The 57,671-nt window shown below is 56.0% G+C and carries 37 protein-coding genes, 3 tRNA genes, 2 rRNA genes and 1 riboswitch (1 of these 43 running past the window's edge); of the genes, 29 read left to right on the top strand and 13 right to left on the bottom strand.

Annotated features, from left to right (window positions below; all coding sequences use genetic code 11):
• On the bottom strand, window positions 1-96 hold the start of the coding sequence (locus tag BQ8011_RS00215; protein ID WP_072456488.1) for a PspA/IM30 family protein. Its footprint begins 621 nt before the window's first position; 96 of the gene's 717 nt are visible here — the first part of the coding sequence; its start codon is at window positions 94-96; the stop codon falls past the left edge of the window.
• 51 nt (window positions 97-147) lie between these two features.
• The gene (locus tag BQ8011_RS00210) at window positions 148-2,115 is read right to left on the bottom strand and encodes a TPM domain-containing protein (protein WP_231945318.1); all 1,968 of its coding nucleotides are present in this window, start codon (window positions 2,113-2,115) and stop codon (window positions 148-150) included.
• Window positions 2,116-2,284: 169 nt separating this feature from the next.
• Between BQ8011_RS00210 and BQ8011_RS00205 the strand changes: the two genes are divergently transcribed.
• The 15 genes from BQ8011_RS00205 (at window position 2,285) to BQ8011_RS00130 (ending at window position 21,687) form a co-directional block, all read left to right on the top strand.
• On the top strand, window positions 2,285-2,659 hold the full coding sequence (locus tag BQ8011_RS00205) for a cold-shock protein (RefSeq protein ID WP_034502221.1): 375 nt from the start codon (window positions 2,285-2,287) through the stop codon (window positions 2,657-2,659).
• The gene (locus BQ8011_RS00200; protein ID WP_072456485.1) at window positions 2,652-3,413 is read left to right on the top strand and encodes a DUF3027 domain-containing protein; all 762 of its coding nucleotides are present in this window, start codon (window positions 2,652-2,654) and stop codon (window positions 3,411-3,413) included. The genes BQ8011_RS00205 and BQ8011_RS00200 overlap by 8 nt, the downstream gene beginning before the upstream one ends.
• 117 nt (window positions 3,414-3,530) lie before the next feature.
• Window positions 3,531-4,976, top strand: coding sequence for an NCS2 family permease (locus tag BQ8011_RS00195; protein WP_072456482.1), 1,446 nt, complete (start codon window positions 3,531-3,533; stop codon window positions 4,974-4,976).
• A gap of 124 nt (window positions 4,977-5,100) precedes the next feature.
• Window positions 5,101-6,384: an MFS transporter gene (locus BQ8011_RS00190; RefSeq protein WP_231945317.1), complete on the top strand. Its 1,284-nt coding sequence runs from the start codon at window positions 5,101-5,103 to the stop codon at window positions 6,382-6,384.
• Between the two features lie 135 nt (window positions 6,385-6,519).
• Window positions 6,520-7,209 carry a metal-dependent transcriptional regulator gene (locus BQ8011_RS00185; RefSeq protein ID WP_072457784.1) on the top strand — a complete coding sequence of 230 codons (690 nt, stop codon included), beginning with the start codon at window positions 6,520-6,522 and terminating at the stop codon, window positions 7,207-7,209.
• Window positions 7,210-7,373: 164 nt separating this feature from the next.
• Window positions 7,374-7,510: riboswitch (cyclic di-AMP (ydaO/yuaA leader) on the top strand.
• A complete protein-coding gene (locus BQ8011_RS00180; RefSeq protein WP_072456480.1) occupies window positions 7,511-8,230 on the top strand; it encodes a C40 family peptidase in 720 nt (239 codons plus the stop codon).
• Window positions 8,231-8,360: 130 nt separating this feature from the next.
• Window positions 8,361-9,290 carry a universal stress protein gene (locus tag BQ8011_RS00175; protein WP_072456478.1) on the top strand — a complete coding sequence of 310 codons (930 nt, stop codon included), beginning with the start codon at window positions 8,361-8,363 and terminating at the stop codon, window positions 9,288-9,290.
• A 71-nt stretch (window positions 9,291-9,361) separates the two neighbouring features.
• A tRNA-Arg gene (locus BQ8011_RS00170) sits at window positions 9,362-9,434 on the top strand.
• Window positions 9,435-9,563: 129 nt separating this feature from the next.
• Window positions 9,564-10,829: an MFS transporter gene (locus BQ8011_RS00165; RefSeq protein ID WP_268753774.1), complete on the top strand. Its 1,266-nt coding sequence runs from the start codon at window positions 9,564-9,566 to the stop codon at window positions 10,827-10,829.
• A gap of 236 nt (window positions 10,830-11,065) precedes the next feature.
• Entirely contained in the window at window positions 11,066-12,478 is a 1,413-nt protein-coding gene (locus BQ8011_RS08965; protein WP_072456476.1) for an Ig-like domain-containing protein, read from the top strand.
• A gap of 291 nt (window positions 12,479-12,769) precedes the next feature.
• On the top strand, window positions 12,770-14,080 hold the full coding sequence (locus tag BQ8011_RS00155) for an Ig-like domain-containing protein (protein WP_072456474.1): 1,311 nt from the start codon (window positions 12,770-12,772) through the stop codon (window positions 14,078-14,080).
• Window positions 14,081-14,489: 409 nt separating this feature from the next.
• Entirely contained in the window at window positions 14,490-15,767 is a 1,278-nt protein-coding gene (locus BQ8011_RS00150) for an Ig-like domain-containing protein (protein WP_072457780.1), read from the top strand.
• A 471-nt stretch (window positions 15,768-16,238) separates the two neighbouring features.
• On the top strand, window positions 16,239-17,513 hold the full coding sequence (locus BQ8011_RS00145; RefSeq protein ID WP_072456470.1) for an Ig-like domain-containing protein: 1,275 nt from the start codon (window positions 16,239-16,241) through the stop codon (window positions 17,511-17,513).
• Between the two features lie 471 nt (window positions 17,514-17,984).
• Complete coding sequence (locus BQ8011_RS09085) at window positions 17,985-20,000, top strand: Ig-like domain-containing protein (protein WP_234952135.1); 2,016 nt, start codon at window positions 17,985-17,987, stop codon at window positions 19,998-20,000.
• A gap of 409 nt (window positions 20,001-20,409) precedes the next feature.
• Complete coding sequence (locus BQ8011_RS00130; RefSeq protein WP_072457780.1) at window positions 20,410-21,687, top strand: Ig-like domain-containing protein; 1,278 nt, start codon at window positions 20,410-20,412, stop codon at window positions 21,685-21,687.
• An 852-nt stretch (window positions 21,688-22,539) separates the two neighbouring features.
• Here the strand turns inward: BQ8011_RS00130 and BQ8011_RS00125 are convergent.
• From BQ8011_RS00125 to BQ8011_RS00105, 5 genes are all read right to left on the bottom strand, one after another.
• Window positions 22,540-24,282: a pyruvate dehydrogenase gene (locus BQ8011_RS00125; RefSeq protein ID WP_072456465.1), complete on the bottom strand. Its 1,743-nt coding sequence runs from the start codon at window positions 24,280-24,282 to the stop codon at window positions 22,540-22,542.
• Window positions 24,283-24,483: 201 nt separating this feature from the next.
• Window positions 24,484-27,513, bottom strand: a complete 3,030-nt coding sequence (locus BQ8011_RS00120; protein WP_072456462.1) for a hypothetical protein — start codon at window positions 27,511-27,513, stop codon at window positions 24,484-24,486.
• Between the two features lie 32 nt (window positions 27,514-27,545).
• Complete coding sequence (locus BQ8011_RS00115) at window positions 27,546-29,339, bottom strand: HSP90 family protein (protein WP_072456460.1); 1,794 nt, start codon at window positions 29,337-29,339, stop codon at window positions 27,546-27,548.
• Window positions 29,340-29,351: 12 nt separating this feature from the next.
• Window positions 29,352-30,311, bottom strand: coding sequence for a DMT family transporter (locus tag BQ8011_RS00110; protein WP_072456457.1), 960 nt, complete (start codon window positions 30,309-30,311; stop codon window positions 29,352-29,354).
• A 129-nt stretch (window positions 30,312-30,440) separates the two neighbouring features.
• The gene (locus BQ8011_RS00105) at window positions 30,441-33,473 is read right to left on the bottom strand and encodes an ATP-binding protein (RefSeq protein WP_072456455.1); all 3,033 of its coding nucleotides are present in this window, start codon (window positions 33,471-33,473) and stop codon (window positions 30,441-30,443) included.
• 210 nt (window positions 33,474-33,683) lie between these two features.
• Between BQ8011_RS00105 and BQ8011_RS00100 the strand changes: the two genes are divergently transcribed.
• The 3 genes from BQ8011_RS00100 to BQ8011_RS00090 are packed head-to-tail and all read left to right on the top strand — an operon-like array spanning window position 33,684 to window position 36,180.
• Window positions 33,684-33,908, top strand: a complete 225-nt coding sequence (locus BQ8011_RS00100; protein ID WP_072456451.1) for a FeoA family protein — start codon at window positions 33,684-33,686, stop codon at window positions 33,906-33,908.
• Window positions 33,905-35,935: a ferrous iron transport protein B gene (feoB, locus tag BQ8011_RS00095; protein ID WP_072456449.1), complete on the top strand. Its 2,031-nt coding sequence runs from the start codon at window positions 33,905-33,907 to the stop codon at window positions 35,933-35,935. The genes BQ8011_RS00100 and feoB overlap by 4 nt, the downstream gene beginning before the upstream one ends.
• Complete coding sequence (locus BQ8011_RS00090; protein WP_072456447.1) at window positions 35,932-36,180, top strand: hypothetical protein; 249 nt, start codon at window positions 35,932-35,934, stop codon at window positions 36,178-36,180. Before feoB ends, BQ8011_RS00090 begins: the two co-directional genes overlap by 4 nt.
• Before the next feature lie 91 nt (window positions 36,181-36,271).
• Here the strand turns inward: BQ8011_RS00090 and BQ8011_RS00085 are convergent, their stop codons facing one another.
• A complete protein-coding gene (locus BQ8011_RS00085) occupies window positions 36,272-37,960 on the bottom strand; it encodes a formate--tetrahydrofolate ligase (protein ID WP_072456445.1) in 1,689 nt (562 codons plus the stop codon).
• Window positions 37,961-38,075: 115 nt separating this feature from the next.
• Here BQ8011_RS00085 and BQ8011_RS00080 point away from each other — a divergent pair, with 115 nt between their 5' ends.
• Together BQ8011_RS00080 and BQ8011_RS00075 are read left to right on the top strand one after the other, a co-directional pair.
• Window positions 38,076-42,152, top strand: coding sequence for a prevent-host-death family protein (locus tag BQ8011_RS00080; RefSeq protein WP_072456444.1), 4,077 nt, complete (start codon window positions 38,076-38,078; stop codon window positions 42,150-42,152).
• A gap of 15 nt (window positions 42,153-42,167) precedes the next feature.
• Complete coding sequence (locus tag BQ8011_RS00075) at window positions 42,168-42,404, top strand: hypothetical protein (RefSeq protein ID WP_072456442.1); 237 nt, start codon at window positions 42,168-42,170, stop codon at window positions 42,402-42,404.
• A gap of 74 nt (window positions 42,405-42,478) precedes the next feature.
• On the opposite strand, the gene mscL is transcribed toward BQ8011_RS00075, so the two are convergent.
• Together mscL and BQ8011_RS00065 are read right to left on the bottom strand one after the other, a co-directional pair.
• On the bottom strand, window positions 42,479-42,871 hold the full coding sequence (gene mscL, locus BQ8011_RS00070; protein ID WP_034502170.1) for a large conductance mechanosensitive channel protein MscL: 393 nt from the start codon (window positions 42,869-42,871) through the stop codon (window positions 42,479-42,481).
• Window positions 42,872-43,050: 179 nt separating this feature from the next.
• A complete protein-coding gene (locus BQ8011_RS00065; protein WP_231945315.1) occupies window positions 43,051-43,665 on the bottom strand; it encodes a 5-formyltetrahydrofolate cyclo-ligase in 615 nt (204 codons plus the stop codon).
• A 29-nt stretch (window positions 43,666-43,694) separates the two neighbouring features.
• Between BQ8011_RS00065 and BQ8011_RS00060 the strand changes: the two genes are divergently transcribed.
• The 5 genes from BQ8011_RS00060 to BQ8011_RS00040 all read left to right on the top strand — a co-directional run bounded on the left by BQ8011_RS00060 (window position 43,695) and on the right by BQ8011_RS00040 (window position 47,875).
• Entirely contained in the window at window positions 43,695-44,654 is a 960-nt protein-coding gene (locus BQ8011_RS00060; protein WP_072457777.1) for a UTP--glucose-1-phosphate uridylyltransferase, read from the top strand.
• Window positions 44,654-45,883: a molybdopterin molybdotransferase MoeA gene (locus tag BQ8011_RS00055; RefSeq protein WP_072456432.1), complete on the top strand. Its 1,230-nt coding sequence runs from the start codon at window positions 44,654-44,656 to the stop codon at window positions 45,881-45,883. Before BQ8011_RS00060 ends, BQ8011_RS00055 begins: the two co-directional genes overlap by 1 nt.
• A gap of 12 nt (window positions 45,884-45,895) precedes the next feature.
• On the top strand, window positions 45,896-46,594 hold the full coding sequence (locus tag BQ8011_RS00050; RefSeq protein WP_072456430.1) for a GNAT family N-acetyltransferase: 699 nt from the start codon (window positions 45,896-45,898) through the stop codon (window positions 46,592-46,594).
• A gap of 354 nt (window positions 46,595-46,948) precedes the next feature.
• Complete coding sequence (locus tag BQ8011_RS00045) at window positions 46,949-47,731, top strand: hypothetical protein (protein ID WP_231945314.1); 783 nt, start codon at window positions 46,949-46,951, stop codon at window positions 47,729-47,731.
• Between the two features lie 71 nt (window positions 47,732-47,802).
• A tRNA-Ala gene (locus BQ8011_RS00040) sits at window positions 47,803-47,875 on the top strand.
• A gap of 160 nt (window positions 47,876-48,035) precedes the next feature.
• Here the strand turns inward: BQ8011_RS00040 and BQ8011_RS00035 are convergent.
• The gene (locus BQ8011_RS00035; RefSeq protein ID WP_072456428.1) at window positions 48,036-49,442 is read right to left on the bottom strand and encodes an alanine/glycine:cation symporter family protein; all 1,407 of its coding nucleotides are present in this window, start codon (window positions 49,440-49,442) and stop codon (window positions 48,036-48,038) included.
• A gap of 424 nt (window positions 49,443-49,866) precedes the next feature.
• Between BQ8011_RS00035 and BQ8011_RS00030 the strand changes: the two genes are divergently transcribed.
• From BQ8011_RS00030 to BQ8011_RS00015, 4 genes are all read left to right on the top strand, one after another.
• Window positions 49,867-51,404 (top strand): 16S ribosomal RNA (locus tag BQ8011_RS00030).
• Window positions 51,405-51,760: 356 nt separating this feature from the next.
• Window positions 51,761-54,880, top strand: a 23S ribosomal RNA gene (locus tag BQ8011_RS00025).
• The 16S and 23S rRNA genes sit together here, the layout of an rRNA operon.
• A 171-nt stretch (window positions 54,881-55,051) precedes the next feature.
• Window positions 55,052-55,549 carry a hypothetical protein gene (locus tag BQ8011_RS00020; protein ID WP_077209652.1) on the top strand — a complete coding sequence of 166 codons (498 nt, stop codon included), beginning with the start codon at window positions 55,052-55,054 and terminating at the stop codon, window positions 55,547-55,549.
• Window positions 55,550-55,620: 71 nt separating this feature from the next.
• A tRNA-Ala gene (locus tag BQ8011_RS00015) sits at window positions 55,621-55,693 on the top strand.
• Between the two features lie 160 nt (window positions 55,694-55,853).
• Here BQ8011_RS00015 and BQ8011_RS00010 read toward each other — a convergent pair.
• Window positions 55,854-57,260, bottom strand: a complete 1,407-nt coding sequence (locus tag BQ8011_RS00010; RefSeq protein ID WP_072456428.1) for an alanine/glycine:cation symporter family protein — start codon at window positions 57,258-57,260, stop codon at window positions 55,854-55,856.
• Between the two features lie 152 nt (window positions 57,261-57,412).
• A partial coding sequence (locus BQ8011_RS09080; RefSeq protein WP_234952134.1) for a hypothetical protein occupies window positions 57,413-57,671 on the bottom strand: 259 nt, incomplete at its 5' end.

Here is a 57,671-nt window from a genome sequence, read left to right as displayed (position 1 = left end):
CATCTTCTGCGGGTCTTCAGCGCGGTCGAGGAGCGCGTTGATGTTGGCCTTGGCCAGCTGCGAGATGCGTCCGAGAATGGTCTGCTTTTCCGCCATTGTTTTCTCCTTGGGATGCGGGAAAGGGATGTTGGTTGAACTATACCTTAATTAGAACGAATCGGTGTGACCTGATCCACTGGAGCCGCCAAAGCCTCCTGAGGATCCGCCAAAACCACCGAAACTGCCGCTATTGCTGGAGCCTCCGCCACCCCAACTTGATCCGCCCCAACCGCTATCCCAGGAACGACGGTGTGAGCCGCCCGAGGAAAGGATGCTGTCGAGAACCGACCAGACCAGGGCTCCGGTGAGGCCATCCGCAATACGGCTTCCGGATGACGGCTGGGGAGTAGTGAGCGGGGCTGTCATAGCTGACTGTGCGTAGGAAATTGCAGTGCGTGCTTGGGCGGCAGCGCTCTCGTCGTTGCCCTGGTTGTGGAATGAGTGGGCATTTTGGAGTGCGGAGCGCGCAAAAGAAAGCTGGGAACGTGCATCGAATCCGACCAAGGATCCGTGGCTTGTAATGTGCTGGTTCGCGCGTGCAACCTCTGAATCAGCCTGCGAAAGGAGCGCGTCGATTCCCGATTGAGCACGCTGGGCGCGTTCTTCGGCGCTACGCAGGGGAGCCAAGGCCTCGTCAAGCGCAGCCTCTGCAAGACGCAAGGATTCCAGAGCAGCAAGAGGATCACCCTGGCCGTTTTGGGCAGCGTGGCCGCCGCTAATGGCAGCCTGAGCCGATTCGACCAAGGGCTTGAAGGCGACTGGATCGGCCTTCAAGCGAGTGACATCAGAAATATCGGAAGTGATCGAGCCGATTGCAGCGGTCAGAAGCTCGGACGAACGGGCAAGCTGGTCGGGTGCTTGGGTAATCGATTCAAGCTGGTGGCGAGCAAGAGCCAGAGCGCGGCGTGCAACTTCTAGAGTCTCGTAGGCGTTTTGTCCGGACTGCTGAGCTGCGAGAGCTTCCTTTGCGCTTGTCTCAGCTTGATCAAGGAGCGCGCGGGCTTGGTCAGGGCGACCGATTAAGGAAGCGATGGCCTCGGCAGAATACGCAAGCTTGAGGGTCTGCAGATCCATCTGCGCCTGCGAAATCTGATTGCGTGTCTGCGCAATCGACTCGAGAAGATCACTGACCTGCTGGCCGATATTTGCTTCCTTATTGCGGCGCTCGGTGAAGGTTTGCTTTTCTTGAACGAGCTGGTTCATTGCCGCGTTGAGGCGGTTGATGAAGTCATTCATTTCCTGGGTAGAAACGGGATTCGATCCGTCCTCATTTCCGCGTTGCAGGGCGAATCCACGGCTGACCAGGGCTCGCGCGTTGTCAATTGCACTGGAGAAGGAAGCAACGGCATCGGGGCCGAATTGAGCGCGAGCAAATTCGATCTCATCCTCGGCTGCGCGCACGACATCGTCGGCGTCAAGAAGCATGCGTGCAAGGTCCAGGGTCGACTGGACCCTTTGCTGTTCCTGCGTGCCGACAACGGTCTTTCGTGTCTTGCGCTGCGAACGCGCGATGGCCGTGACGAGGATAATCGGGAGGAGAATCAAGAATAAGAGAAAGAGAAAAATAGAACCCAGCGGGAAGGCCGAACTATCGCTTGTGCTGGTAGACGAACGCGTAGCTGCACTTGTTGCCCTTGTCTTTGTTGTTGTCACTCCGCTGGACTGGGCGGTCTTCAAGCTCGAAGAGTAGGCCTGAATTGCCGAAACGACAGTGTCTGCATCAAGTGGATTTGCTTTCCCAAGTTCCGTCTTCGCGGCAGCGAAGGCGCTGACAACCGCGGAGTCAGCGATACCCTTCTGGTCGGTGTTTCCGCAGGTCGCTGCAACGCGCTGCTCTGTGGCAATCACAAGGACAAGAGAGGCGTTAGACAAACCGGATTTGGTTCCCGCGGCCTCGCACCACTTCACCGGAGCCTGATCAGAAAAGTCTTTAACCAAGACGACGTAGGCGTCCAGGCCACCTGACTTAAGCTTGCTGAGGCTTTGGCTGGCAGACTGTGCCTGAGAATCAGACAGGAAAGAATGCGGGTCTGTGACAGTCGAGGTGATGGTCACGGGGGAATCGGCGTGAGCCATGCCAATTGGCATGCAAACGAACGCAATTGCGGCAAAGAGCGCAATACACCGGGAGCGAAAACCGTGGTAAAACATAGCCACTAGCTTACGACGATGCGGCGGCTGAGTGGAGAGCCATCTATGATGGTGGTTACGTCGTAAACCAAATGACAAAGGAAGGAGTGCGGAAATGCCCACTGGTAAGGTGAAGTTTTTTGATGCCGAGCGCGGTTTTGGTTTCATTACAGGAGAAGACGGTGAACAGGTTTTTCTGCACTCGTCAGCTCTTCCTGAAGGAGTGATTCCTCGTCCCGGTACTCGTGTCGAGTACGGAATCGCTGACGGACGCAAAGGTCCGCAGGCACTATCTGTTCGCGTGATCGCCGCGCCGCACTCTGTTGCGCGTGCACAGCGTCGCAAGCCTGAAGCAATGGTTTCCGTCGTCGAAGACTTGATTAAGCTGCTCGATGCCTCTTCGGAGTCTTTGCGCCGTGGCCACTACCCGGAAAACGCTGCGAAGATCGCGAAGGTCATGCGAGCCGTTGCAGAGGATTTTGATGCCTGAAAAGAACACTTCCGCTCATAACCGCGTGGATGCTCAACTAGCCCAAGCGGTTGATTTCGCGCGCGAAAACGCCCTCGAAATAGCGGGAGAATCTTCACTCGGTGAATATCTATCGTTTGAGATGAACGCAGAACGTCTGGGTACGCACTACTTTGCGTGTACGGACGCGGGTTATGTGGGGTGGCGCTGGTCTGTGACCGTGACGCGAGTTCCTCGTTCACGCAAGATCACCGTTTGCGAAGTCGATCTGGTTCCTGGCGAGGGATCGCTTTTGGCTCCCGAATGGGTTCCCTGGGAGGAACGCCTTCAACCCGGTGACGTGAGTCGCGATGATGTCTTGCCCTATCGTGATGACGATGACCGTTTGGAATCGGGTTTGGAAGACAGTGGTGAGTATCCGGATCTTCCCACCGATCGTGAACTCGGTTTAGGGCGCGTTCGCGTGCTTTCTGCAAAAGGACACGATCAGGCCGCCCAGCGCTGGTACGAATCAGAGCGAGGCCCCAAGCGTGGACGGCGTCCGAAGCAGACCTGCTCGACCTGCGGCTTCTTGATGAAGATGGCCGGCTCGATGCGCCTAGCCTTCGGAGTATGCGCAAATGAATGGGCTCCGGATGATGGCTGCGTCGTCAGTTTGGATCACGCCTGCGGTGCGCACTCGGAAACGGATGTCCCCAATAACGGGACAGATTGGCCGGTTCGGCCCTCTCGTGTGAACGACTTCCTTGTCGAGTCTGAACGCATTGACGCTTAAACAACCTGAACTGGTTCTAAACAAGAACTATAAGCAGGTCAGTGACTCAAATCAAAACTGGTCTCGCCAGGTGAAGAACGCTTCACTTTGAGGGTTTTTTCAGCGAAAATTTGGGGAGTGAGCACACAAGAAAAAGCGCCCACGAGCGCGAAGCCACTAAATTCCCTTGACGCTTTCTTCCACATTTCTGAACGTGGATCCACTGTTGGCCGTGAAATTCGAGGTGGCGTGGTCACCTTCTTTGCAATGGCCTACATCCTTGTTGTTAACCCGTTGATTCTTTCTGCTGCCCTGCCCGAGGGTAGCTCCATCACTGCCCCTGGAATTGCTGCCGGCACCGCTTTGGTTGCCGGCATCATGACTATTCTCATGGGTGTGGTCGCAAACTACCCGCTGGCTCTGGCCGCGGGTATGGGCTTGAATGCCATCGTTGCTTTCACACTTGTTCTGGGAGCAAAACTGACCTTCCAAGAGGCCATGGGCCTGATTTTCTGGGAAGGCATCCTCATTACGGTCTTGGTTCTGACCGGATTCCGCGAGGCCGTTTTCCGCGCGGTTCCCTACCAGCTCAAGACCGCAATCTCCGTTGGTATCGGCCTCTTCGTCTCCCTGGTTGGTCTGATTAACGCGGGTATTATCCGTGCAGGTTCAACCCCGGTTCAGTTGGGCATCAACGGATCTTTGGACGGCTGGCCAACTCTGGTCTTCGTTTTCGGCTTGGTTGTCACCATTATCTTGTATGTCCGCAAGGTAAAGGGTGCAATGCTGATCGGCCTGCTCTCCTCGACCGTCTTGGCCGTCATCTTGCAGGCAATCCTTCACCTGCCTGCTAAGAGTGAAACGACTCCCACCGGCTGGGGACAAACTATTCCCTCCCTGAGTGGTTCGCCCATCTCGATTCCTTCCTTCAACTCCCTGTTCCAGATTGACTTCATCGGAGCTTTCAGCAAGCTCGGCGCCGTCTCGGTGATCCTGCTGATCTTCTCCCTGATGCTCGCGGACTTCTTCGACACCATGGGAACCATGGTCGCCGTGGGTGCTGAAGGCGACCTCTTGGATAATGGCGGAAACCCCCCTCACTCCAGCCGCATCCTCCTCATCGACTCTCTGGCTGCCGCTGCAGGTGGTCTGGGTGGCGTTTCCTCAAACACCTCCTACATCGAATCCACCTCGGGTGTGGGTGAAGGTGCACGTACGGGTTTGGCCTCGGTTGTCACCGGTGTCCTCTTCCTGCTGTCGACCTTCCTGTCGCCCCTCGTTCAGCTGGTTCCGACCGAGGCCGCTTCGACCGCTTTGGTCTTCGTTGGCTTCTTGATGATGGCTCAGGTTCTGGAAGTCGATTGGAAGGATCCGGAGTTCGCAATTCCCGGATTCCTCACCATCGCTTTCATGCCTTTCGCCTACTCGATCTCGGCGGGTATCGGTGTTGGCTTCATTGCCTACACGGTCATCCAGATTGCCGTTGGTAAGGCGCGCAATATTCATCCGCTGATGTGGCTGGCGTCGATTCTCTTCGTCATCTACTTCCTCTTGGGTCCGATCCAAGCGGCCCTGGGAGCCTGATCCTGATCCTTCCTCGCGTGGGGGTGAGATACGAGTGATCGTGTCTTGCCCCCACATGTTTATCCCAGGAGATTCCCCTTGTGGCGTATTCTCAAATGAAGACGAAACGAAAGTAGGGGAGTTCGTGTCAACGACGTTTCAATCCATGCAATACCGAAGCTTTCGGCATTGGTTCATTGCCAATGCCCTTGCGGCTTCGGCTCAGTGGATGCAACGCGTTGCCCAGGACTGGCTGGTTCTCACGGTCCTGACCGATAATTCTTCGTTTCAAGTCGGTATTGTTACGGCCTTACAGTTTCTGCCGCTCTTACTCTTCAGCCCGTACGCGGGCGTTGTCGTTGATCGCGTGGACCGTAAGACAATCATCCAGATCACTCAGTGTTCTTTTGGTGTTTTCGGTCTTTTGCTGGGGGTCATGGTCTTCACGGGGCATGCGAGCTTGTGGCTGGTCTACCTTCTTGCGTTTGGCGGGGGACTTGCGGCGGCTTTCGATTCACCGGCTCGCCAGGCTTTTGTTTCGGAGCTTGTCCCTGCGAGGTCGATCACCAACGCGGTCGCGCTGAACTCTGTTGCCTTTAACTTCGCTCGCCTGATTGGCCCGGCGATCTCGGGTTTGATGATTGATTGGGTTGGCGAGGCCTGGGTCTTTTTCGTGAACACCGGGATCTTCCTTGTTGCGGCGATGTTTACGACCTCGATCCGTCATCGCGATCTGGTTCCGCGTCGGCCGGTTCCTCGCAAGAAAGGGCAGTTGCGTGAGGGTTTGGTCTATCTGCGAGGCCGCCCTGACCTTTTGTTGATCATCCTTGTCGTTGGCGTTGCCTCGGCTTTGACACTCAACCAGCAATTAACGACCGCGGTCATGGCGACAAGCGTGTTCCATAAGGGCGCGGGACAATACGGTATTTTGGGAACGCTGATCGCGGTTGGTTCTTTGTCTGGTGCTCTCTTTGCTGCTAGGCGTAAGCTGCCTCGTTTGCGTTTGGTTATGGGATCGACGATCGCTCTCAGCATTGTCTCAACGATTCTGGCATTTATGCCAACCTACGAAACCTACGCGCTGATGTGTATTCCGAATGGCTTTGCCATGATCACGATGCTGACCGCTGCGAATGCCACAGTGCAGACAACCACTATCGAAGAGATGCGTGGACGTGTCTTGGCCCTCTACGGCATGGTTGTTATGGGGTCGACCCCCATCGGTTCGCCTTTCGTCGGATGGATTGGTGAAGTGATCGATGCTCGTGCTTCGATCTGGGTCGGTTCGGTTGTTACTTTGATTGTTGCTGTTATTGCGACGGCCTGGAGCATGAAGCGGTGGAATGTAAGCGTTCATCTTCACGCCAGTGCGCATCCCATTGAGATCGACAACCCGCATGCTCACCATGGTGAAGGCGAAGGGAATTGATAACACTCGCCTATCCCAATTAGGGGTTTGAGTGGTACCCATGACACCCTTAAACACGCGGTTTTGTGCGCTTGAACACGCGTAGCAGGTAGAAGTATGTACCCTTGGGGGCAGTACCTAGCCATGGAGGAAACCGTGAGCGACCTGATCGATACCACTGAAATGTATCTCAAGACGATCTTCGAGCTCGAAGAAGATGGAGTGACGCCTCTGCGTGCCCGCATTGTTGAGCGATTGGGGCACTCTGGCCCCACGGTCTCGCAGACGGTGGGACGAATGGAGCGCGACGGCCTCGTCCATGTGATGGGGGATCGCAGGCTGGAATTGACAGACTTGGGGCGCGCAAAGGCGGTTGAGGTGGTTCGCAAGCACCGCCTCGCAGAGCGCTTGCTGACCGACGTCATTGGTTTGGACTGGGCGTGCACGCACGAGGAGGCCTGCCGCTGGGAACATGTCATGTCGGACCAGGTTGAAAAGCGCCTCGGCGAAATTCTCAATAACCCGACGACGGATCCCTACGGAAACCCCATTCCTGGTACCGATGCTACGTCTACGGGTATTTCAATGGAGCTCGCACTGCGGATGGGTGGTGCAAATTCTGCGGTCGTTACCCGAATTGGGGAGCCCATTCAAGCAGAGACCGAGCTCTTGGCTGACTTTGCCCGTCTCGGGGTTGTTCCGGGGGCGGAAATTGCCTTTGAAGCGGATGCTCGCCAAGTTCTTCTTGAGGTCACTCGCGCTGCGGATGGGAGTTCGGTAACACAAACCGGTGCGGTTCAGCTTCCGCTCGCACTTTCTCCGCATTTGTTCGTCGATCTGAATTGACCCCTGATCAGCGTTTCTGGAAACTGCCTGTAAAACCTTAAGAAAACCTGTAATATGTTCGTCATCCTTTCGTTACATTCGCGTGACATTTCGAGGATGCTACGCTAGACTGAAACAAGGCGAAAAAGCCGACCGCTCTTCGTTCACCGAGGTTGAACCGCGAAGAGATTGGGAAACTGAGGTTCAACGCGGGGAAACCAATTCCGACCCTTTGGGGTCTTGGGGTGAAGCTTGGGAAACCAAGCCGGGCACTCCCGCCCGAACCCGACAGCTCACCTCGCAGGTCTAAGAGGAGAAAATTGTGACAACAGCAAAGCCTGCCCCGCGGCACCGCAAGGCCCGCCGCCCGATGGCCCCTGTTTTCGACCTGGCTGACACTCTCACGTCGTTCAAGACTCCGCTTCGTGGCACTGCCGTTGCGTCAGCTGCTGGACTTGCACTGACTGCTGTCGTCGGTGGAGCTGCAACTGCAGCCCCTACCGCTCATGAAGCTGCGGTCGATACTTCCACAAACACCGCGACCGTTCTGCCTACGACTGTTTCGGTCCCGGATATCGCCTGGTCTGCTAGTGACGAAGTTTCCGCTTCGGCTGAAGCCCCGGCCGCTGTTGCAACGACGAATGCTGCTTCGCGTGATTACACTCGCGCGGATCTTGGCGCTTCTGCGACTTCGTCTGCTGCAGTGAACCCCTCGGGCTCGGACATCGTCTCGATCGCGATGTCTCTCACTGGCATTCCTTACGTTTACGGTGGCTCAACCCCCGCGGGCTTCGACTGCTCGGGCTTCACCCAGTACGTCTACGCCCGGGCTGGTATCTCCATTCCCCGTACTTCCGGCGCACAGGGTGCAGCAGGCACCTTCGTCTCGGCTTCCGAGGCTCGCCCCGGTGACTTGGTGTGGCACGCCTACGGACACGTGGGCATCTACGCCGGTAACGGAATGGTTATCGAAGCAACGACTCCCGGCTCTGTGACGAAGATCCAGCCGCTGTGGGGCAACTACAGCTTCGTGCGCTACTGAGTTTTCCTGTGTGAGTGAAGGGGTCGCTTCTGCGGCCCCTTCACTATTTCTCTGGGGATATCCTGAACCCCTGACATTTCAGCTTGAAATAGGGCAAAATAGAGGCGACGGCAATCACGAGGAGGTAGTCATGGGGACATCAGAAGTGATTTTGGTCGGAGTCGATGGCTCAAAGGAGAGCTACGCAGCAGTTAAGTGGGCAGCTGAGCGTTCAAAGGTACGTGACTGCCGCCTTCACATCATTTGTACCTACGCGGTCGCGTCCTATGCAGCAGCGACTCTCGATGGCGGGTATGCGGTTCTTGATGATGCGGCTCTTAAGGAAGGCGCATCTCAAATCGTTCAGCAAGGCGTCGATCTTGCGCGTGAAATCGGTGCAACGAACGTGCATGGAGTTGTCGAGGCCGGAGATCCCGCGGGTATCCTCATCGATATGTCCAAGGAAGTCGACCTGATCGTTGTGGGATCGCGCGGCGGGGGAGGTTTCGCGGACCGTCTGCTGGGAACGGTCTCCTCTGCTCTTCCTGCACACGCGAAGTGCCCGGTCGTCATTGTTCCGCGTCATACCTCCGGTAAGGGATTCACCCCGGTTGAGAGAATCGTTGTTGGTTCCGATGGCTCGGAGGGCGCAACCTCTGCTCTGAAGCGGGCAATCGACGAGGCCGAGCTGTGGGATGCTCGCCTGACGGCGGTCGCAGCAGTGCCGATGGCAACGGGGACGGCCATGATGGCGTGGCTTCCCGCAAATATTGACCGCGATGCCATGTTGAAGGACGTCAAGGAAGGCCTTGACGCGGCTGTCGATCAAGCGCTGGACGGACGCTCACGCAAGGTTGCGCGCCATGCGCTTGATGGGTCTCCCTCCTCTTTGCTCATCGAGTTCTCGACCGCGGTTGATCTTGTTGTTGTAGGGACTCGAGGCCGTGGCGGTTTCGCCGGGATTTTGCTGGGATCTACCTCGCAGACGGTGATTGCGCACTCGACCTGCCCAGTTATGGTTGTTCCTTCGAAGCATCACGACGTTCTGCCTGATCCCGCACAAGAGTGGACAAGGCGCTGAACCCTCCCGCTCCTTGGCGTTTCGGTCGCCTCTGAGAAAGAGCTGCGTGAAATGGTAGTCTATGGGGGTGCGCCCTCGTAGCTCAGGGGATAGAGCACCGCTCTCCTAAAGCGGGTGTCGGACGTTCGAATCGTCTCGGGGGCACTGAAGATACAAAAACGGCTTGGTTTTCAAGTCGTTCTTGTATTTTTCTATTCGGAGAGAACTTCCCAGATTTGCGCGGTTGCACCATCGGGGTAGTGAAGAAATAACGCAAAGCAGCATGGGGGAGAAGTGAACAGGGCGATTGGGCGGCTGCTGAGCCATCCTCTCACGCGCAATTCCGCTTTCATGCACCTGTGGGCGGGCCAGACCGCAGCCGAGTTCGGTTTCCAGGTAGCCACTCTTGCAACCTCTGCAATCGCTATCTCTCTATTGCACGCCACGGAGTCTGAAATCGGTGTTCTCACCGGTTTGCAGACACTCGCATTTCTCCTGATCGGCCTCCCCGCGGGTGCGTGGGTTGATCGGTGGCGTAAACGCCGGGTCATGATTGTTTCTGATCTAGCGCGGGTTTTTGCGCTGATTTCGATTCCGATCGCCTATGAGTGGTTTACGCTGACACTCACGCACCTGATGATTGTTGCTGCGCTCTTAGGGCTTGCGACAGTCTTCTTCGATGTTGCCTATCAGTCCTACGTTCCGGCAATCGCATCCACACGGTATATCGCGGCTGCGAATGGGCGGCTCGAGGCCTCGTACCAGGTTGGCGCCGCGGGTGGCCCTGGTTTAGGTGGCTGGCTTTTGGGGGTCTTTGCGCCCCCCTTGGCCTACGTATTTACCGCAGCAACTTACGTGTTTTCGACGGTGGCGATTTGGCGGATTCGAACACCTGAGCCTAAACCCGAGCGCCCTAGTGCTTCGTTGTTTGCGCAAATCCGCGAGGGGTTGAGCTTCGTTCGACACGAGCGTCTGCTTTTTCCCCTGTTCTTGTGTATCTCCTTTGCTGCTTTTACGGGTTCAGGGTTGCGAGTTCTCTTGCCGATTTTGGTGCTTCGAACACTGGGTATGAATGCGACGCAACTAGGGGTACTTCTGAGTGCGGGAGCGATTGGCGGCATTTTTGGCGCGATGACTCGTTCCCTGTGGCTTGGGCGCCTAGGGATCGGGCGTTGCATTGTGATCACTTACGTCGTTGGAGTCTCGATCCTTGTCTTGCAGCCGGTAGCGCTTCACGTGCCCGAGATCGCTGGCTGGGTGATTGCCGGTGCGGGAGTGGTTTACTCGTACTTCATTACCATCTACAACGTGACGCAGATGAGTTTGCGGCAGGAAATCTGTCCCAAGTGGATGCTTGGGCGCATGAATGCGACCTTCCGTTTCGCGGTGTGGGGAGTGATGCCCCTGGGATCGGTCGCTGCTGGTCTTCTTGCGTCTGTTGTGGGTGTCGAAGCTGCAATGTATGTCTTTGTCGCTCTATCGGTTCTGGCTGGGATTGCGATGAGCTTTACTCCCGCCGCTCGCATTCGCGGGGTCAGTGCTGCTGAAGACCTCTCCTGAACCCGTGGGGTTTCGCATAGTGGGATTTTCTTCTAGAGATTTCAAGCTGAATTTTAACTGGAAGTAGTTTTGGGCTGCAGGGTCAAAAACTTGTGAGTAGAACGGAATAAGTTCGGCTATATCGGGGCAATAATGATGTTTCACTCAAGAAAAGCTGGGTTGCGGCTGATTGTTGCAGTGATAGCATTCAGATAACTGTCGCTCAATGACACCTCCTGAAGAAAGCTGTTGCCATCATGGATCTTGACGTTATGAGCGTGAGGACGCGCCGTGTCCCGCTTGCGACTGTAGTTGCCTGCTCGCTTGTGGGGGTAGGTGCGCTGACAGGGATTGCTTCTCTTGCTGCGCCCGCGCAAGCTGCAGAGATCAATGCCATCACGAACGCGACGATTCGAAATAGGTCCACGCCCGCTGGCCCGAACTATGTCTATGACAATTACAATCTGACTTTCGCCTTTGATACGACTGGTAAGACTGTCGCTGAAAATGACACTTTGAGCATTCAGCTGCCCAGTGAGCTTCGCACTCGAGCCGCATCTTTCAATGTGACAGATCGGGACACTGGGGGAGTGGCGCTCACATGTTCGATTCCAGCAGGTGAGGGTCAAGTCTTAAGCTGTGCCTTCACTGACTATGTGACGACGCACGACAATGCCAGGGGTGATATTCACGTTGTGGCAGATATGGTTCGTCAAACGACTACTGATACTTTCAGCTTCACGATTAACCACAGTGTTGAGATTGATGCGACCGTTCCAAACGGAAATATCGTCAAGAATCCGAATGGCTACGCTCCTGAGACCGCGTACAAAAATGGATGGCAATTGCATGAAGGTCACACAGAGCGTTTTACGTGGGAAGTCTCTATTCCTGAGCGTCAGATCCAATCGGACACCATCAGCGTCACTGACACCTTTGATACTGCCCATGGCGGCTACAAACTATTCAATGAGCCCGGAGCAAATGCCTGGCAGCGGACGCGTCTGTATAAGTGGAATTCTCTTGATGACTTTAAAGCTGATCCCGAGCATCAGAACTATGCCGAAAGCATTAAAGTCAATGGCTCGGTTAATGGCGGTACATTCACTCTGACTGAAACTTCTGAAGGATTCGTAGCCTCATTCCCGAACTCAAAGAACGATGCGTACTACCTGCTCAAGTACTACACAGAACTGAATGTTCCCGCTAACGCAACAATCGGAAGTACCTTCAAGAACACTGCAGTCGTGAACGGGCAGGTTACCGAAAAGACGATTGCGATTGAAACAGTTGGGTGGGGAGACGTTGATGGAGAGCTGAAGGCTACGCCAACGCCTACCCCTACTCCGACCCCGACGACGAGTACGCCGGTGCCGACTCCGAGCGTGACCCCCTCTACGCCGGCGCCTTCGCCAAGCACCTCTAGCCCGACCCCCTCGGTGAGGACCTCTACTCCGACACCGTCAGCGACGACTCCGCAAACGAGCTCGCCAACCCCCTCGCCTTCGGCCTCGACCACTATCACTACACCTGTTCCTCGCCTCAGCACTCCGCCTCGTCCGAAGGAAGCGCTTGCGCATACCGGAGTCAACTCTGGGATGGTGCTGGGCAGTGTAGCGTTGCTGCTGGTGTTTGGAATGTCTCTGCGTCAAGGTCGCAGCAGGCTCTAAGTCAAGACGCTTAGTCTGCCCTTGGAGACTCATTTGTGGAGCTGTGTCGCTCTCCTCGATGGGGCTCGAGTTTTACGGTGAACAATTTGCGAAAAGTTAAAACTGGGATTTCCCTATGAGCATTTACACATGAATTGCGTATTGTTCCCGAAAACTCGGCAGAATGCTCGCGTCTTGGCCCTGAATAATTATTGTTTCCGCAATTTAGTCTGGGGTAATGCTGAAGGTCAGCGTGCTAACCTGTTGATATCTGGTCACGTGAGTGACGCTTCTTGAGAAAGATTTAAGTTCATGATTTTCAATGCTTCAGGCGCGCGTTTCCGCCGTGCCTCGATTGCAGGTGCGCTGATCTGCGCACTCTCCGGTGCTGGTGCGATGACGGTGATGACCGCGTCTCCATCTCGCGCGGATCACATGCCCGTCGAGGTCAACCATGTCGTCAAGAACGTCGTAATGAAGAACCGTTCAACTCCGAATGGCCCCAACTATGTGTGGGATAACTTCACGATGGACTTCAGCTTCGATACGACTGGTACGGATGTTTCCGAAACGGATACTGTCACCATCCAGTTGCCCAGCGAGCTGCGCACCCGCGAAGCCTACTTTGATGTCACCGACAAGAACACCGGTGGTGTCGCAATGAAGTGCGTTATCCCGGCCGGCGTCGGCCAGACCCTCCACTGTGCGTTCACTGATTACGCCGATGAGCATGTCAATATGAAGGGCGACATTCACGTCCTCGCCGATATGACTCGCGCGACCACCTCAACGCACTTTGAGTTCACGATTGGCCATGACATCGTCCTGCCTGCGGACATTGAAAACGGCAACGTCATCCCGAACACGAACGGCTACGCTCCCGATACTCCGTGGAAGTTTGGCTGGCAGCTGCACGAGGGACACAAAGAACGTTTCACCTGGGAGGTCTACATCCCGGAACGCAACATTCACTCGGGCACCATTTCAGTGACTGACACCTTCGACACTGCCAATGGCGGTTACAAGCTGTTCAATGACCCCTCAACGGATCCGAATGCCTGGCAGCGAACGCGCTTGCTCAAGTGGAACTCTCTTGATGACTTCAAGGCTGACCCGAGTCACCAGAACTACGTTGAGAGTATTCCCGTTGGCGGAGCGGTCAATGGTGGTACCTTCACCATGACCGAGACTTCGACTGGCTTCGTTGCTTCTTTCCCGAACTCCAACAGCGACGCGTACTACATGATCAAGTACTACACCGTGCTGAATATTCCGGAGAATGCAAAGCCTGGAAACGTCTTCAATAACAAGGCCGACGTCAACGGCATGACTGCTGAGCGCAACATTGCGATTGAAACAGTTGGCTGGGGTGACCTCGAGGCTGATCGTCGTCCCACCCCTCCGACGTCCACAACCTCGACCCCTCCGGCAACCACGGTGACCCCCTCGCCTTCTGAGTCCACTACCGAGGCCACACCCTCCCCGAGTACGTCGACTACGCCTTCGCCGAAGACCTCCCTGGCCCACACCGGTGCTATGACCGTTCCTGCAATTGGACTTGGAGCATTGGGACTGGCACTGGGCGTCGCGCTCATGCGTCGTCGCGAGCAAGCCTCGGCCTAAGGCGAGTAAGCAACTTCGTGTAGAAACGAAACTATGATCATGGGCCCCATCCGAAAGGATGGGGCCCATCGCTTTGCCCCAAATTACCGATGATCAGGGGCTATTTGTCTGAATGTGTGCTGTTGGTCAGTTCAAGCTCCTTGGAAAGCTGAGGGTTCGAGCAGTCTCGCTTCTGTCAAGATGTTAATTTTTTACGCTCTGTCAGAAACTGAGACTTCTTGAAGAATATTCAGGAATGTACCGGGGAGGATTTTCGGTTTGGCTGCAAAGAACGTTGGAATTACGCGGATTTAGGGGGTAAAAAATTGTTGTTTAGGCAATGGAGGCTGAATTGAAGCTGAATGTGGCCGTGTTAGCCTGAGGATGTCGAGTCACGTAAGTGACATCCCTCCAGAAAGACAAGAATGTGATGAATAACGATGCTACGCGTGCACAGATGCTGCGTGCTTCAATCGCTGGCACAATTGCCTGTGCATTTGTGGGAGCGGGAGCTCTCACTGTGTTCTCTCCGACGTTACCCGCTGCTCAGGCAGTAGAGGTTGATGTTGTGACTGGCATGACGATGACGAATAGCTCGCATCCGCATGGGCCAAACTACGTCTGGGATAACTACGTCATGGATTTCTCTTTCGATACAAGCGCTAAGGCTGTGACCGAAGGGGATACGATTACTATTCAGCTGCCTAGTGAACTGCGTACTCGCGCTACCCGCTTTAATGTTGATGATAAGAATGGCGGTGGAACTGCGCTTAATTGTGCAATTCCGGCAGGCGAGGGGCAATCGCTTAGCTGTGTCTTTACCGACTATGCAAAGCGACATGTGAATATGAAGGGCGATATTCATGTTCTTGCGGATATGACTCGCGAATCAGCTTCTGATTCCTTTAGCTTCACAATTAATCACACTGTTACGCTGACGACGACTGTGCCCAATGGCAATATCGTGAGGAATACAACCGGGTATGCACCTGTTGATCCCTACAAGTACGGTTGGCAGCTGCATGATGGCCACAATGATCGTTTTACATGGGAGATTTACCTCCCCGAACGTAATATCACTTCGAATACCATCAACATTACTGATACTTTTGACACCTCCCACGGTGGCTACAAGCTGTTCAATGATCCAGCGCCGAATGCTTGGCAGCAAACACGCTTGTACAAGTGGAATTCATTGGCTGATTTCAAGGCGGATGTGAACCATCAACATCCCGCACAAAGCGTCAAAATTGGCGGTTCTGTCAATGGTGGAACCTTCACCTTGACTGAGACGGCGGATGGCTTTGTTGCTTCTTTCCCGAACTCAAATAGCGATGCCTACTACTTGCTCAAGTACTACACAGAGCTCAAGATTCCTGGTTCTGCAACCGTTGGCACCAGCTTCAAGAACACTGCAGTAGTTAATGGGAAATCAACCGAACGCACTATTGCTATCGAAACTGTTGGATGGGGGGAGCTTGAGGGACAGTTGCGCACAACTCCTCCGACGCCCTCTGTGACGACTCCGCCCACGACTGTGCCTTCTCCTTCTGAGTCAACGACTGTTCCCTCGCCAAGTGTGAGCACGACGGTTCCTCCGAAGAAGAGTCTTGCGCACACTGGTGTGAATGCTGCTCCGGTGATCGGTCTGGGTGCTCTCGGCCTTGCTCTTGGTGTGGCCTTGATGCGTCGACGTCAGCAGGCGTGAGCGTTCTTATTGCTCTGGCCTCGTGCTTCCTGCGCTGACTGAAGCAGTTGAGTTTCCGGGGTATCTGAGCTTCTAAAATAGAGCGAAAACTGTGGCCCCCACCCAAAGGTGGGGGCCACTCAGTACATATTAGTGTTGTTTTTGCAGTTCAGAGCGGGTGTTAGTTGGTGAATATTCCCGTGTGGTCAGTTGGCGTTCCGCGAAAACTGATTAATTTTGCTGTGTGTGGATTCTTGATTTAGGCCAATTTTTTACGTGTAGTCAGAAACTGGGACTTTGCTAAGAAAATTTACACGTAAATTACGTGTTTTAATACAAAGAAATTTGGGTATTTTGTCGAAACCTCGCGGTTTTCTCGTTGGGAATATTCGCATTTTTGCGCAGAAAAGCTGAAATCAGACTGGAAAATAACGTGCTAGCCTCTTGGTGTCACGTCACGGAAGTGACCACCCTCCAGAAAGACGGAATGTCATGAATATCGATGCAACGCGCGAAGGACTGAGTCGTGCTTCGCTCGTTACTGCCCTTACATGTGCACTTGTCGGTGCGGGCGCACTGAGTACTTTTGGACCAGGCGTTCCCACGGCCTCGGCAGTGGAAGTCAACAACGTTGTTACCAGCGTAACTATGACAAATGAATCCAGTCCCAACGGTCCCAATACGATTTGGGATGAGTTTTCAGCGGATCTCACTTTTGATACGACGGGAAAGAATGTCTCTGAAGGCGACACTCTGACAATCCAGCTTCCGCAAGAACTACGTACTCGTAATGCTGATTTCGATGTGATCGATAAGAACGGTGGCGGTGTTGCGTTGAAATGCTCCCTACCGTTCGGTACTGGACAGACCGTAAGCTGTGTCTTCACCAGCTACGTGAATACGCATGTCAACGCTAAGGGCGATATCCACGTGCGAGCCGACATGGCCACAACCACGGCGACAAATCGCTTTAGCTTTACCATCGGCCACTCGGTGACCCTCGAAGCTGAGATCGATCATGGCAACGTGATCTCAAATCAGTACAGCTGGGTTCCTCAGCAGCCATGGAAGTACGGGTGGCAACTTCATGAGGGGCATAACGAACGCTTTACTTGGGAAATCCATATTCCTGCGCAATCGATTCAATCGCCAGTTATCTCCATTACTGATACCTTCGACACCTCCAATGGGGGCTACAAACTTTTCAATGATGGAGTGAAGAACCAGCAGGCACGCCTGCTCAAGTGGAATACGACTGCGGCCTATCGGAACGATCCTTACCACCAGCATCCGAGCGAACTCGTATGGGTTGGCGATTCCATTAACGGTGGTACCTTCACGATGACCGAAACTGCTGATGGTTTTGTTGCTTCTTTCCCGAACTCGAATGACGATGCGATCTACGAGCTCAAGTACTACACCGAACTGAAGACCCCCGAGGGCCTGAAGGTCGGCAACGTTTTCAATAACACCGCAAACGTCAACGGCCAGACCGCGACTAAAACCGTCGCCATCGAAACCGTCGGTTGGGGAAATGTTGAAAGCCAGTTGCGCACGACCCCTCCGACGCCCTCTGTGACGACTCCGCCCACGACTGTGCCTTCTCCTTCTGAGTCAACGACTGTTCCCTCGCCAAGTGTGAGCACGACGGTTCCTCCGAAGAAGAGTCTTGCGCACACTGGTGTGAATGCTGCTCCGGTGATCGGTCTGGGTGCTCTCGGCCTTGCTCTTGGTGTGGCCTTGATGCGTCGACGTCAGCAGGCGTGAGCGTTCTTATTGCTCTGGCCTCGTGCTTCCTGCGCTGACTGAAGCAGTTGAGTTTCCGGGGTATCTGAGCTTCTAAAATAGAGCGAAAACTGTGGCCCCCACCCAAAGGTGGGGGCCACTCAGTACATATTAGTGTTGTTTTTGCAGTTCAGAGCGGGTGTTAGTTGGTGAATATTCCCGTGTGGTCAGTTGGCGTTCCGCGAAAACTGATTAATTTTGCTGTGTGTGGATTCTTGATTTAGGCCAATTTTTTACGTGTAGTCAGAAACTGGGACTTTGCTAAGAAAATTTACACGTAAATTACGTGTTTTAATACAAAGAAATTTGGGTATTTTGTCGAAACCTCGCGGTTTTCTCGTTGGGAATATTCGCATTTTTGCGCAGAAAAGCTGAAATCAGACTGGAAAATAACGTGCTAGCCTCTTGGTGTCACGTCACGGAAGTGACCACCCTCCAGAAAGACGGAATGTCATGAATATCGATGCAACGCGCGAAGGACTGAGTCGTGCTTCGCTCGTTACTGCCCTTACATGTGCACTTGTCGGTGCGGGCGCACTGAGTACTTTTGGACCAGGCGTTCCCACGGCCTCGGCAGTGGAAGTCAACAACGTTGTTACCAGCGTAACTATGACAAATGAATCCAGTCCCAACGGTCCCAATACGATTTGGGATGAGTTTTCAGCGGATCTCACTTTTGATACGACGGGAAAGAATGTCTCTGAAGGCGACACTCTGACAATCCAGCTTCCGCAAGAACTACGTACTCGTAATGCTGATTTCGATGTGATCGATAAGAACGGTGGCGGTGTTGCGTTGAAATGCTCCCTACCGTTCGGTACTGGACAGACCGTAAGCTGTGTCTTCACCAGCTACGTGAATACGCATGTCAACGCTAAGGGCGATATCCACGTGCGAGCCGACATGGCCACAACCACGGCGACAAATCGCTTTAGCTTTACCATCGGCCACTCGGTGACCCTCGAAGCTGAGATCGATCATGGCAACGTGATCTCAAATCAGTACAGCTGGGTTCCTCAGCAGCCATGGAAGTACGGGTGGCAACTTCATGAGGGGCATAACGAACGCTTTACTTGGGAAATCCATATTCCTGCGCAATCGATTCAATCGCCAGTTATCTCCATTACTGATACCTTCGACACCTCCAATGGGGGCTACAAACTTTTCAATGATGGAGTGAAGAACCAGCAGGCACGCCTGCTCAAGTGGAATACGACTGCGGCCTATCGGAACGATCCTTACCACCAGCATCCGAGCGAACTCGTATGGGTTGGCGATTCCATTAACGGTGGTACCTTCACGATGACCGAAACTGCTGATGGTTTTGTTGCTTCTTTCCCGAACTCGAATGACGATGCGATCTACGAGCTCAAGTACTACACCGAACTGAAGACCCCCGAGGGCCTGAAGGTCGGCAACGTTTTCAATAACACCGCAAACGTCAACGGCCAGACCGCGACTAAAACCGTCGCCATCGAAACCGTCGGTTGGGGAAATGTTGAAAGCCAGTTGCGCACGACCNCGGCCGGCGTCGGCCAGACCCTCCACTGTGCGTTCACTGATTACGCCGATGAGCATGTCAATATGAAGGGCGACATTCACGTCCTCGCCGATATGACTCGCGCGACCACCTCAACGCACTTTGAGTTCACGATTGGCCATGACATCGTCCTGCCTGCGGACATTGAAAACGGCAACGTCATCCCGAACACGAACGGCTACGCTCCCGATACTCCGTGGAAGTTTGGCTGGCAGCTGCACGAGGGACACAAAGAACGTTTCACCTGGGAGGTCTACATCCCGGAACGCAACATTCACTCGGGCACCATTTCAGTGACTGACACCTTCGACACTGCCAATGGCGGTTACAAGCTGTTCAATGACCCCTCAACGGATCCGAATGCCTGGCAGCGAACGCGCTTGCTCAAGTGGAACTCTCTTGATGACTTCAAGGCTGACCCGAGTCACCAGAACTACGTTGAGAGTATTCCCGTTGGCGGAGCGGTCAATGGTGGTACCTTCACCATGACCGAGACTTCGACTGGCTTCGTTGCTTCTTTCCCGAACTCCAACAGCGACGCGTACTACATGATCAAGTACTACACCGTGCTGAATATTCCGGAGAATGCAAAGCCTGGAAACGTCTTCAATAACAAGGCCGACGTCAACGGCATGACTGCTGAGCGCAACATTGCGATTGAAACAGTTGGCTGGGGTGACCTCGAGGCTGATCGTCGTCCCACCCCTCCGACGTCCACAACCTCGACCCCTCCGGCAACCACGGTGACCCCCTCGCCTTCTGAGTCCACTACCGAGGCCACACCCTCCCCGAGTACGTCGACTACGCCTTCGCCGAAGACCTCCCTGGCCCACACCGGTGCTATGACCGTTCCTGCAATTGGACTTGGAGCATTGGGACTGGCACTGGGCGTCGCGCTCATGCGTCGTCGCGAGCAAGCCTCGGCCTAAGGCGAGTAAGCAACTTCGTGTAGAAACGAAACTATGATCATGGGCCCCATCCGAAAGGATGGGGCCCATCGCTTTGCCCCAAATTACCGATGATCAGGGGCTATTTGTCTGAATGTGTGCTGTTGGTCAGTTCAAGCTCCTTGGAAAGCTGAGGGTTCGAGCAGTCTCGCTTCTGTCAAGATGTTAATTTTTTACGCTCTGTCAGAAACTGAGACTTCTTGAAGAATATTCAGGAATGTACCGGGGAGGATTTTCGGTTTGGCTGCAAAGAACGTTGGAATTACGCGGATTTAGGGGGTAAAAAATTGTTGTTTAGGCAATGGAGGCTGAATTGAAGCTGAATGTGGCCGTGTTAGCCTGAGGATGTCGAGTCACGTAAGTGACATCCCTCCAGAAAGACAAGAATGTGATGAATAACGATGCTACGCGTGCACAGATGCTGCGTGCTTCAATCGCTGGCACAATTGCCTGTGCATTTGTGGGAGCGGGAGCTCTCACTGTGTTCTCTCCGACGTTACCCGCTGCTCAGGCAGTAGAGGTTGATGTTGTGACTGGCATGACGATGACGAATAGCTCGCATCCGCATGGGCCAAACTACGTCTGGGATAACTACGTCATGGATTTCTCTTTCGATACAAGCGCTAAGGCTGTGACCGAAGGGGATACGATTACTATTCAGCTGCCTAGTGAACTGCGTACTCGCGCTACCCGCTTTAATGTTGATGATAAGAATGGCGGTGGAACTGCGCTTAATTGTGCAATTCCGGCAGGCGAGGGGCAATCGCTTAGCTGTGTCTTTACCGACTATGCAAAGCGACATGTGAATATGAAGGGCGATATTCATGTTCTTGCGGATATGACTCGCGAATCAGCTTCTGATTCCTTTAGCTTCACAATTAATCACACTGTTACGCTGACGACGACTGTGCCCAATGGCAATATCGTGAGGAATACAACCGGGTATGCACCTGTTGATCCCTACAAGTACGGTTGGCAGCTGCATGATGGCCACAATGATCGTTTTACATGGGAGATTTACCTCCCCGAACGTAATATCACTTCGAATACCATCAACATTACTGATACTTTTGACACCTCCCACGGTGGCTACAAGCTGTTCAATGATCCAGCGCCGAATGCTTGGCAGCAAACACGCTTGTACAAGTGGAATTCATTGGCTGATTTCAAGGCGGATGTGAACCATCAACATCCCGCACAAAGCGTCAAAATTGGCGGTTCTGTCAATGGTGGAACCTTCACCTTGACTGAGACGGCGGATGGCTTTGTTGCTTCTTTCCCGAACTCAAATAGCGATGCCTACTACTTGCTCAAGTACTACACAGAGCTCAAGATTCCTGGTTCTGCAACCGTTGGCACCAGCTTCAAGAACACTGCAGTAGTTAATGGGAAATCAACCGAACGCACTATTGCTATCGAAACTGTTGGATGGGGGGAGCTTGAGGGACAGTTGCGCACAACTCCTCCGACGCCCTCTGTGACGACTCCGCCCACGACTGTGCCTTCTCCTTCTGAGTCAACGACTGTTCCCTCGCCAAGTGTGAGCACGACGGTTCCTCCGAAGAAGAGTCTTGCGCACACTGGTGTGAATGCTGCTCCGGTGATCGGTCTGGGTGCTCTCGGCCTTGCTCTTGGTGTGGCCTTGATGCGTCGACGTCAGCAGGCGTGAGCGTTCCGTTTGCCTCGACCTCGAGCTTAGGTTCGAGCGCGTGAGGTAGCAGAGTTTCTGAGGTAACCGAAGCTCCGAGAAAGAGGAATTCTCGAGGAATAGGCTCTCGCGAAATATACAGGTGGGTCCCGTCCATTTGGATGGGACCCACCTGCGTTTGTGTTTGAAGTGCTGCTGGGTTTCTTATCTCGTACCGCGGTCGTTTGCGCTCTTGCCGCTTGCCGATTGCGCGCTCGCCACGTGCCGTTTGTACCTGTCGATCGGGGTTTCTGCCGTGCCCGCTGTGTGCTGCGTTAGCCGTGCCAAGCCCTCACTATTGACACACGAAGTCGCGGAAAAGCGCAGGTTATAGCCTGTGTCATTTGCCGGCTTCGTGTGTTGGGTAGCAGTGGCCTACCCGTTGCCTTGGAGGTAGTGCGGCCTCGCCTTAATTCCTTAGCTCTCCCACACGAAGTCAGGGAATGTCACAGCTTATTTCATATGTCATTTACCGACTTCGTGTGGAGCAGAAGAGCGGATTGGGCGGCTGGCCGCTCAGCGTTTAGGCCTGCTTCGACGCGTTGTTCCCGTCCCTTAGCCTCCACAGGAAGTTTGGGAATGCCACAGCTTATATCGTGTGTCTTTCGCCGACTTCGTGTGTCTTATCGCGGTCGGAGAGTGATTCGCGTGTCGGGGCGTGGGGCTTCGCGTGTCGGGGGCGTGGGGCTTCGCGTGTGGTGGATGAGTGGAACAGTAAAACCGTGACGAGGCCGTGGCGGGGATGCGCGAAGAAGTGCAGGCTACCCGGCCGCGGCCTCGTCAAGGAGAAGAAGCGCTATGAGGGAATGCAGGAAGCGCCCCCTCACCTCATGCTTACAAGCGCGGAATGTTACGCATATTCGACGTTGCCATTGAAACGACCTCGCCAGCGCCGCGGTTCAAGACGATCTTGCTCATCGCTGTCGCGAAACCAATCACCTGGCCCGAACGGATCTCAGGAGGAAGCGAAAGCGCATTCGGATCAGTCATGACTTCAACTAGGGCCGGGCCGTCAAAAGCGAAGGCGTCCTCGAGAGCCGCGCGCAGACGCGTCGGCTCCGTGACGCGCTCGCCGTGGAAGCCGACCGCAGAAGCAACATCAGCGTAGTTGACGTCGTGGACATCGGTGCCGTAATCGGGAAGGCCGTTGACCAGCATCTCCAGCTTGACCATGCCCAACGTCGAGTTATTGAATACGACAACCTTGATGGGCAAATCATGCATGCGCGCGGTGACCAATTCGCCCAAGAGCATTGCGAGGCCACCGTCACCCGAGACCGAAACGACCTGACGATTCGGGTATGCGACCTGGGCGCCAATAGCCATTGGGAGAGCATTCGCCATCGAACCGTGGAGCAAAGAACCAATCAGGCGACGGCTCCCAAGGGGATCGATGTAACGCGCAGTCCACACGTTACACATACCGGTGTCGGCAGTGAAGACTGCATCCTTTGCAGCAACCTCGTTGAGGATGTGTGCCGCATACTCGGGATGGATCGGCTTCATGTGCTCCGCATTGCGCGTGTAGGCGCCGACGGGGGAGTGCATGATCTTCGAGTGCTTCTTCACTTTTGCCTTGAGGAAAGCATCCGAACGATCGCGGTCAAGCAGTGGCAAGAGCGCTGCGATCAGGGGTTTGACGTCACTGTGAATGGGAAGCGAAACATCGGTACGACGGCCCAGCTTTTCGGGGCGGTTCTCAACCTGAACGGTGAACGTATTGGGCAGGAACTGATCGTAGGGGAAGTCGGTACCCAGCATGATCAGAACATCGGCATCGTTCATGCCTTCAGCAGCGGCACCATAACCCAGCAGGCCGGTCATACCGACATCAAAGGGGTTGTTGTACTGGATAAAATCCTTACCGCGCAAAGTATGGCCGATTGGGGCCTTCAAAACATCAGCGAGTTCGATGACCTCATCGTGTGCGCCCTCAACACCGGCACCGGCAAAGATGGCAACCTTCTTTGCACGGTTGAGGACGTCTGCGAGCTGGCGGACATCCTCCTCATTCGGGGTGAGCACGGGACGGCGGGAGGGAACGTACTTTGGTGAAGGCGAGCTTGCCTTGAGATCAGAGACATCGCCAGGAAGACTGATGACCGAGACTCCAGAAAGCTCAACGGCATGGCGGATCGCGGCGTTGACGACGCGGGGTGCCTGCTCGGCGCTGGAAATCAGCTCGTTATAGACCGAGCACTCGTTGAAGAGGCGATCGGGGTGGGTTTCCTGGAAGTACATCTGGCCGATCTGGACGCTGGGAATGTGCGAGGCGATAGCCAAGACAGGTGCGCCCGAGCGTTGGGCGTCATAGAGACCATTAATGAGGTGGAGGTTTCCCGGGCCGCATGAACCTGCGCAGACAGCGAGCTTGCCGGTGAGCTGGGCCTCGGCTGCCGCGGCGAAAGCAGCGGCTTCCTCATGACGGACGTGAACCCAGTCAATCCCGCCCTTTTTGCTGCCGCCAGACTTACGGATTGCATCGACGACGGGGTTGAGTGAGTCGCCAACGATGCCATAGACGCGGTGGACGCCGGCGTCGATGAGTTGGGCAACAAGCTGCTCTGCAACGTTCATAGTCGCTCCTTGGTTAAAGTGTGCACGCCCCGCAAGCTATCAACCATCAAGCGAATACTTACGGTTCGCGCCGAACAAAACCAGTGTAGTGCGACGAAAGTCCTAGTGATTCGTTAGCGTGAGGCAAAGAACGTTTACAGGAGTGAGGCAGAAAACGAAGCTGGGGGTTATCAGCTTTTCCGACTCCTTGAAGTCTTCCCCTTATGCCTCGCCTTGGTCGCTGAGCTGCTTCTCAATATCTCGAGCAAGAGCGCGAAGCTTGCTCCCGCTGGAGTGAGCCTTCTTCGCAGTCTCATTGAGCTCAGTGACCAGGTCACGCAGTGCATCTGTATCACCAAGTTGGGTGTAACAGTCGGCCAATGCAGCAAGTGGGAAGGGGTAGTTCTGGCTATCCTTAATCTCTTTTTGCATCTCGTGGGACTGCCTCAAAATCGGGATGGCGATCTCGGGCTCATTTCGCTTCATGTAGACCCATCCCCGGATGTACTCGATACCCGCCCGAAGGAAAATAAGCTCCTCGGAATCGATGGTTTCGCTATGAGAATCCAGCCATGAAATGCCAGCTTCTGCCGCCAGCAGTGCCTGATCCTTATCGTCATCCGAAGGGCTACCAGAGGGGACAGTCAGGTAGACATTCGCCTGCATGCGACGCAGGGCAATGACGGAAGAATGATCGTTCATACGCTCGGCAACCTTGAGCGCGTTCGTAATAGCCGTCAAGCGAAGCGAACGATCGCCCAGTTCCTCTGCTGCCTTATTCGCAATCTCGCCCGCACGAGACGCAGTGGGGAAGCAACCGCATTCGATCAATCCTGGAATTGCCGCTGTAGCCGTATCAAATGCTTCCTGATCGTTGTCAATGTTCAGGTAATACTCTGCCAGCCCTGTGCGCAACAAGGCGGTCATCGTTTGGCCAAACCAAGATCCCGTGCAGGACAGAATCGCCTGCTCAAGGATTTCGATTGCTTCCTCGCGTCTCCTCACCGCGACAAAAGCATCCGTGATGAACTTGGTTGAGGCCAGTCCAAGAGAACGCAGAGGTGTACGCGAAATGATCTCGTTCATTCGCGTTGCCTGGGAAGCTGCCTCGGCTGATTCACCGGACTTCAGACTTGCGACACAAATGATCAAGCGCGCGATGAAAGCCGTGTAGGGGTCCTGCGTCGTCGAGCGTAGGACTTGGTCAGCTGTCTGGGCTGCGCGTCGAAAATCCTGTGCCTCAAGAGCAAGTTCGGCGCGTTCCAAAAGGATTGTGCGCTTGAACGTTTCTGGCTTGGTACCGCTGCGCACGCAAGCGGGCTTCAGGGATTCGAAGATATCAAGGCTATGCATTGCCTTCTCAATATCGCCACATTCGAGATAGTTTTCGCCGCAGGTCGAGAGGCTATCCTCGATGGTGGACAGATCGAATGCGCTGATCTTTCCGCGGTTGATCGTCGGCACCATTTGGGCAATCTGACTCGTGAAGCGATCAAGGAATTCACGTACGCTTGCGCGGAAATCGGCAGAGACTTCTTCACCTTGCCACGACAAACGACTGAACTCGCAGGAATACTTGAGGAGCTCGAGCTGCGAGCTAAACAATTCCTTGCGGCTCATCATTGTGCCGGCTCGCCCGAAAACCTTTGCAAAGAAACCGGGAATAGCTACCGGGGCATCATCGCTCATCGAGGCGATCACCGGTGCGACTCGCGCATAGATACCTTCGAAAGCGCTGTATTGTTTGCCCAATGTCATGAGCGTCTTTGCGAAGTTAGCAAAGAGCAGAGCCTCTTCAGGATTGCTGGTATCGAAGTCCAGGTCCGCGATGTTTTCGGATGAAGCTAAGGCCCAGTCGGTAAGAACATTGCTTTCAACACTGAAACCAATGACATTGCCAATCGCGATATAGCGATCAAAAGCTTCGCGCATCGAAGTCGGAGGTTTCGGAACGCTGTAATCAACGGCCGGATAGGGGTCCGTCTCATCAATCGTTTCGCTCTTGCCGCGGGAAGAGCGCGAGGGAGGAATCGGGCGGGCCTCTTGTCCTTCAACCGTAGAAATCGGCTCCGGCATACTCTCGCGTTCGCCCACGAGTTCAAAACGCCACTCGCTATTCGCACGCTTTTCGGCCTCGTCGTCAACGGGACCAGCCTCAATAATTTCACGAGTAAGCACAGTGCAGTAGTCATTTCCATTGCGCCTATCGAAGAGTGCGGCAACATCAAGGGCCCACCCGCTCAGTCGATCGGCGACCTCAGACAGAGGCGCATTGGCGTCAAGCCGTGGACCCTCGCACCACTGGGAGTGCCCCGTGCACAGCGCTCCCAAGGGTTCCTCTCCCTTACCGCGCTTAGCGGCCTCGCGCGCTGTCAGTGCAGCGCCTCGAAGATAATCCATGAGCAGCGAGGCGCTCTCCGCCTGAGAAGTCAAAGCGATGCTGTCACGCAAGATATCAAGCGCGCGTTGCCACCTGCCTGAGCGCACAAGAAACTCCATGTGCGTGCCCAGAATATCCATTGCATTAGCAGAGCCACGATGCTGATGGTATGAGCGTACGTGTGCTTCCCAAGCGGTGTCCGGACGACCAGACATCAGGAGGGGAATCATTGCATGAGCGCGAATACTGTAAGGCTGAGCGGCGCACGCCCCCTCCTCGTCGAAGAGAGGCATGGCGGTGGCAACCGCACGCTCCCAGTCCTTGCGGGCCGTGGCCTCGGCAATCTGCTTCTCAGGATCGCAGCCAGCGCAGTCACAGATCTCATCGCGAGGGGTTGCGCGCCACAAGGTCAGCGCCTCCCGGGCCTCATCAAGGTCACCCTTGCGCAGTGCGAGCATGACGCGCACCCCGTGGACGACGTGCATGGAAAAGCCCTGTTCAGAAACAAATTGCGCCAAACCGGTCGTCAGTTCCTCGAGCTGCTCGCGGGAAACAGCGGGGTTGCGTCCTGCTGCGGAGACGGTTCCCTTGTAGAGCCATGCAAGTTCTTCGATCTGATCGGCATCAAAATCTGCCGGATTCTTCTCGAACATGTTCAGGAGGGTTGAAAGAGGGGCCAAAGCCTTCCACTCTTCATTTCCCTGCTGATAGGACATGGTGAGTTCGAGGTAGGCATCGATCTTCAGATCGGTCTCACCTTCGAGGGCGTCTGCCCACATCGCTGCTTGCGCGATCTGCGCGCTTCGAGAGGGAGCCCAGGGGAGCTGCGAAGCGTACTCGAGGAGGTCGCGGACTTCTTGTGCGTTTGGCATGGCTGGAGGGTCCTTTGAAGAGAATGGGTCGATCAGTTGGAGGTGTCGTCGAGTGCGGAATCAAGCAGGGAACCAAGGAGCTGCGCAGCCCACGCGCGTTCCTTGGGTCCCAAAGTTTGGCGTCCCGCCAAGAGGCTCTGGACGTAGAGTCCGCGCAGAACATTCGAGGCCGTCTGCGGGACACTGCTTGCGTGGATCAGTCGCGTGATCAGCGAATTTGAACGGTTCAGTACCAAGCGGGGTGGCTTCGAATTCGCGAAAGGATCGCTGACCCCCATGATCCCCGCCCACATCTTCGAGGCCTGTGCCTGAGAATTGCGCTGGACGTGGCGTCCTGCGAAATCTGGGTCTGGCAGGTAGAGCGCGGGAAGAGTCAGAGGGGTAAAGCGGCGAAGGACAACTTCGCAATCCGAGGGGTCAATCGCCTGGGCGGCAATAAGCATGAGGTCCATGGCCTCGGCTTGCTCGGACAAGGTGCATTCTTCGAAAGCGTCAAGAAGCTCAGAGGGATCGACCAAGCGAATCTTCTGAGCGATCGAAGAATAGCGCGGATCGGTGAGCAGCGCGTTGATGAGTTCTTCGTCGTAGGCGTATCCCGCGTTGACAAGGACCATCGATTGCGATGCTGCGACGTCTGCTAAGGCGCGATACTGGTCGACCGTGCGCGTGTAACGAATCGACTCGTGCGAAGCCAGCAGATCGAGGAGCGGGAATGATCCCACGGTGCTCTCGAGGGGAACGTAGCGCGCGGTGAGGTCAAGCATGTAGGGGTCGCGAACAGCGACCGCGCGCAGTCCCATCGCGTGGATCGAAATAAAGTCATTGAAACGACTGGGGGAGTGCTCCGCCATATCTTCAAGCCACTGACGAATTGACGAACCAATTGCTTGGCGAGTGTTTTCCAAAAGTTCGTCATCGCTGAGCTGTTCGCGCGAAGCGGTCAGGCGCAGGTAGTTCGAATTACCAATAAAGCGAACGAAATACGCCCACTGGGGGACGATCCCTTCGCATGCGCGTGAGACCAACATCCTCTTCGCGTAGACCGTGTGGTGATCGGAAGAAAGTGCGTTGGGACGCTGGGAAACGATCGCGATGCCCTTCACTCCTGCTGCGGGGACATCGATCGGAATGATGTCCATCCCCGCTGAGCCCAAGTGCTCGTCGCACCACTGCTGCTGTGCGGCAGGCTCGAGTTCCCACACGGGCGTTTCATTGCCGTGGAAAGTCGCGGCCGAGTCGGAGCGGACTTCGATGGAAATCGGAAGAAGCGAGGCGAATTCGTCGACGAGCGCGCGGACTGTATCGGGGTCAATCCATGGCTCCCCGGGATGAGCCTCCAAGACAACCTCAGTTCCGGGTTCACCCAAATTATGGGGATCGCCGGGGCCGAGGGGCTGAGTCGTGTAGGTGCCCTCCGTCTTTCCTTGCCAAATGACGGTGGGGGAGTTGGCAGACTTTGCCGAGCGCGAGTAGACGGTGATCGAATCGGAGATCATGAAGCAGGAGAGCATACCGATGCCGAATTGGCCGAGGAAGTCACTGCGTGCCATCCCAAGTTCGTCGCGCTTGGAGGAGGCGCCGATCGTGGAGAGCAAGCCGGCGGCTTCTTCTTCGGTGAGGCCAATTCCGCTGTCGCGGCACTTGAGGGTGCGCCCTTCGATGGTGATAGTGACGCGGCGCGGGCAATCGGGGTCGAGTGCGCTGCGGGCTTCGATGGCGTCGAGGCCGTTTTGGAGAAGTTCGCGGATGTAGACGCGTGGGCCGGAGTACAGATTGCGAGAGAGAAGATCGACCATTCCTCTCAGGTCCACTTGGAAAGTTGACATCCCTGTCCCTTCTTATTGACGACCGGAACGCTGGCGAAGACGCTCGCGCTTGTGGTTACTTGACCTCTTCAAAGATATAAGGTCTTTGAGACTGACAATAATAACGCCCGCAAGGATGAGGGCCATTCCTGAAATGTCGAGCAGCGTGAAGTGCGTGCCGACGAGGAGGAAAGAGAAGAAAGCTGCCGAGATTGGTTGAAGGCAGGAGATCAGGCTTGCACGCACCGGACCGATATCGCCGACTCCTTGCAAGAACAAGCTGAAGGCGAAGGTTGTCCCGATGATGACCAAACCGGCCATGGCAAGGATCGACATGAAGTCCCAGGTGATGGAGTAATTCCATACCCGCACGATGAGCCCCAAGATGATGCCGCCGATGATGAATCCGTAAGCAACGACTAATTCGCTCCCGTAACGGCGAATGAGTTTAACGGGAATGAGGGTGTACAAGGCGAAGCCGATTGCGCTTGCGAGGCCCCAATTCAGGGCTTGGGTTGAAATCACTAAGGAATCGATTTTGCCGTGCGTTGCCAAGATAAACGTTCCGAAGAGGGCAAAGATAATTGCAAAAAGTTCGGTGTATTTGGGAAGCCTGCGCACTGTGACGCAGACGAAGAGAACGATGAGGATCGGGCCGAGGAACTCAATAACGGTTGCCGTTCCCGCATTGGAATAGCCAATGGCTACAACGTAGGTCAGCTGGCTGGCTGCAAGCCCGAATACGGAATAGATAACCATGGGAAGGTAGCTCCTGCGATTGTGGAGCAGTTGCTTGTGAAGCTCAGAGATTCCACGGTCTTTGAACAGGAGAAAGAGCATGGTTGTTGGTGCGGCAAGGAGCATTCGAATGGCCGTGAGCCAATAGGGATCGGCGTGGTACTCCTTCATGAGGAACTCGCTACAGACCCCTGAGAAGCCCCAGGCGATAGAGGCAAAAATAGTAATAACGTACCCGCGGGCTCGCTTGTTCATGGTCTTCCTCAACGTACAGTGCCAGCCACATCAGTCTAGTGTGTTTTTGATACATCTGTACCACGATGCGCGATGCGGATACGGGGCCAGTACCCGAAAGTACCGGCCCCGTGTTACCGTCTCCGCTTCTTAGCCTTCTGAATCCTCACGAGGTTCTTCGGCATCGATCATTTCCTGAATAGTACGGATCAAAGCACGAAGCCTTGTTCCTTTGATCGTTGCAAGCTTGTTGACCTCGGTGGTTTCTGCGATGCACTCGCGTAATCCGTCAAAGTTGCCCATTGCGAGATAGCACTGAGCCATGGCGTGCATGGGGTACCCAAAACCGTCGTATTCTCCGAGTTCTCGGTATTCGTCAAGAGCCAATCGCAGGTGTTCGATAGCGCCAACTGGATCGCCGCAGTTCAAGGTGACCCACCCTTGCGTGTAGTTCACATCCGCCCTGAGAACTCTCAGTCGACGAGTGATTTCCTCGCCGGCAGGTGGTGCAATGAGCTCTCGGGCGCGATCCAAAACCTGGTTTGCGCGTCTTTCATCCTCCTCGCTGACGCGGCCAGGCGTTCCAACGATTACGGCAGCTTCTTGGCGGAGCCAGCGGCACTCCTCGTCGACGTCTTCCAAGTCATGGCAGATCTCTGCGGCCATATGTGCGGCAGTGGCTTTCGCCAAACGGTCATCCATTTCTCGGGCCGCATGGAATGCCGTTTCAGTCAGGCTCAATGCGAAGAGCGGGTAGTCGCGCTCACGCAAGGATCGAGCCTCTGTGACTGCCAGATCGTAGGCGTCTTGGAATTCGTTCAGGCGCCAATAGATCTGTGCCAATGATGGAGCCAACTCACCCCGTCGTGCCCGGAAATAAGGCGTGTCTTCGAGGGTGCCCATGGCTTCTTCAAAGATTTCGACAGCCTCTGAGATGCGGTCCTTGTGAACAAGGGCATTGGCGAAAATGGGGCCAGCAAGAGGGATATACACCCGGGTTGGGAAAGAATGAACAATCTCGCTCAATCGTCGTCCCTGCGCAAGTGCCTCGTCATATTGCCCTGCGGCGATAGAGCCGGCGCAAATGATCGCGCGACCGATGATGGCAGTGTAGGGATCGCACATTGGGCTCACCCGCATGGCCTTATCGGCATATTGACATGCCTTCATGTACTCATCTCGTTCGCGCTCCATCTGTGCCCGTTCGAGTAGCAAGTTGATGGTGACGCGGTCAGGAGAAGACGCGTGGCGGTTGAAAGCTCGTTCGAGGCTTTCGTACAGATCGTAGCCGGCGCTTGCTTCCTCGTATTCCCTGCAGCTACTGCACATCGTCGCTGCTGTTGCAATCGATGAACTGATGATGTCAAGGTCGCGGGCCTGGCCAGCACCTCTATTCAGCTGGTTAACTACTGCTGAAATAAGGAGCCGATGCGTGCGGGCAGCCTCGACGGCGCGCGTCTTGATGTCGTCTGGGACCGCTTGGTTACGAATGTAGTAGTAGTCGACCTCGATGTAGGAGCGTCTGATTGCAAGCAGGCTCTCATAAAGCTGCTTGCGTCCAAGAGACGCGTTCTTTCCCATGAGCTTGGAGAAGAAACCGGGGGAAACAATGTCGGGATCGTCGGGAAGCTGTGAAATGATCTCTGATACCCGAGAGACGATTTTCTTTGCATTGTCGTACTCGCGACGCATGATCAAAGCAGCGCAGGCGAACTGGCTGAAGAATATCGCATCCTCATCTGCGTACTGGATGTCCATCACCGACTCATCCATGCAGATGACGCGGTCAATAATGAACTGGCGCTCGACATCGAAACCAGTTATTCCGCAGCGCTTCAGGAAACGATCGTAACCTTCTTGCACTGTTGCTGGAACAGAGAAAGGCGTGAGATCGACGGGCGGATAGGGATCCGTATCGTCGGTGGTGCGAACCTTGTCTTGACGAATGAGATGGGTTGCGTACTTTCTGGGTTTATCAACATCGCTCGTCGAAATTCCTTCGGGAAGAGCCTCTCGTTCCCCGGCAATTTCGAAGGTCCAGGTCTTCGTCGCGAGTTCTTCCGCATCATCATCGAAAGTATGCGCATCAAGAACTTCTTTCGCGCTGGCGGTGAAGAAGTCATTCCCGTTACGAGTGTCAAAAAGCTTGGCGACCGCTAGGAGCCAATCAGCGAGCTTTTCGGCAACCTCGGATAGGGGAGTATTTGCATCGAGGCGTGGCCCCTCGCACCACTGAGGCTGGCCTGTGCACAGTGCTCGGAAGGATTCTTGTCCGCGGCCGCGATCGCTGGCCTCGCGAGCAGCCAAAGCCGCTCCCTTAAGGTAATCAAACAAACGTGCGCAGCTCTCGGCCTGCGAGGTCAAAGCAATGGAATCGCGCAAGATCTCAAGGGCACGCTGCCAGCGTCCCGAACGCACGAGAAACTCCATGTGCGTTCCCAAGATGTCCATGTACCTGGCGGAACGTCGGTGATGACGATAGGAACGCACGTGTGATTCCCACGCGGCGGCAGGGCGCCCGGACATGAGGAGGGGAATCATCGAAGCAGCTTGGATTCCCGCAGGCTGATTCCCACAGCCTTCAGTGGTGTCAAGCAAAGGAACCGCAGTGGCAACTGCACGCTCCCAATCCTTCGTAACCGTGGCCTCGGTAATCTGGCGTTCGGGATCGCACAGCGCGCAATCGGAGACGGAATCACGCGGGGTGGCGCGCCATTGAACGAGCTCTTCGTGTGCTTTTTCCGGATCGCCCATGCCCAGTGCCAGGGTAAAGCGGCTTCCATGCACAGAATGCATAGAAAAACCCTGATCTTGGAAGAAACGTCCCAGGCCTTCGGAGAGCTCGAGAGCCTGCTCGCGCGAAACTGCGGGATTTCGGCCGGCAGCGGTGACGGCGTTCTTGTAGAGCCATGCGAGGTCATGGACTTGGTCAGCGTCGAAAGCTGCGGGGTTTTCTTCGAATCTTGTCAGGCACCAGGCAGTAGGTGCGAGTGCTTTCCACTCTTCGTTTCCCTGCTGGTAGCACAGCGCAAGTTCAAGATAGACCTCGAGCTGCAAGGCTTCTTCGCCTTCGAGGGCATCTGCCAGAACGGCAGCCTGCGCAACTTCAGCGCTGCGGGTTGGTCCCCAGGGCATGCTTGAGGTACGACTCAGGATATCTTTGACTTCTTGAATACTGCTCATGGCCGTATTGTTCCTAACCGTCGATGAAAAGATCAGGGCGTGTAATGCGACTTGGGTCCATAGTAGCTGGGAGTTGTCAGAAGACTAAAAGTGCTCTTTTGGGACATATTGAAGCGATTGTGCGGAAGTTAGTCGCGCAATAAGCGCGCAATTTTTGCTTGCGGGACAAAGGTGTCACTTGTGTGGGTAATGCTTGCCTAACCTTGCTATATGCAACTATCACAATTTCCTTTGCGGACTCGGGCGCGTCTGGGAAATATGGATGTTCCTTCAGAACACCGACTCCGCCTGTATGAACTTGGAGTTCGCCCCGGAAGCGAATTCTTCATCGTCAACAAGGCTGCTTTCGGTGGCCTCGTCGTCAATATTGCTGGCGCGCGCGTCGCAGTTGATCGTCGCAGCGCCCGAGCGATCGAAGTGGAGGAAATCGCATGAGCTGCCCACACTGCTCACCCGCAGCCGAGGTCGCGGTACTCGACACGCCGAGCTCTAGCGGCGGGGAAACGACCATTGTCCTGGTCGGAAATCCGAACGTTGGAAAATCGACTCTTTTCAATGCAATTACCGGTTCCCGCCAGCACGTCGTTAATGCTCCCGGCACCACGGTTGAAATGAAGCGCGGCGTCTGGAAGGCACTTGGCGCCAACCTCATTGACCTTCCCGGAACGTACTCCTTGATTGCTTCCTCGCCCGACGAGCAGGTCGTCAGCGATACTCTCAGCGGCGCACCCGGGTCCTTCACTGATCCTCGGACCGGACGCAAGGTCGATCTTGCCGTTGTTCTGCTTGACGCAAGCGCAATGACGCGTTCGCTGTACCTGCTGGGGCAGGTCGCTCAAGCAGGGCACCCTGTTGTTGCAATTGCGACCATGGTTGATGTCTCTGAAAAGGACGGCCAGAAGTACCCCGTTGACAAACTCGCAGAGGAATTGGGAATCCCCGTTCTGGCCGTAGACCCGCGCCACTTGGATAACTCCGATCTCATCGAGGGCGTGATCCGCAATTCCTTGGCTCATCCGGCACGTCCGAAGGGCTTGCCTGTCAACGCTGCAGATGGAAGCTGCACCTGTGGATGCGGTGGACTCACCCAAGCGGATGAGCTCTTTGCCTGGGTTGACAAGGTTGAGACAGCAGTCGTCGGTGAGCCCCAGGGAGACCCGACCCTGTCCACCTCTGACAAGATCGACCGAGTCCTACTCAACCCCTGGTTGGGAATCCCGATCTTCTTTGTTCTTATGTGGTTCCTCTTCAAAGTCGCAGGCGAATGGGTCAGCCCCGTCCAAGACTTCTTCGACCACATTTTCTCCTCAACGGATGAAGGCTTCCCCTCTCTGGCAAACGGTATTACCTACCTCCTCACACTTGGGGGACTTCAAGACGGCTGGCTCCACAGCTTCCTCATCGGTGGTCTGTGCACTGGTTTGGGCGTGGTCTCTTCCTTCATCCCCCTGATGTTCATCATCTTCTTGATGATTTCCATCCTGGAAGACTCTGGCTACATGGCCCGCGCAGCCTTCCTTGGTGACCGCGTCATGCGTGCGATCGGTCTGGATGGCCGTGTGATTTTGCCGCTCATCATGGGATTCGGATGCAATCTGCCGTCACTGGCAGCAACGCGAACGCTTCCCAACACTGCCCAGCGAATCGTCACCACCATCATTACGCCCTATACCTCGTGCGCAGCGCGACTGACCATCTACTTGATGATCGCGCGGATTTTCTTCCCCGATAACGCTGGAACAGTGATCTTCTCGCTCTATGTTCTCTCGCTCATCATGGTGATCTTGGGTGCGCTTGTTCTCAAGCCCTTCTTCACGAAGAAGACCACGGACTCTCCACTGTTCCTGATACTTCCCGCCTACCAGGTTCCGCGCGTTTTCGTGATCTTGCGGACCACGTGGCTGCGTGCGTGGGCCTTCGTGAAGGGCGCAGGCAAGATCATCTTGGCCATGACCTTCGTCGTGTGGCTCATGGGTGCCATTCCGATGGCAGGAAACTACTCTTTCGCCGACTCGGAACTCCCAATGGAGGACTCCCTTTACGGGCGCACCGCTCAGGTGCTTGAGCCTGTCTTCAAACCCGCTGGTTTTGGTGAGTGGCACATGACCGGTGCTCTGATGACCGGTTTCGTTGCGAAGGAAACAGTGATCTCGTCGATCGTCACCTCCTACAACATGGATCCTGAAACAGAAGGTGGAGATGCCGAGGATGGCGGTGATGATCTTGGTTCACTGCCTCAGTTGGTGACTGAATCTTTCCAAAAGTCTGCGGGAGATGCGGCACCGGTCGCTGCCTACGCCTTCTTGGTCTTCGTCCTCACCTACACCCCGTGTATGGCGACGGTCGCCGAGCAGGTGCGTCAGATTGGCGGCAAACTCACAGCAGCGGCGGTTGGCGTCCAACTCGTCAGTGCGTGGGTCCTTGCCGTTGCCGTCTTCCAGATCGGACGCCTGATCCTGTGACTGCGTCATTTGTCTCCCCAGCCCAGCGTCTCAAAGAGGCGCTGGCACGGGGCTGCACTCTCGAGGCCGCCGCTCAGCGGGCGAAAGTATCGCTCGCCTTTGCGACCGTGGTCGTCGAAGATATGCAGCGCCGAGGCCAAGCCGCCAGTGCTCAGTCGCTGTGTGCTTCGGGCTTGGGTGCGTGCCACGGGAATAAGACTCCCGAGGTGATGCTTCACTGTTCGGGATGCCCTCTGGTCATCTAGTACCCGCCCGAGCTCAATCAACAAGAAGGCTCCCTGTCGACCTGCATGAAGCAGTGATCGACAGGGAGCCTTCTGATCAGCCGCTTTAGGCTTACTTCACCCCGGTGATTTCACCGTCAGTGGTCAGTTCGATGCGCTCTGCCGCTGGGTGAGCAGACAAACCCGGCATGGTCGACAAGGTTCCCGAGATCGCGTAGACGTAACCCGCACCCGCTGCAAGACGGACTTCACGGATTGGAAGCGTCCACCCGGTAGGAGCGCCCTTTGCTTGCGGATCGGCGCTCAGCGACATCGGAGTCTTAGCAACGACGACCTTCAAATTCCCATAACCCGCCTCTTGATATTCCTTGAGGCGCTTGGCTGCCGCTGGGGTGTAATCAACACCCGCAGCGCCGTACATCGCGGCGACCTTCGCGATCTTTTCTTTTAAGGAATCCTCATCTGCGTAGAGAGGATGGACTGCGGAAGGATCGGATTCTTCACACGCCGCGGCTACTTCACGTGCAAGCTCGCGCGCGCCCTCCCCGCCTTCGACAACGCCCAAGGAACGCGCCACGCGCACCCCGGCCTCGGCGCAGATCGCCTCGATCTCAGCCAACTCGGCCTCGTGATCGGTGGGGAAGACGTTAATGGCAACCACGGGGTTGAGGCCAAAACCGCGAACGATCTCGATGTGCTTGAGAAGGTTTGCACTTCCCACGCGCACCTCCTCAACATTTTCTTCCACCATTGCCTCAGGAAGAGCCTTTCCCGGGGCAAGCTTGTAGTGACCCGAGTGAGACTTGAGCGCGCGAACCGTCGTGACGATGACCGCACAGTCGGGGCGTAAGCCACCCAGAGGGCACTTGATGTTGAAGAAACGCTCGGCGCCCATATCTGCGCCGAATCCTGCTTCTGTCACAACGAAGTCGCTGTGCTGGCCGGCAAGAAGATCCGCGATCACCGAGGAACATCCCGTCGCAATATTTCCAAAGGGACCGGTGTGCACCAAAACGGGGCTTCCCTCGGTGGTGCGCAAAAGATTCGGGCTGAGCGCATCACGCAAAAGCGCCGCCATCGCTCCCGCGGCCTTGAGGTCCTCTGCGGTCACGTATTCTCCGGCCTCGTTTTGACCGATAACGATGCGGCCAAGGCGCTCACGCAGATCACGGTAAGAGGTCGCCAGGGACATGATGACCATGACTTCGCTGGCTGCAGTGATATCGAAAGAAGCTTGGCGAGTCACTCCGTCGATTGCCCCGCCCAGGCCGGTTACGACGTGGCGCAGAGAGCGATCATTGACGTCAAGGACGCGAGGCCACGTGATCGAACGCTCCTTGAGGTGCAGCTCATTTCCTTGGTGGAGGTGATTGTCAATCATTGCGGACAGGAGATTGTGTGCCGCGGTGATTGCGTGGAAGTCTCCGGTCAGGTGCAGATTCATCTTCTCGAATGGCAATACCTGGCTCTTACCGCTGCCCGCTGCTCCTCCTTTGACGCCGAAAGTCGGGCCCATTGAGGGCTGGCGAATAGTCAGGGTCGCGGAGGCACCTTCCAGGGCTAGACCCTGAACCAAGCCGATTGCGGTTGTCGTCTTGCCCTCGCCATAGGGGGTCGGGGAGGTAGCAGTGACAACGACATAGTGGGCACGCTGAGGGGCAGAGACATCGAGTGCCTCGAGATCGACCTTCGCAAGGTCAAAACCGTAGGGACGCAGGTGCTCGCTGGGGATTCCAGCTCGTTCGCCCAGCTCCACCAGTGGGGCCAATTTGGACGCAAAATCAGTTGCAACAGTGCTCATGGGGATAGCTTAAAGCACCGACTCTCTTGGGACCGGGCGGCCCAAGTGCTGGGAAAATGTTCCCTTACGGCGCTTTGTCCCCGGTGAGCCCAGCCTTTTCTATTACGGTGGTTTTGTGGCCGTAAATTTCTTTTCTCGATCGACGCAAGATTCCCCGCGGGAGCAGGAACAGTCCTCTTCCGAGATGCCGAGTGCACCCAGCGACCATGTTGTCCAAGAATGGCGTGCGCAATTGCGCCAAATTACCTCAGAAGAAGGCGGAAACGCTTTCCCGCGCTTGACCGTATCTGAGGCGCATCCCGGCGGTTTGGCTCAACTGTATGCGGGGCGGCCCACGAAACTCTCCAGCCTCATCCGAGAAAGCGCTGCGCACAAACGCGCCTTGGAGCGCGCGCGTTCCCTAGTTTCCTTCGCCCACGAAATGGCGATGCGCCACGGCGTCGCTCCCGTCCACATCGCGATCGGACACGCACAGTGGGGGGAAGACGAGGCCCGCACCAGCGCACCGGTTTTCTTGCGTCCCCTGCGCCTGAGTCTTGAAGGCGACGATGTCGTCATTACCTTGCGTCACGGGATGGAACTGTCGGCCGCATTCGAAGACGCACTCGCGGAAAAGAACGTCCACATCGACATGGACGAGGTCGCGCACCTGTCCACTCAGACCCACGGTTTCTCGGCCTCGGTTGTCTTGGACCACGCGCGTCAAGCTGCCTCGGTTCTGGAGAACTTTGATGTGCGCGAAGAACTGACCATTGGAATTTTTGAGCACCCGGCCGCACTTCTGCTTCGCGAGCTCGATCGTCCCGCTCACTTGATGAAGAATCGTATTATTCGCGCTCTGGCGGGGGATGCGGCTGCGCGCAGTGCCATTTCGGGGCCTCTTCCCGAATCAAACCCCAGTGACCGTGACCCCGATGAGGAACGCGGTGCCGGTGACCTGACGCCGAAGCAGCAAGACGTTGTCGAGGCCGTCGCGGATGGTCATTCCTTCATCGTTGATGCACCATCGGGAGCGGATGATGCTTCTTTGATCGCGGCGATTATTGCCGATAGCGCCGCGAATGGCCGCACGGTGGTCCATATTGCAGGATCGCCTTCGCGGACCTTGGCCGTGCACGGTCGCCTTCGCGACTTGGGCGTGGACGAGGCCGCGGTTCGTATCGACGGTTCTAACGCCTCTGATGCGACGCTGGGTCTTCAGCTCATTCATGCCTCGCAAGATCTGACCTCGGTTGAGGACAGCGCTGAGGTCGCAAAGATGCGCGCTCGTTTGCGTAGTGTTCGCCAGACGCTTTCGTCCTACACGACCTACCTGCATCGCCCCTTCAAGCAGTTTGGGGTCAGCGCATTTGATGCCCTCCAGGTTCTCACCGACCTGACGGCGACCAAGCCAGCGCCGCGTACTCGTGTGCGTTTGAGTGAAGAGATCCTCATTGAGATCGCTTCCGACCAAGGTGCGCGTGCCCGCGAACTTCTCCACGAGGCCTCGTCCTTGGGAGTGTTTTCGCGCAATGCGCAGGTGGGCCCGTGGAAGGGAATCGTCATTGGTTCCCAGGAGCAGGTTCCCGACGTCCTTGAGCGCGTGAATCGCCTTGCGAAGGAAACTTTGCCTGAGCTTCGTGTGCTGATTGCCTCTGTCGCGGGAGAGACGGGGATTTCTTCGGCGGTCAATATGCGTCAGTGGTACGACCAACTCGCTATGTTCGAGGGGGTTCGTGAGGTTCTCGACGTTTTCCAACCGCGGGTCTTTGAGCGTTCCGCTGCCGATATGGTCATTGCGACGGCCTCGAAGAAGTGGCGTCAAGAGCACGGTATTTCCATGCCCCGCTCACAGCGCGTCCGCTTGGTCAAGCAGGCGCAGGACATGCTGCGTCCGGGAAGCCATGTTGAGGACTTGCATCGTGCGCTGTTGACCGTTCAGGAGCGCCGCGATGTGTGGCGTCAGCACTGCGATAGCGACGGCTGGCCGAAGCTACCCTCGAACTTGGCTCAGGCCGCTGCCCTCACTGACGAGGTTGCCGAGGATCTCGCGCACCTGAACCCCATGTTCGTTACCGCTCATGGCGATCTGGAAATGATGCCAATCGTTGATTTGGCCAAGCTTTGCGAGCGCCTGAGTGCCGATCCTGAGGGCGGCTATGAATTGCCGCGTCGCGTCGCGGTCTTGAAAGAACTGGCCGAGTTGGGGCTGGAGCCTTTGACACGCGATCTTCGTGGCCGTCACGTTGATGACGACCAGCTGGACGCCGAACTCGATCTTGCGTGGTGGGCTTCCATCCTTGGTCTCATGCTGGCGACGGACTCTCGTTTGGGTGGCTTTGATCCTGCGGTCCTTGAGCAGGCTTTGACTGAAGGACGCGAACTGGATCGTCAGCAGGTCGCCTCCTTGGTTCCGCAAGTGATCTCACGCCTTCGCCGAGGCCGAACCCAAGCCGTTGCGAACGATCCTCAGGCTTTGAGCGCGCTTGAGTTAGCTGTCAATGACCAGCATGCGCTGACCTCGTTGTACGCGCAGTTCCCCTTGGCGTGGGACTTGATCCCGGCGGTCTTGACGGTTCCGACTCTTGTCCCGCAGATCTTGCCGGAGAATCATCAGGTCGATGTTGTCATCTTGGATGACGTTGATGCACTGCCTTTGGCGGAGCTTGTTCCGATCATTTCGCGTGCTTCTCAGGTCGTTCTTTTCGCTGATCTTGCTCAAGAACACGTCGATGATTCGGTTGCGGCTCTTTCCGAGGTTCTTCCGCACCTGCGCATGGAAGTACGCCCGACTCGTTTGAACGACCAGATGGCGCTCCTGCTTGCGCGTTACCGCGTTGATCACACGGGTGTTCCGGTTCCGTGGACTTCCGCCAGTGCTCCCGTAACAGCGATTTGGACCGAGGGGACGGGTATGCCGACCCCCGGTAGCGAGGCTGTTGAATCGACCGCGGTGGAAGTGGATGCCGTCGTCGAAGCTGTTCTCGAACATGCGACGACTACTCCTGAGCGTTCCCTCGCAGTGGTCGCCCTGAACTCGCAGCACGCGGAGAGGATCCGCAGCCAGCTCATGCGGACGATCGGCGCAGAGCCCGGCTTGGCCTCGTTCTTCGATCCCGCACGCGTGGAGCCCTTCGTGGTTGTCGACCCCGATGGTGCACGAGGCTTGGGCCGCGACCACATCATCATCGCTGTTGGTTTTGCGAAGACCCCGCACGGTCGCGTGATCCACCACTTCGGTGTCTTTTCTTCCCCCGCGGGTGCGGGCGCGATGGCCGATGTCTTGCGTTCGGTGCGCGGAGACCTCACCGTCGTGTCCTCGATTCGCCCCGAAGAAATCGATACGTCCCGCCTGTCCCAGCGTGGTGCGCTGATGCTCGTCGACCTCCTTGAGATTGCCCGAGGCCAATCCGGGGTTGGTATTGATTCGTGGCCTACCTTGGATATTGAACCCGATCGGCTGCTCATTGATCTTGCGGATCGACTCTACGGCCTCGGTCTTGAAGTCGTGGCAAACATTGGGATTCCCGGTGGATTGCGGATTCCGCTGGCGATCGGGCACCCCGAGGTGCCGGGGCGTCTACTCCTTGCGGTGCTCACCGATGATGACGAATATGTCGCGCAGCCCTCGCTGCGTGTGCGTGATCGCCTGTGGCCCGCGATGCTTGAAGCACAGGGCTGGAAGGTCCACATTGCCTTGTCGATGGCGGTGTTCATCGATCCAGCGAAGGAAACAGATCGAATCGTTCAGTTGGTTTTGGACGCCGTCGACGAGATCAACGGTCCCGCTGTTCCCGTGATGGAGCTTCCTGAGAATCCGGATGCTGAGTTCGGTGCGAGTGCTTCTGAGGATGCTGATCTAGCGCCTATGTCTGAAGAAGATGCAGCAGATGATCATGCTGGCGAGGCACGTCAGCGTCGCGATGAGTGGGTTGAAGATACTCAGGGTGGGGAGGGCGACCTTCTTGCAAGCGATATCGAGGCCGAGAGTGCACGCGGCGAGCGTCCTGCAATTGCTCGTGGGCTTCCCCTTGCTGCCTACAGCGATGATCAACTCGATGAGATCGCGCAGTGGGTTGCCTCTGATGGAGTAGAACGCAGCGAGGAAGAATCGGTCGATGAGCTTTGGCACGCTCTCGGTCTGACGCGCCGTGGTGCCCAAACTGACGCTGTCTTGCGTCACGTTGTTCGTAGGAATACGAGCGCAAAGTAATAGGGCAGCTGAAGAATGAGTGAAACCGGTCAGGGGAGTGCGCGGCGGCGAGTACGCAGGCGTGTGCTCTACGTCAACGAGGTGGATGTGCGCTTGAGCGACCAGGGGATCCCCACTTCTCTTGAGGAGCGGGTGAGTGATCAGGAGCGGCAAGACGCCGCTGATAAGGCTCATCTTGTTGGCGAAGCTGATCAGTCGAATACTCGGCGGTTGAAAGAGAACGTGCCTCCGCACGCGCAAGCACGGATCTAAGCGGCGCTGTTGAGTATAAAAACGGTGGTGGCAACCAAATGGTTGCCACCACCGTGACGTTTTCAGGCAAACAATCAGTTGTTGTTCTGAGCCTTAAGCAGGTCGCGGATCTCCGAGAGCAGCTGAACATCTTCGCTGACCTCGGGGGTCTCCGCATCTTCTTCCTTCTTGCGGCGAGCTGCCAGCGCGTTCATCGGCAAGACGATGAAGAAGTACAGAGCGAAGGCAACGAGCAGGAAGTTCACGAGCGCAGTGATGACGGTACCGGGCTTAACGGTTGCTGTGCCAACGGCGAAGTGGAAGACATCATCGAAGTTCTGCTCGCCAAAAAGACCACCGATGAGGGGGTTGATGACGTTGGTGACCAGTGCGGTGACGACTGCGGTGAAGGCAGCACCGATCACCATGCCGACGGCAAGATCAATGGCGTTTCCGCGGGAAATGAATTCCTTGAAGCCCTTAAGCATGGATTTCTCCTTGAGTTGTATTTTCAGCTCTGAGTCCAGCAGGTTTCACCGAACTCGCACGTGTTGCGTGACGCGTATGCGTCAACCAAGGAAAAAGCCTAGCGAGAAAAAGAATGCCGAGGGAAGCCCTAAACAAGCAGTTTTCCTCACAAAATGCGGCACTGTTTTGCAGGAGTTACTCATTGCGCTTTCAGATTAATAAAACGTGTGGGCGTGAGAACCCCATCGACGGCCATGTCGTGTGCTTCACGGGGAAGTAGGTCTCCCATATATTCCCAGTCAAAAACGCAAGCAATTACGGGAGTCTTTGCGGATATGAACCGCAGAGCACGGTCGTACCACCCGCCCCCTTGTCCCAGCCGAGTCCCCGCGCGGTCGACTGCAAGCCCCGCCACCAAAACGACTGATGCGGTAGCAATGGCCTCGGGCCCGCGAAGCTCAGCGGTACTTTGCGACGGAAAAAGAGGATTGGGGCGAATGAGCGAATTCTCTTCTGTGTGGAGTGACCACGCCACTTCTTTCAGAAGGCGCCCATCACTCTGACATAAAACGGGTAGGAGAATCGGATTGTGCGCGCCCACAATGCCGGTGACATCCGGTTCTTTCTCCATGGGGTAGAAAGCTGCAACTGGGTGTTGGGGACTTGGGTGAAGATCGAATTCAGTCAGTGCCCGTTGCCAATTACGCAACAAATGTTCACCTTCGTGCGCGCGGCCTCGCTGATCACAATACGCGTCGCGGCGGGCGCGAATCTTGCGGCGAATTGAGTCTTTATGCACGGTAATGTCGCTCATGCGCCCTTTCCTCCGCTACTGTGGTCATCATGACAGATCGAAATGTACCTGTGCGTCACGCGGTCGTCCCGGCCGCCGGACGCGGCACCCGTTTCCTGCCGATCACAAAGTCTGTGCCCAAGGAAATGCTGCCTGTTGTTGACCGCCCTTCAATTGAATATATCGCTCGTGAGGCAACGGATGCCGGCATCGAGGATATGCTCTTCGTTACTCGAACCGGTAAGGAATCCATCGAAGCCTACTTCGATGCCGATCCCGGCCTCGAGCATGAACTGGAGAAGGCAGGCAAGGATGAACTTCTTGCCCTGTCTCGTGAATACCTCCAGCTTGCGCGCATGCACTCCGTGCGTCAGGGACACCCCCTGGGATTGGGACATGCAGTTTTGCAGGCTCGCCAGCATGTCGGTGATGCTCCCTTTGCTGTGATGCTTCCCGATGACCTCATGCACCCCAACTCCACCTTGCTCAAGCACATGATCGATGTGCGCCACGCTCTGGGCGGTTCGGTTGTTGCCCTTCTGCGTGTGACTCCCGAGCAGGCGACGGCATACGCCTCGACCTCGGTCACCCCCCTGGCGATCCCCGAGGGCGTCTCCCTCAACGAGGGTGAGCTCATGCGCATCGACCGCGTTGTCGAGAAGCCCCCGCTCGAAGAAGTCATGAGCGAATACGCAGTTGTCGGCCGCTACGTCTTCGACCCCGCAATCTTCGAAGAGCTCACAAAGATTGAGCCCGGTCGCGGCGGCGAATACCAGTTGACCGACGGTTTTGCCCGACTGATCGATCGCGATCCGGCAGATGGCGGCGGGCTGTACGGCGTTGTCGTCAACGATCGCCGCTTCGACACTGGCGACAAGCTGGGCTACCTCGAGGCCAACATTGCCTTGGCTTTGGAAGATCCTAAGCTTGGCCCGCAGCTCGCGGACTTCCTTGTCCACGAGGCTGGATCGCAGATCAAGGATCGCCTCGCGAAGGTTCTGGGTCTGTAATGCGCTCGGTCGCTGACTTCTATCAAGACTGTATTTCCGCTGTCGGGCAGCAACCCCCTCTGGATGTTCAACTCCCTGATGCGGTGGGTTGCGTCCTAGCAGAGGACGTCCAAGCTCCTTTCAATCTCCCGGTTGCAGATCTTGCCGCATGCGATGGCTATGCGGTTGCTGCTGCCGATCTCGAAGGTGCTCGCCCGGACGCCCCGGTTGTTTTACCGGTGACGGAAGAAATCCGCGCGGGAGATATTCACCCCGCAGCCCTCATTCGCGGTCGCGCAATCCGAATCGCTTCGGGTGCGCCCATGCCGCAGGGCGCGGATGCAGTTCTTGCTCTGGAATTCAGCGACCACGGTGTCGCTAAGGTTTCCGCGAAGACTCAGCCTGCGGTGGGCGAAAATATCCGCCGCAAAGCTGAGGACGTGGAAGAAGGAACCGTTGTTCTCCGTTCGGGAACCCGCGTGGGAGCACGTCAGGTTGCTCTTCTTGCCGGCGTTGGTCGTTCCCGCGTTCTGGTTCACCCGCGTCCCCGCGTGGTGATTTTGTCGATCGGTGACGAAATCGTTGAACCGGGACGCGAGGCGCGTCCGGGAACGGTTTTTGACGCCAATGGTCACGCGCTCTCAACGGCTATTGCTGACGCGGGAGCCCAGACTTTCCGCGTGTCTGCGGTACCCGACGAGCGCTCGGTCCTGCGTGAAACGATCGAAGACCAGTTGGTGCGTGCTGACCTGATTTTGACGACCGGAGGTATTTCTTACGGCAGTGGCGATACTGTGCGCGAAGTTCTCTCCGCACTGGGCACGGTTCGCTTTGATTCCGTTGCGGCTTGGCCCGGGCACATCCTCGGTGTTGGCACCGTTGGTGGAGATGACCAGGGCCGTGCGGGAACGCCTATTTTCTGCCTCCCTGGTGACCCGGTTTCTGCCCAGGTGTGTTTCGAGGTCTATGTGCGTCCCGCTCTGCGTCACATGCAGGGTTGGACTGTGCTCAATCGTCCCAGCGTTCAAGCGCGGGTGGACCGCTCCTGGTATTCGCCTCGCGGACGCCGTGAATTTGTGCGCGTGCGCCTGGTGGGCGACCCCCACAGTGGCTATCAGGCGAAGGTTATGGGAGCCCCGGCCTCGTTGCTGCTGTCTGCATTGGCGGACTCCAACGCTCTCGCGGTTGTCCCCGAAGACGTGACGAATGTGCGCGTTGGGGATACCCTGCGCTGCATGGTTTTGGACTAATAGGGACCGCAGATGAATCTGCGTTCGCTTTTTACGCCGACTCAGGTGTGGGGCCGCGACCCTTCATTTTTCAGCGTCCAGATTTCGGATCCGGTCGAAGAGGGCTTTCTCCATGAGAATCCTGATGCTCCTCACCGGCCAAAAATCGCGACGATTCGCCCCTTGTTGGGGCACGACCATTCACGCGTCGATACGGTGCGTCGCGCCAACGCCCCCTGGCTTACCCCGTGGGATGCGACATTGCCCGCGGGTGCGCGCGAAGAACTGCCGACACTTTGGGAGTACATGCGTCGCGCGGACCGTGACCAGCGCGAGGGACATTCCTTGATCTTGATGCCCGAATTCGATGGGCGCCCGGTTGGTCAATTCACGCTGTCTCAGGTCCAGTGGGGAGCCATGAGCCAGGGTGTTCTCGGGTATTGGGTTGCGCAGGAAGCATCGCGTATGGGTCTTGCTTCTTTGGTGGTCTCCTACATGATGGACCTCGTGATTGGAGAATTGGGGCTGCACCGCATTGAGGTCAATGTGCGCCCTGAAAATGAGCGTTCCTTGGGTCTGTGTCGCAAATTAGGTTTGCGTGAAGAGGGCTATCGCGAGCGCTATATGAACATCGCTGGGCAGTGGGCCGACCATGTGAGTTTTGCGATGGATGCTGAATCTCTTCCCGAAGGTGGCATGCTCACTTCCCTGTATGGGAAAGGTCTTCGCTAGCCAATAATGGGGCAGGTGTGACAACTGTGAATGGTGTTGCGATCTTCAGGATTTCTTCTGCTATCGATTAAAGACACGCGCCCGCACTAGCCGCTGATTGTAGCTCCGACGTTTTAGCGTGGGGGAGTGGTGTATGGCGGAGTTTTAGTTGCGATAGCAGTCCTTGTGAGCGTAGCGACCCTTCCATACCTCATTGCTCGTCGAAGCGCGATGATGCAGTCCCGAGAGAACGATCGGTTCTCTCCCAGCTTGCGTCTCGTCGAATCGACTAGCGTCACTTCTATCGATCATTGCGCCTCCGAGTCGCCCAGACTTCTCAGTGGCACACGTCCCGTTCAACGAAGGAGCTCACCAGTGGCACACAATGCTCCAGTCATTTCCGTCGAGGCCGCTCGTGCGCGCAGCCGCGGAGTGCGTGAGATTTCTGCGTTACGTGCGCGTCGTGCCGCTCGCTTGAGTGCCGAGGCCGCAGCCGCCAGGCGCCGCATGCTCCTTGTTGCGGTGGCGGGGCTTGCGACTCTGATTCTCGCAGGTTCAGCGGCTGCGACATCACTGTCGTGGATCTGGCCCGTTCTTCCTTTTGCTCTGGGGCTTGCGACGATTGCTTTCTCGCGCGCATGTGCTGTGCGTTCCCAGCGGATGAGCGAAGAAGAAGTAGCCCAGCTTCACCGTCTGCGCGATCAGCTTTCGCGTTCGACAACTGAGGCCAAGGTAACCGTTCAGGCCGAAGCTGTGGAAGCCAAGCAAGTTGCTGAGGCTGAAGCTTCCGATTCGCTTGAGTCCGAGGAACCCGCCGTCGAAGTACCTGCGGAAGCTTCGGCACAGGAAAGCACCGACGCCCAAGTGAGCGTGGCCTCGGAAATTCAAGAAGAGGTTCCCGCACCGGTTGAGCGCCGCACATGGACGCCGGCAGTGATCCCTGCACCGACCTATGCAATGCGTGCTCGTTTGAGTGGTCGAATTGTCCACCCCGATACGGATATCCGGGGAATTCCACGAGTGGATGCTCGTATCCCTGCTCGTCCCATTGCGGCTGGTCCTGTGGCGCAGGATGCGCGTTCGACTGAAGAAGTTGTTGCCTTCGAATCGGTCGTGCTGGACGTCGAGGCCGCACTGGATTCTCGCATCGCGCAGTAGTCGTGCCATGGGGCTCTTCCTGGGCTCCGTTTGGCCAATTGGACTTCTCCCGCTATGATGGTGAGGTCCTTGGGGCTATGGCGCAGTTGGTAGCGCGTCTCGTTCGCAATGAGAAGGTCAGGGGTTCGAATCCCCTTAGCTCCACAAGTTGGGCCGGGTTTTAAACCCGGCCCTTTTTGTATGTGCCATGCGAGTGTGTTCAGCTGTGATGCAAGATGCTGGTCGGCTCGCTAATGCTGATAAAAAGTCTCGGCCGCCTCCTGAGGAAGCGGCCGAGACCCTGACTAATTTCGAGAGCGTGGAATCAGTCCTGCCAGTAATCCAACTTCTGGGTGATTCCAATGGTGGAAGCCCGGAAGCTGGGGTTAAGTCCCTGCTTGCGCTGCATCTGGTAGTCCTTTGCGCATCGGATGGCCTTATTGCCCAAGATCACGATGACGGGCAGGTTAATGAGGGCCATCAACCCCATGAGGATGTCGCCGATGTTCCATGCGACCGAGAACTCCAGTAGTGCGCCAGCGAAAACCAGCAACGAGGCCACCGCGCGGAAGATCGTCAGGACCCAGTGCGGGGTTGGCTTGTCGCCAAAGAGGAAGCGCAGGTTCACCTCGGCGTAGTAGAAGTTGCCGACCAGGGTGGTGAAGCCGAAGAGCAAGAGGGCGAAGGTCGTGAAGGGGCCTGCGAAGGAACCGATTGTCGTCGCCATTGCGTTTTGGACCAGCGGTGCGCCCGTGACGTCTCCTGTGAGTTCGATATTCGAGGAGAGGATGACGAATGCGGTGATGGTGCAGATGATCATCGTGTCGATGAAGACCGAGAGCATCTGGACGAGGCCCTGTTTGACGGGGTGGGAAACCGAAGCGGAAGCCGCGGCGTTGGGGGCAGAACCGACACCGGCCTCGTTCGAGTACAAACCACGCTTAATACCGAGCATGACGGCGGAGCCAGCGAAGCCGGAGAAGATCGCCTTGAAATCGAAGGCGCTAGCGAAGATTGATTCGAACATCGTGGGGATGTTGCGCCAATTCAATGCGATGACGACGATGCCGACGCTCAGGTAGACGATGGCCATGATCGGCACGAGGATGCCGGTGATGTCAGAGAGGCGACGAGTTCCGCCGAAGATCGAGCCGGCCATGGCCAGGCCGAGCAGTCCACCAATGATGTAAGGCGTGTAGCTGGCGTTGTACCAGCTGTATGCGCTGAAAGCCTGATTCACGTTGAAGGAAGCGAGGAGGTTGAATCCGCCCATGTAGGTGACGATCAGTGCAACGGCGAAGATGATTGCGAGGGTCTTGCTGCGCAGTGCGTCCTTGATGTAGTACGCGGGGCCACCGAAAGAGTGGCCGTGCGGGGAACGGCGCTTGTAGATCTGTGCGAGCGTTGATTCGATAAAAGCTGATGCGGCACCGATGGTTGCGATGACCCACATCCAGAAGACCGCGCCTGCCCCGCCCAGTGCGATTGCAGTTGCGACACCCGCGATGTTGCCGACGCCCACTCGCGAGGCCGTAGAGACCATGAGTGCGCGGAATGACGAGAAATCGCTTCCCTCCTCGGGCTTTTCCATGACGACGCGAATTGATTCGCCGAACATGCGCAGGGGGAGGGCCTTGGTACGGATAAAGAAGTACAAGCCCACACCGATCAGGAGAATGATCAGGATGTAGCTATACAGCGCAGTAGATATCGCATCCAAAATCGCCGACATGAGAACTCCTCGAACTATCTAAAAGCGCAGCACCAAGCCGTTTTCTGGCCTTGCGTAGGCGCTACGAACTGAATGAGATAAGGGTATAGCAAAGGTAAAGAAATAGCAATGCCGGTAAAACTTCGTTCAATAAAATTGAGGTGTGTGCTGGTTCACGTGGTTTTGGTTTGACGTGGGGGGTGGTGGGTGTGTAGATTTTTCTCTTGTCGCCGCGGCCTTGGTGCTGTGGTGGTGGCCTTCTTTCTTGGCTTTTCCTGCTGGTTTTGGTGGGTTTGGTTGGGAGATGTGGGGGTGTTGTTTGTGAACTCGATAGTGTGTTTGTTTTTTGTTTTTATGCCTGTTTTTTGTTTTTGAGTATTTTTTTGGTTGGGATTGCTTGCCATGTTTTGTGGTGGGTTTTCCGGGCTTATTGTTTTTACAGTTTTGTTCGGAGAGTTTGATCCTGGCTCAGGACGAACGCTGGCGGCGTGCTTAACACATGCAAGTCGAACGCTGAAGGCTCAGCTTGCTGGGCTGGATGAGTGGCGAACGGGTGAGTAACACGTGAGTAACCTGCCCTCTTCTTTGGGATAACGGTCGGAAACGGCTGCTAATACCGGGTATTCACTGTCCTTCGCATGGGGGGTGGTGGAAAGGTTTTTTCTGGTGGGGGATGGGCTCGCGGCCTATCAGCTTGTTGGTGGGGTGATGGCTTACCAAGGCTTTGACGGGTAACCGGCCTGAGAGGGTGACCGGTCACATTGGGACTGAGATACGGCCCAGACTCCTACGGGAGGCAGCAGTGGGGAATATTGCACAATGGGCGAAAGCCTGATGCAGCGACGCCGCGTGAGGGATGGAGGCCTTCGGGTTGTAAACCTCTTTCGCTCATGGTCAAGCCGCAACTCAAGGTTGTGGTGAGGGTAGTGGGTAAAGAAGCACCGGCTAACTACGTGCCAGCAGCCGCGGTAATACGTAGGGTGCGAGCGTTGTCCGGAATTATTGGGCGTAAAGGGCTTGTAGGCGGTTTGTCGCGTCTGCCGTGAAATCCTCTGGCTTAACTGGGGGCGTGCGGTGGGTACGGGCAGACTTGAGTGCGGTAGGGGAGACTGGAACTCCTGGTGTAGCGGTGGAATGCGCAGATATCAGGAAGAACACCGGTGGCGAAGGCGGGTCTCTGGGCCGTTACTGACGCTGAGGAGCGAAAGCGTGGGGAGCGAACAGGATTAGATACCCTGGTAGTCCACGCTGTAAACGTTGGGCACTAGGTGTGGGGGCCACCCGTGGTTTCTGCGCCGTAGCTAACGCTTTAAGTGCCCCGCCTGGGGAGTACGGCCGCAAGGCTAAAACTCAAAGGAATTGACGGGGGCCCGCACAAGCGGCGGAGCATGCGGATTAATTCGATGCAACGCGAAGAACCTTACCAAGGCTTGACATGCACGGCGGCACTGCAGAGATGTGGTGGCATTTAGTTGGTCGTGTGCAGGTGGTGCATGGTTGTCGTCAGCTCGTGTCGTGAGATGTTGGGTTAAGTCCCGCAACGAGCGCAACCCTTGCCCTATGTTGCCAGCACGTTATGGTGGGGACTCGTGGGGGACTGCCGGGGTTAACTCGGAGGAAGGTGGGGATGACGTCAAATCATCATGCCCCTTATGTCTTGGGCTTCACGCATGCTACAATGGCTGGTACAGAGGGTTGCGATACTGTGAGGTGGAGCGAATCCCTTAAAGCCGGTCTCAGTTCGGATTGGGGTCTGCAACTCGACCCCATGAAGGTGGAGTCGCTAGTAATCGCAGATCAGCAACGCTGCGGTGAATACGTTCTCGGGCCTTGTACACACCGCCCGTCACGTCACGAAAGTTGGTAACACCCGAAGCCCATGGCCTAACCGTTTGGGGGGAGTGGTCGAAGGTGGGATTGGCGATTGGGACGAAGTCGTAACAAGGTAGCCGTACCGGAAGGTGCGGCTGGATCACCTCCTTTCTAGGGAGCCCATTTGGGGGATGCATACGGCCTGGGGTTTTTTCGGGTTGTGTGTGTTTCTTGTGCCTGCATTAGGACGCTGCCCCTTTTGGGTGGTGGGTGTGGGTGCGTTTTTGGGTTGGGCATAAATTGTTGTGCAAGAGGCAAGCATGCTGTCGGGTTCACGTTCAACACCTGTTGGGCGAGTAGCCCACGACTGTTGGCACCGGGTTTTTTGGTGTTGGTGGTTGTGTGGTGTGTTGTTTGTGATCTGTATAGTGGTTGATGAGCATCTTTATTGCAATTGAAACCTGTTCTCTAAAATTTTTTTTGTTTTAGGGTTTTGTTTCTTTTATTGTTTTTTGTGTCTGTGGTTTTGTTTAGTTTTTGTGGGCATTCGGTGGATGCCTTGGCACTCAGAGCTGATGAAGGACGTGGCGGTCTGCGATATGCCTTAGGGAGTTGACGAGCGAGCGTTGATCTAAGGATTTCCGAATGGGGGAACCTAGCTGGTGTTATGGCCAGTTACCATCACTTGAATGAAATAGGGTGGTGGGGGGAACGCGGGGAAGTGAAACATCTCAGTACCCGTAGGAGAAGATATTCCGTGAGTAGTGGCGAGCGAAAGCGGAGGAGGCTAAACCTTGTGCGTGTGATAGGCGGCGGCCGTTGCGCATGGGGTGTTGTGGGGCATGATCGTTCGCCTTCTGCCGGGGGTGGGCATGGTGTGTTGTTGGTGGTTGAACCTCTTGGGATGGGGGACCGTAGTGCGTGATAGTCGCGTAGGCCAGCCGGTGACATGTTGTGTGGGTTGTGTTCCCGAGTAGTGCGGGACTCGTGAAATCTCGTGTGAATCTGCCAGGACCACCTGGTAAGCCTAAATACTACTGAGTGACCGATAGTGCATAGTACCGTGAGGGAATGGTGAAAAGTACCCCGGGAGGGGAGTGAAATAGTACCTGAAACCGGATGCTTTTAAGCCGTCAGAGCCTTGTGGGGTGATGGCGTGCCTTTTGAAGAATGAGCCTGCGAGTCAGTGGCATGTGGCGTGCTTAACCCGTGTGGGGTATGCGTAGCGAAAGCGAGTCTGAAATATGGCGTTTGTCGCGTGTTCTGGACCCGAAGCGGGGTGATCTACCCATGGCCAGGTTGAAGCAAGGGTAAGACTTTGTGGAGGACCGAACCCACCAGGGTTGAAAACCTGGGGGATGAGCTGTGGGTAGGGGTGAAAGGCCAATCAAACTCCGTGATAGCTGGTTCTCCCCGAAATGCATTTAGGTGCAGCGTTGTGTGGTTCCTGTTGGAGGTAGAGCTACTGGATGGCCGATGGGCCCTGTGGGTTACTGACGTCAGCCAAACTCCGAATGCCAATAGGGTTGAGCATGGCAGTGAGACTGCGGGGGATAAGCTTCGTAGTCGAGAGGGAAACAGCCCAGATCATCAGCTAAGGCCCCTAAGTGTGCGCTAAGTGGGAAAGGATGTGGAGTCGCGGTGACAACCAGGAGGTTGGCTTAGAAGCAGCCATCCTTGAAAGAGTGCGTAATAGCTCACTGGTCAAGTGATTTCGCGCCGACAATGTAGCGGGGCTTAAGCGTACCGCCGAAGCTGTGGCAGCAACACATATAGCTGGCGTCATTGAATGATTGTTGGTGTGTTGTTGGGTAGGGGAGCGTCCTGCATGAGGTGAAGCCTGGGGGGAACCTCTGGTGGATTGTGTGGGAGTGAGAATGCAGGCATGAGTAGCGAATCTGCGGTGAGAATCCGCAGCGCCGATTGACTAAGGGTTCCAGGGCTAGGTTTATCCGCCCTGGGTTAGTCGGGTCCTAAGGCGAGGCCGACAGGCGTAGTCGATGGATAACCAGTTGATATTCTGGTACCGCCTAGCAACCGTCCAATACTGAGATCATCATGCTAACCAATTTTGCCGGCCAATACTCGTATCCTTCGGGGTGTGGGTGGAGGTTGGTCTTGGGACCCGGTGGTGGAGGTAAGCGTATTAACAGGGGTGACGCAGAAAGGTAGCTGCAGTGCGCCGGTGGTTTGGCGTATTTAAGGTTGTGGCCCGTCTTCTAGGTAAATCCGGGAGACACTGTGGGTGAGAACTGATGAGGGACGCACGTGTGTGTGGACTTGTGGTGATCCTATGCTGCCGAGAAAAGCCTCGACGCGAGGGGGCAAGGCGCCCGTACCCTAAACCGACTCAGGTGGTCAGGTAGAGTATACCGAGGCGTTCGAGTGAATCATGGTCAAGGAACTCGGCAAAATTCCTCCGTAACTTCGGGAGAAGGAGGACCCCTTAGCTTCCCAGCGCCGCGCGTGCTGGTGGGGCCGGGGGGTCGCAGAGAATAGGGAGAAGCGACTGTTTATCAAAAACACAGGTGCGTGCGAAGCCGTAAGGCGATGTATACGCACTGACGCCTGCCCGGTGCTGGAAGGTTAAGAGGAACCGTCAACGCCCCTTGGGGTGTGAAGCGGTGAATTTAAGCCCCAGTAAACGGCGGTGGTAACTATAACCATCCTAAGGTAGCGAAATTCCTTGTCGGGTAAGTTCCGACCTGCACGAATGGCGTAACGACTTCTCCGCTGTCTCGACCGTGAACTCGGCGAAATTGCAGTACGAGTAAAGATGCTCGTTTCGCGCAGAAGGACGGAAAGACCCCGGGACCTTTACTATAGCTTGGTATTGGTGTTCGCTTGTGCTTGTGTAGGATAGGTGGGAGACTGTGAAGCTGCGGCGCCAGCCGTGGTGGAGTCGTCGTTGAAATACCATTCTGGTTCAAGCGGTCACCTCAACCTTGGCCCGTGATCCGGGTTGGGGACAGTGCCTGGTGGGTAGTTTAACTGGGGCGGTTGCCTCCTAAAATGTAACGGAGGCGCTCAAAGGTTCCCTCAGCCTGGTTGGTAATCAGGTGGCGAGTGCAAGTGTACAAGGGAGCTTGACTGTGAGACCGACGGGTCGAGCAGGTGCGAAAGCAGGAACTAGTGATCCGGCCATGGCACGTGGGTGCGTGGTCGCTCAACGGATAAAAGGTACCCCGGGGATAACAGGCTGATCTTGCCCAAGAGTCCATATCGACGGCATGGTTTGGCACCTCGATGTCGGCTCGTCGCATCCTGGGGCTGGAGTTGGTCCCAAGGGTTGGGCTGTTCGCCCATTAAAGCGGTACGCGAGCTGGGTTCAGAACGTCGTGAGACAGTTCGGTCCCTATCCTCTGTGCGCGTAGGAAACTTGAAAAGGGCCGTCCCTAGTACGAGAGGACCGGGATGGACGAACCTCTGGTGTGCCAGTTGTACCGCCAGGTGCATGGCTGGTTGGCTACGTTCGGGAAAGATAACCGCTGAAAGCATCTAAGCGGGAAACTTGCTTTGAGATGAGGTTTCCACACCCCCCTGTGGGTGGAAGGCCCCCGGCAGACTACCGGGTTGATAGGCCAGAGGTGGAAGCACCGCGAGGTGCTCGTGAGCCGACTGGTACTAATGGGCCGACACTAAACACACATCAACCACAAACAGCTGAAAAGCTGTAAAAGGGGTTGACAGACACCATGAGAGTGCTCGTCAAACCACTATACGGATCACAACCAACACAAACCCCCACGCCGCACACACGCGCGGCACACACTGGGGGTATTCAAGAGANGCGCGCATGTGCTGTGCGTTCCCAGCGGATGAGCGAAGAAGAAGTAGCCCAGCTTCACCGTCTGCGCGATCAGCTTTCGCGTTCGACAACTGAGGCCAAGGTAACCGTTCAGGCCGAAGCTGTGGAAGCCAAGCAAGTTGCTGAGGCTGAAGCTTCCGATTCGCTTGAGTCCGAGGAACCCGCCGTCGAAGTACCTGCGGAAGCTTCGGCACAGGAAAGCACCGACGCCCAAGTGAGCGTGGCCTCGGAAATTCAAGAAGAGGTTCCCGCACCGGTTGAGCGCCGCACATGGACGCCGGCAGTGATCCCTGCACCGACCTATGCAATGCGTGCTCGTTTGAGTGGTCGAATTGTCCACCCCGATACGGATATCCGGGGAATTCCACGAGTGGATGCTCGTATCCCTGCTCGTCCCATTGCGGCTGGTCCTGTGGCGCAGGATGCGCGTTCGACTGAAGAAGTTGTTGCCTTCGAATCGGTCGTGCTGGACGTCGAGGCCGCACTGGATTCTCGCATCGCGCAGTAGTCGTGCCATGGGGCTCTTCCTGGGCTCCGTTTGGCCAATTGGACTTCTCCCGCTATGATGGTGAGGTCCTTGGGGCTATGGCGCAGTTGGTAGCGCGTCTCGTTCGCAATGAGAAGGTCAGGGGTTCGAATCCCCTTAGCTCCACAAGTTGGGCCGGGTTTTAAACCCGGCCCTTTTTGTATGTGCCATGCGAGTGTGTTCAGCTGTGATGCAAGATGCTGGTCGGCTCGCTAATGCTGATAAAAAGTCTCGGCCGCCTCCTGAGGAAGCGGCCGAGACCCTGACTAATTTCGAGAGCGTGGAATCAGTCCTGCCAGTAATCCAACTTCTGGGTGATTCCAATGGTGGAAGCCCGGAAGCTGGGGTTAAGTCCCTGCTTGCGCTGCATCTGGTAGTCCTTTGCGCATCGGATGGCCTTATTGCCCAAGATCACGATGACGGGCAGGTTAATGAGGGCCATCAACCCCATGAGGATGTCGCCGATGTTCCATGCGACCGAGAACTCCAGTAGTGCGCCAGCGAAAACCAGCAACGAGGCCACCGCGCGGAAGATCGTCAGGACCCAGTGCGGGGTTGGCTTGTCGCCAAAGAGGAAGCGCAGGTTCACCTCGGCGTAGTAGAAGTTGCCGACCAGGGTGGTGAAGCCGAAGAGCAAGAGGGCGAAGGTCGTGAAGGGGCCTGCGAAGGAACCGATTGTCGTCGCCATTGCGTTTTGGACCAGCGGTGCGCCCGTGACGTCTCCTGTGAGTTCGATATTCGAGGAGAGGATGACGAATGCGGTGATGGTGCAGATGATCATCGTGTCGATGAAGACCGAGAGCATCTGGACGAGGCCCTGTTTGACGGGGTGGGAAACCGAAGCGGAAGCCGCGGCGTTGGGGGCAGAACCGACACCGGCCTCGTTCGAGTACAAACCACGCTTAATACCGAGCATGACGGCGGAGCCAGCGAAGCCGGAGAAGATCGCCTTGAAATCGAAGGCGCTAGCGAAGATTGATTCGAACATCGTGGGGATGTTGCGCCAATTCAATGCGATGACGACGATGCCGACGCTCAGGTAGACGATGGCCATGATCGGCACGAGGATGCCGGTGATGTCAGAGAGGCGACGAGTTCCGCCGAAGATCGAGCCGGCCATGGCCAGGCCGAGCAGTCCACCAATGATGTAAGGCGTGTAGCTGGCGTTGTACCAGCTGTATGCGCTGAAAGCCTGATTCACGTTGAAGGAAGCGAGGAGGTTGAATCCGCCCATGTAGGTGACGATCAGTGCAACGGCGAAGATGATTGCGAGGGTCTTGCTGCGCAGTGCGTCCTTGATGTAGTACGCGGGGCCACCGAAAGAGTGGCCGTGCGGGGAACGGCGCTTGTAGATCTGTGCGAGCGTTGATTCGATAAAAGCTGATGCGGCACCGATGGTTGCGATGACCCACATCCAGAAGACCGCGCCTGCCCCGCCCAGTGCGATTGCAGTTGCGACACCCGCGATGTTGCCGACGCCCACTCGCGAGGCCGTAGAGACCATGAGTGCGCGGAATGACGAGAAATCGCTTCCCTCCTCGGGCTTTTCCATGACGACGCGAATTGATTCGCCGAACATGCGCAGGGGGAGGGCCTTGGTACGGATAAAGAAGTACAAGCCCACACCGATCAGGAGAATGATCAGGATGTAGCTATACAGCGCAGTAGATATCGCATCCAAAATCGCCGACATGAGAACTCCTCGAACTATCTAAAAGCGCAGCACCAAGCCGTTTTCTGGCCTTGCGTAGGCGCTACGAACTGAATGAGATAAGGGTATAGCAAAGGTAAAGAAATAGCAATGCCGGTAAAACTTCGTTCAATAAAATTGAGGTGTGTGCTGGTTCACGTGGTTTTGGTTTGACGTGGGGGGTGGTGGGTGTGTAGATTTTTCTCTTGTCGCCGCGGCCTTGGTGCTGTGGTGGTGGCCTTCTTTCTTGGCTTTTCCTGCTGGTTTTGGTGGGTTTGGTTGGGAGATGTGGGGGTGTTGTTTGTGAACTCGATAGTGTGTTTGTTTTTTGTTTTTATGCCTGTTTTTTGTTTTTGAGTATTTTTTTGGTTGGGATTGCTTGCCATGTTTTGTGGTGGGTTTTCCGGGCTTATT

Source organism: Actinomyces marseillensis, from assembly GCF_900155605.1.
GTDB lineage: Bacteria > Actinomycetota > Actinomycetes > Actinomycetales > Actinomycetaceae > Pauljensenia > Pauljensenia marseillensis.
Note: the sequence above shows the minus strand (reverse complement) of the source record. Positions and strands in the feature narration are given on the sequence as shown.

What these genes read in the sequence shown, in the direction of transcription:
- BQ8011_RS00210 (WP_231945318.1), bottom strand. Translation starts at nt 2,115, where the DNA reads ATGGCTCACGCCGATTCCCCCGTGACCATCACCTCGACTGTCACAGAC.
- BQ8011_RS00205 (WP_034502221.1), top strand. Translation starts at nt 2,285, where the DNA reads ATGCCCACTGGTAAGGTGAAGTTTTTTGATGCCGAGCGCGGTTTTGGT.
- BQ8011_RS00150 (WP_072457780.1), top strand. Translation starts at nt 14,490, where the DNA reads ATGAATAACGATGCTACGCGTGCACAGATGCTGCGTGCTTCAATCGCT.
- BQ8011_RS00060 (WP_072457777.1), top strand. Translation starts at nt 43,695, where the DNA reads ATGACAGATCGAAATGTACCTGTGCGTCACGCGGTCGTCCCGGCCGCC.
- BQ8011_RS00105 (WP_072456455.1), bottom strand. Translation starts at nt 33,473, where the DNA reads ATGAGCAGTATTCAAGAAGTCAAAGATATCCTGAGTCGTACCTCAAGC.
- BQ8011_RS08965 (WP_072456476.1), top strand. Translation starts at nt 11,066, where the DNA reads ATGGATCTTGACGTTATGAGCGTGAGGACGCGCCGTGTCCCGCTTGCG.
- BQ8011_RS00125 (WP_072456465.1), bottom strand. Translation starts at nt 24,282, where the DNA reads ATGAACGTTGCAGAGCAGCTTGTTGCCCAACTCATCGACGCCGGCGTC.
- BQ8011_RS00200 (WP_072456485.1), top strand. Translation starts at nt 2,652, where the DNA reads ATGCCTGAAAAGAACACTTCCGCTCATAACCGCGTGGATGCTCAACTA.
- BQ8011_RS00100 (WP_072456451.1), top strand. Translation starts at nt 33,684, where the DNA reads ATGCAACTATCACAATTTCCTTTGCGGACTCGGGCGCGTCTGGGAAAT.
- BQ8011_RS00115 (WP_072456460.1), bottom strand. Translation starts at nt 29,339, where the DNA reads ATGTCAACTTTCCAAGTGGACCTGAGAGGAATGGTCGATCTTCTCTCT.
- BQ8011_RS00035 (WP_072456428.1), bottom strand. Translation starts at nt 49,442, where the DNA reads ATGTCGGCGATTTTGGATGCGATATCTACTGCGCTGTATAGCTACATC.
- BQ8011_RS00175 (WP_072456478.1), top strand. Translation starts at nt 8,361, where the DNA reads ATGGGGACATCAGAAGTGATTTTGGTCGGAGTCGATGGCTCAAAGGAG.
- BQ8011_RS00065 (WP_231945315.1), bottom strand. Translation starts at nt 43,665, where the DNA reads ATGAGCGACATTACCGTGCATAAAGACTCAATTCGCCGCAAGATTCGC.
- BQ8011_RS00020 (WP_077209652.1), top strand. Translation starts at nt 55,052, where the DNA reads ATGAGCGAAGAAGAAGTAGCCCAGCTTCACCGTCTGCGCGATCAGCTT.
- BQ8011_RS00010 (WP_072456428.1), bottom strand. Translation starts at nt 57,260, where the DNA reads ATGTCGGCGATTTTGGATGCGATATCTACTGCGCTGTATAGCTACATC.
- BQ8011_RS00155 (WP_072456474.1), top strand. Translation starts at nt 12,770, where the DNA reads ATGATTTTCAATGCTTCAGGCGCGCGTTTCCGCCGTGCCTCGATTGCA.
- BQ8011_RS00075 (WP_072456442.1), top strand. Translation starts at nt 42,168, where the DNA reads ATGAGTGAAACCGGTCAGGGGAGTGCGCGGCGGCGAGTACGCAGGCGT.
- BQ8011_RS00130 (WP_072457780.1), top strand. Translation starts at nt 20,410, where the DNA reads ATGAATAACGATGCTACGCGTGCACAGATGCTGCGTGCTTCAATCGCT.
- BQ8011_RS00050 (WP_072456430.1), top strand. Translation starts at nt 45,896, where the DNA reads ATGAATCTGCGTTCGCTTTTTACGCCGACTCAGGTGTGGGGCCGCGAC.
- BQ8011_RS00085 (WP_072456445.1), bottom strand. Translation starts at nt 37,960, where the DNA reads ATGAGCACTGTTGCAACTGATTTTGCGTCCAAATTGGCCCCACTGGTG.
- feoB (WP_072456449.1), top strand. Translation starts at nt 33,905, where the DNA reads ATGAGCTGCCCACACTGCTCACCCGCAGCCGAGGTCGCGGTACTCGAC.
- BQ8011_RS00110 (WP_072456457.1), bottom strand. Translation starts at nt 30,311, where the DNA reads ATGAACAAGCGAGCCCGCGGGTACGTTATTACTATTTTTGCCTCTATC.
- BQ8011_RS00145 (WP_072456470.1), top strand. Translation starts at nt 16,239, where the DNA reads ATGAATATCGATGCAACGCGCGAAGGACTGAGTCGTGCTTCGCTCGTT.
- BQ8011_RS00055 (WP_072456432.1), top strand. Translation starts at nt 44,654, where the DNA reads ATGCGCTCGGTCGCTGACTTCTATCAAGACTGTATTTCCGCTGTCGGG.
- mscL (WP_034502170.1), bottom strand. Translation starts at nt 42,871, where the DNA reads ATGCTTAAGGGCTTCAAGGAATTCATTTCCCGCGGAAACGCCATTGAT.
- BQ8011_RS00120 (WP_072456462.1), bottom strand. Translation starts at nt 27,513, where the DNA reads ATGCCAAACGCACAAGAAGTCCGCGACCTCCTCGAGTACGCTTCGCAG.